42 protein-coding genes, 2 tRNA genes and 1 riboswitch (1 of these 45 only partly in view) are annotated in these 56405 nt (G+C 71.4%); of the genes, 24 read left to right on the top strand and 20 right to left on the bottom strand.

Annotation, left to right across the window (positions count from 1 at the left end; genetic code table 11):
* From ACGFW5_RS11315 to ACGFW5_RS11325, 3 genes are all read left to right on the top strand, one after another.
* On the top strand, window positions 1–1738 hold the 3' portion of the coding sequence (locus ACGFW5_RS11315) for a DEAD/DEAH box helicase (protein WP_393833922.1). 518 nt of this gene lie to the left of the window's left edge; the window shows 1738 of its 2256 coding nt (coding positions 519–2256); its start codon lies beyond the left edge, outside the window; its stop codon occupies window positions 1736–1738.
* A 157-nt stretch (window positions 1739–1895) separates the two neighbouring features.
* Window positions 1896–3434, top strand: coding sequence for an amino acid permease (locus ACGFW5_RS11320; protein ID WP_393833923.1), 1539 nt, complete (start codon window positions 1896–1898; stop codon window positions 3432–3434).
* Window positions 3435–3623: 189 nt separating this feature from the next.
* Window positions 3624–3696: transfer RNA gene (locus tag ACGFW5_RS11325), tRNA-Lys, on the top strand.
* A 154-nt stretch (window positions 3697–3850) separates the two neighbouring features.
* On the opposite strand, the gene ACGFW5_RS11330 is transcribed toward ACGFW5_RS11325, so the two are convergent.
* From ACGFW5_RS11330 to ACGFW5_RS11340, 3 genes are read right to left on the bottom strand one after another with little or no spacing between them, the layout of a single operon-like run.
* Window positions 3851–5080, bottom strand: coding sequence for a hypothetical protein (locus ACGFW5_RS11330; protein WP_393833924.1), 1230 nt, complete (start codon window positions 5078–5080; stop codon window positions 3851–3853).
* 25 nt (window positions 5081–5105) lie between these two features.
* The gene (gene xerC, locus ACGFW5_RS11335; protein WP_393833925.1) at window positions 5106–6644 is read right to left on the bottom strand and encodes a tyrosine recombinase XerC; all 1539 of its coding nucleotides are present in this window, start codon (window positions 6642–6644) and stop codon (window positions 5106–5108) included.
* Window positions 6641–7333 (bottom strand): helix-turn-helix domain-containing protein, encoded by a 693-nt coding sequence (locus ACGFW5_RS11340; RefSeq protein WP_393833926.1) that lies wholly within the window; start codon window positions 7331–7333, stop codon window positions 6641–6643. Before ACGFW5_RS11340 ends, xerC begins: the two co-directional genes overlap by 4 nt.
* 96 nt (window positions 7334–7429) lie before the next feature.
* Between ACGFW5_RS11340 and ACGFW5_RS11345 the strand changes: the two genes are divergently transcribed.
* The 5 genes from ACGFW5_RS11345 to ACGFW5_RS11365 all read left to right on the top strand — a co-directional run bounded on the left by ACGFW5_RS11345 (window position 7430) and on the right by ACGFW5_RS11365 (window position 13130).
* The gene (locus ACGFW5_RS11345; protein ID WP_393833927.1) at window positions 7430–7669 is read left to right on the top strand and encodes a hypothetical protein; all 240 of its coding nucleotides are present in this window, start codon (window positions 7430–7432) and stop codon (window positions 7667–7669) included.
* Between the two features lie 342 nt (window positions 7670–8011).
* Window positions 8012–9472 carry a DnaB-like helicase N-terminal domain-containing protein gene (locus ACGFW5_RS11350; RefSeq protein ID WP_393833928.1) on the top strand — a complete coding sequence of 487 codons (1461 nt, stop codon included), beginning with the start codon at window positions 8012–8014 and terminating at the stop codon, window positions 9470–9472.
* A gap of 265 nt (window positions 9473–9737) precedes the next feature.
* Window positions 9738–10586, top strand: coding sequence for a DUF2637 domain-containing protein (locus tag ACGFW5_RS11355; protein ID WP_393833929.1), 849 nt, complete (start codon window positions 9738–9740; stop codon window positions 10584–10586).
* 307 nt (window positions 10587–10893) lie between these two features.
* Window positions 10894–11424, top strand: a complete 531-nt coding sequence (gene mobC, locus ACGFW5_RS11360; protein WP_393833930.1) for a plasmid mobilization relaxosome protein MobC — start codon at window positions 10894–10896, stop codon at window positions 11422–11424.
* Entirely contained in the window at window positions 11421–13130 is a 1710-nt protein-coding gene (locus ACGFW5_RS11365) for a relaxase/mobilization nuclease domain-containing protein (protein ID WP_393833931.1), read from the top strand. The genes mobC and ACGFW5_RS11365 overlap by 4 nt, the downstream gene beginning before the upstream one ends.
* Window positions 13131–13267: 137 nt before the next feature.
* On the opposite strand, the gene ACGFW5_RS11370 is transcribed toward ACGFW5_RS11365, so the two are convergent.
* The 4 genes from ACGFW5_RS11370 to ACGFW5_RS11385 all read right to left on the bottom strand — a co-directional run bounded on the left by ACGFW5_RS11370 (window position 13268) and on the right by ACGFW5_RS11385 (window position 16296).
* Window positions 13268–13834 (bottom strand): HAD domain-containing protein, encoded by a 567-nt coding sequence (locus tag ACGFW5_RS11370; RefSeq protein ID WP_393833932.1) that lies wholly within the window; start codon window positions 13832–13834, stop codon window positions 13268–13270.
* 29 nt (window positions 13835–13863) lie between these two features.
* Window positions 13864–14559, bottom strand: a complete 696-nt coding sequence (locus ACGFW5_RS11375; RefSeq protein WP_393833933.1) for a class I SAM-dependent methyltransferase — start codon at window positions 14557–14559, stop codon at window positions 13864–13866.
* A complete protein-coding gene (locus ACGFW5_RS11380; protein ID WP_393833934.1) occupies window positions 14560–15474 on the bottom strand; it encodes an aminoglycoside phosphotransferase family protein in 915 nt (304 codons plus the stop codon).
* Window positions 15475–15546: 72 nt separating this feature from the next.
* Entirely contained in the window at window positions 15547–16296 is a 750-nt protein-coding gene (locus ACGFW5_RS11385; protein ID WP_393833935.1) for a hypothetical protein, read from the bottom strand.
* A gap of 224 nt (window positions 16297–16520) precedes the next feature.
* Here ACGFW5_RS11385 and ACGFW5_RS11390 point away from each other — a divergent pair, with 224 nt between their 5' ends.
* From ACGFW5_RS11390 to ACGFW5_RS11405, 4 genes are all read left to right on the top strand, one after another.
* A complete protein-coding gene (locus ACGFW5_RS11390) occupies window positions 16521–17876 on the top strand; it encodes a tetratricopeptide repeat protein (protein ID WP_393833936.1) in 1356 nt (451 codons plus the stop codon).
* A 1-nt stretch (window position 17877) separates the two neighbouring features.
* Window positions 17878–18408 (top strand): NUDIX domain-containing protein, encoded by a 531-nt coding sequence (locus ACGFW5_RS11395; RefSeq protein ID WP_393833937.1) that lies wholly within the window; start codon window positions 17878–17880, stop codon window positions 18406–18408.
* 285 nt (window positions 18409–18693) lie between these two features.
* A complete protein-coding gene (locus tag ACGFW5_RS11400; protein WP_393833938.1) occupies window positions 18694–19428 on the top strand; it encodes a hypothetical protein in 735 nt (244 codons plus the stop codon).
* Window positions 19397–20575, top strand: a complete 1179-nt coding sequence (locus ACGFW5_RS11405) for a helix-turn-helix domain-containing protein (RefSeq protein ID WP_393833939.1) — start codon at window positions 19397–19399, stop codon at window positions 20573–20575. The genes ACGFW5_RS11400 and ACGFW5_RS11405 overlap by 32 nt, the downstream gene beginning before the upstream one ends.
* 1103 nt (window positions 20576–21678) lie before the next feature.
* Here ACGFW5_RS11405 and ACGFW5_RS11410 read toward each other — a convergent pair.
* Both ACGFW5_RS11410 and ACGFW5_RS11415 read right to left on the bottom strand, forming a co-directional pair.
* Window positions 21679–22272, bottom strand: a complete 594-nt coding sequence (locus tag ACGFW5_RS11410; protein WP_393833940.1) for a hypothetical protein — start codon at window positions 22270–22272, stop codon at window positions 21679–21681.
* A 641-nt stretch (window positions 22273–22913) separates the two neighbouring features.
* Window positions 22914–24281 carry an NAD(P)-binding domain-containing protein gene (locus ACGFW5_RS11415; RefSeq protein ID WP_393833941.1) on the bottom strand — a complete coding sequence of 456 codons (1368 nt, stop codon included), beginning with the start codon at window positions 24279–24281 and terminating at the stop codon, window positions 22914–22916.
* A gap of 170 nt (window positions 24282–24451) precedes the next feature.
* Between ACGFW5_RS11415 and ACGFW5_RS11420 the strand changes: the two genes are divergently transcribed.
* Window positions 24452–24841: an ArsR/SmtB family transcription factor gene (locus tag ACGFW5_RS11420; RefSeq protein ID WP_393833942.1), complete on the top strand. Its 390-nt coding sequence runs from the start codon at window positions 24452–24454 to the stop codon at window positions 24839–24841.
* A gap of 45 nt (window positions 24842–24886) precedes the next feature.
* Here ACGFW5_RS11420 and arsB read toward each other — a convergent pair whose 3' ends face one another.
* Window positions 24887–25981, bottom strand: a complete 1095-nt coding sequence (gene arsB / locus ACGFW5_RS11425; RefSeq protein ID WP_393833943.1) for an ACR3 family arsenite efflux transporter — start codon at window positions 25979–25981, stop codon at window positions 24887–24889.
* Window positions 25981–26292, bottom strand: a complete 312-nt coding sequence (locus ACGFW5_RS11430) for an ArsR/SmtB family transcription factor (protein WP_393833944.1) — start codon at window positions 26290–26292, stop codon at window positions 25981–25983. The genes arsB and ACGFW5_RS11430 overlap by 1 nt, the downstream gene beginning before the upstream one ends.
* Before the next feature lie 100 nt (window positions 26293–26392).
* Here ACGFW5_RS11430 and ACGFW5_RS11435 point away from each other — a divergent pair, with 100 nt between their 5' ends.
* Window positions 26393–26806 (top strand): arsenate reductase ArsC, encoded by a 414-nt coding sequence (locus ACGFW5_RS11435; protein ID WP_393833945.1) that lies wholly within the window; start codon window positions 26393–26395, stop codon window positions 26804–26806.
* Window positions 26807–27075: 269 nt separating this feature from the next.
* On the opposite strand, the gene ACGFW5_RS11440 is transcribed toward ACGFW5_RS11435, so the two are convergent.
* Together ACGFW5_RS11440 and ACGFW5_RS11445 are read right to left on the bottom strand one after the other, a co-directional pair.
* On the bottom strand, window positions 27076–27882 hold the full coding sequence (locus tag ACGFW5_RS11440; protein WP_393833946.1) for a hypothetical protein: 807 nt from the start codon (window positions 27880–27882) through the stop codon (window positions 27076–27078).
* Window positions 27883–27977: 95 nt separating this feature from the next.
* Window positions 27978–28484: a SigE family RNA polymerase sigma factor gene (locus ACGFW5_RS11445; protein WP_393833947.1), complete on the bottom strand. Its 507-nt coding sequence runs from the start codon at window positions 28482–28484 to the stop codon at window positions 27978–27980.
* Between the two features lie 258 nt (window positions 28485–28742).
* On the opposite strand from ACGFW5_RS11445, the gene ACGFW5_RS11450 reads away from it, so the two are divergent.
* From ACGFW5_RS11450 to ACGFW5_RS11470, 5 genes are all read left to right on the top strand, one after another.
* A tRNA-Met gene (locus tag ACGFW5_RS11450) sits at window positions 28743–28816 on the top strand.
* Window positions 28817–28947: 131 nt separating this feature from the next.
* Window positions 28948–29733 carry a MerR family transcriptional regulator gene (locus ACGFW5_RS11455; RefSeq protein ID WP_393833972.1) on the top strand — a complete coding sequence of 262 codons (786 nt, stop codon included), beginning with the start codon at window positions 28948–28950 and terminating at the stop codon, window positions 29731–29733.
* A 677-nt stretch (window positions 29734–30410) separates the two neighbouring features.
* Window positions 30411–31532, top strand: coding sequence for a PP2C family protein-serine/threonine phosphatase (locus ACGFW5_RS11460; RefSeq protein WP_393833948.1), 1122 nt, complete (start codon window positions 30411–30413; stop codon window positions 31530–31532).
* 258 nt (window positions 31533–31790) lie between these two features.
* Window positions 31791–31961, top strand: a riboswitch (cyclic di-AMP (ydaO/yuaA leader).
* Between the two features lie 9 nt (window positions 31962–31970).
* A complete protein-coding gene (locus tag ACGFW5_RS11465) occupies window positions 31971–33131 on the top strand; it encodes a M23 family metallopeptidase (RefSeq protein WP_393833949.1) in 1161 nt (386 codons plus the stop codon).
* Window positions 33132–33364: 233 nt separating this feature from the next.
* A complete protein-coding gene (locus tag ACGFW5_RS11470) occupies window positions 33365–34309 on the top strand; it encodes an aldo/keto reductase (RefSeq protein ID WP_393833950.1) in 945 nt (314 codons plus the stop codon).
* Window positions 34310–34314: 5 nt separating this feature from the next.
* On the opposite strand, the gene ACGFW5_RS11475 is transcribed toward ACGFW5_RS11470, so the two are convergent.
* The 4 genes from ACGFW5_RS11475 to ACGFW5_RS11490 all read right to left on the bottom strand — a co-directional run bounded on the left by ACGFW5_RS11475 (window position 34315) and on the right by ACGFW5_RS11490 (window position 40276).
* Window positions 34315–35841: a PrsW family glutamic-type intramembrane protease gene (locus ACGFW5_RS11475; protein ID WP_393833951.1), complete on the bottom strand. Its 1527-nt coding sequence runs from the start codon at window positions 35839–35841 to the stop codon at window positions 34315–34317.
* Between the two features lie 85 nt (window positions 35842–35926).
* The gene (trmB, locus tag ACGFW5_RS11480) at window positions 35927–36814 is read right to left on the bottom strand and encodes a tRNA (guanosine(46)-N7)-methyltransferase TrmB (protein WP_393833952.1); all 888 of its coding nucleotides are present in this window, start codon (window positions 36812–36814) and stop codon (window positions 35927–35929) included.
* 719 nt (window positions 36815–37533) lie between these two features.
* A complete protein-coding gene (gene lhgO, locus ACGFW5_RS11485; protein ID WP_393833953.1) occupies window positions 37534–38739 on the bottom strand; it encodes an L-2-hydroxyglutarate oxidase in 1206 nt (401 codons plus the stop codon).
* Between the two features lie 121 nt (window positions 38740–38860).
* A complete protein-coding gene (locus ACGFW5_RS11490; protein WP_328311523.1) occupies window positions 38861–40276 on the bottom strand; it encodes an MFS transporter in 1416 nt (471 codons plus the stop codon).
* Between the two features lie 887 nt (window positions 40277–41163).
* Here ACGFW5_RS11490 and ACGFW5_RS11495 point away from each other — a divergent pair.
* Both ACGFW5_RS11495 and ACGFW5_RS11500 read left to right on the top strand, forming a co-directional pair.
* Complete coding sequence (locus tag ACGFW5_RS11495) at window positions 41164–43359, top strand: asparagine synthase-related protein (protein ID WP_393833954.1); 2196 nt, start codon at window positions 41164–41166, stop codon at window positions 43357–43359.
* A 218-nt stretch (window positions 43360–43577) separates the two neighbouring features.
* Window positions 43578–46769: a BTAD domain-containing putative transcriptional regulator gene (locus ACGFW5_RS11500; protein ID WP_393833955.1), complete on the top strand. Its 3192-nt coding sequence runs from the start codon at window positions 43578–43580 to the stop codon at window positions 46767–46769.
* A gap of 58 nt (window positions 46770–46827) precedes the next feature.
* Here the strand turns inward: ACGFW5_RS11500 and ACGFW5_RS11505 are convergent, their stop codons facing one another.
* Together ACGFW5_RS11505 and ACGFW5_RS11510 are read right to left on the bottom strand one after the other, a co-directional pair.
* Window positions 46828–49125 (bottom strand): sigma-70 family RNA polymerase sigma factor, encoded by a 2298-nt coding sequence (locus ACGFW5_RS11505; RefSeq protein ID WP_393833956.1) that lies wholly within the window; start codon window positions 49123–49125, stop codon window positions 46828–46830.
* 386 nt (window positions 49126–49511) lie between these two features.
* Complete coding sequence (locus ACGFW5_RS11510; RefSeq protein ID WP_393833957.1) at window positions 49512–50354, bottom strand: TetR/AcrR family transcriptional regulator; 843 nt, start codon at window positions 50352–50354, stop codon at window positions 49512–49514.
* Between the two features lie 327 nt (window positions 50355–50681).
* On the opposite strand from ACGFW5_RS11510, the gene ACGFW5_RS11515 reads away from it, so the two are divergent.
* Entirely contained in the window at window positions 50682–52052 is a 1371-nt protein-coding gene (locus tag ACGFW5_RS11515) for an NAD(P)/FAD-dependent oxidoreductase (protein ID WP_393833958.1), read from the top strand.
* 137 nt (window positions 52053–52189) lie between these two features.
* Entirely contained in the window at window positions 52190–53833 is a 1644-nt protein-coding gene (locus ACGFW5_RS11520; protein ID WP_393833959.1) for a SpoIIE family protein phosphatase, read from the top strand.
* Between the two features lie 18 nt (window positions 53834–53851).
* Here ACGFW5_RS11520 and ACGFW5_RS11525 read toward each other — a convergent pair whose 3' ends face one another.
* Window positions 53852–55132, bottom strand: a complete 1281-nt coding sequence (locus ACGFW5_RS11525; protein ID WP_393833973.1) for an MFS transporter — start codon at window positions 55130–55132, stop codon at window positions 53852–53854.
* Between the two features lie 180 nt (window positions 55133–55312).
* On the opposite strand from ACGFW5_RS11525, the gene ACGFW5_RS11530 reads away from it, so the two are divergent.
* Window positions 55313–55879, top strand: coding sequence for a MarR family winged helix-turn-helix transcriptional regulator (locus tag ACGFW5_RS11530; protein WP_393833960.1), 567 nt, complete (start codon window positions 55313–55315; stop codon window positions 55877–55879).
* Window positions 55880–56405: the final 526 nt, after the last annotated feature.

The following is a 56405-nucleotide window of genomic DNA, read 5'->3' on the forward strand; positions in this document are numbered from 1 at the left end:
CTACGCCCTGGAGCGTGGCGTCGACGTCCTCGTCGCCACCCCGGGCCGACTGCGCGACCTCATCAACCGAGGCGCCTGCTCGCTCGCCAACGTCCAGGTCGCCGTCCTCGACGAGGCCGACCAGATGTCCGACCTGGGCTTCCTGCCCGAGGTCACCGAGCTGCTCGACCAGATCCCCGGCGGCGGCCAGCGCATGCTCTTCTCCGCCACCATGGAGAACGAGATCAGCACGCTGGTCAAGCGCTACCTGACGAACCCCGTCACGCACGAGGTCGACAGCGCGCAGGGCAACGTCTCGACGATGACCCACCACGTCCTGGTCGTGAAGCCGAAGGACAAGGCGCCGGTCACCGCCGCCATCGCCGCCCGCAAGGGCCGCACGATCATCTTCGTCCGTACCCAGCTGGGCGCGGACCGCATCGCGGAGCAGCTGTGCGAGTCGGGCGTGAAGGCCGACGCGCTGCACGGCGGCATGACGCAGGGCGCCCGTACCCGCGTTCTTGAGGACTTCAAGAAGGGCTACGTCAACGCGCTCGTCGCCACCGACGTCGCCGCGCGCGGCATCCACGTCGACGGCATCGACCTGGTCCTCAACGTGGACCCGGCCGGTGACCACAAGGACTACCTGCACCGCTCGGGCCGTACCGCCCGTGCCGGCAAGTCGGGTGTCGTCGTCTCCCTGTCGCTGCCGCACCAGCGCCGCCAGATCTTCCGGCTGATGGAGGACGCGGGCGTCGACGCCTCGCGCCACATCATCCAGAGCGCCGGCGCGTTCGACCCGGAGGTCGCCGAGATCACCGGCGCCCGTTCGCTGACCGAGGTCCAGGCCGACTCCGCGAACAACTCGGCCAAGCAGGCCGAGCGCGAGGTCGCCGAGCTCACCAAGGAGCTGGAGCGTCTGACGCGCCGCGCCGGCGAGCTGCGCGAGGAGGCCGACCGTCTGGTCGCCCGTGCCGCCCGTGAGCGCGGCGAGGACCCGGAGACCGCGGTCGCCGAGGCCGCTGCCGCCGCCGAGGCCGAGGTCGCGGCTGCTGCTGCCGCCGCTGCCGTGCCGGCCCAGTCGGAGGTCCGCGAGGACCGCGGCACCTTCCAGCGCCGCGACGACCGGGGCAACTTCGAGCGCCGCGACAACCGTGGCGGCGACCGCGGCGACCGTGGCGGCTTCAACCGCGACAGCCGTGGTGGCGAGCGCGGTGGCTTCAACCGTGACCGTGGTGGCGACCGCGGTGGTTTCCAGCGCCGTGACGACCGCCCCTCCGGCGGCTTCCGCCGCGACGACCGTCCCTCGGGCGGGTTCCGTCGTGACGACCGTCCCTCGGGTGGCTTCAACCGTGACGACCGCGGTGGCGACCGTGGCGGCTTCCGCCGCGACGACCGTCCCTCCGGTGGCTTCCGTCGTGACGACCGTCCCTCGGGCGGTTTCAACCGTGACGACCGCGGTGGCGACCGTGGCGGCTTCCGCCGCGACGACCGTCCCTCGGGCGGCTTCAACCGCGACGACCGCGGCGGCTTCAACCGTGACCGTCGTGACGAGCGCCCCTCCGGCGGCTTCAACCGCGGTGGCAGCGACCGTCCGTTCAACCGCGACCGTCGTGACGACCGTCCCACCGGCGGTGGCTTCCGCACCGGCGGCCACGACCGCCCGCAGGGCCGCCGTGACGAGCACCGCGGTACCGGCACCAGCACCGGCTCCTTCGGCCGTCGTGACGACAAGCCCCGCTGGAAGCGCAACGGCTGATCCAGTCGCCTGACGCATCCTCAGGGCCCGTACACCACCTGCCCGGTGGCGTACGGGCCCTTGCGCGTGCCCCCACGTGCCCCGCATCCGACGCCCCGTCAGATTCCGGCCACGGTTCGGCGCATGCCGCACCTCTGGCGAGGGAATCGCTGGGGGCATGACAAACGACGCCAGACCTGGTTCAGCCCCCGGCTCCCCGGGGGGACAAGGCACCGCAGGCGCACCGTCGAGCGACGAAGAACTGCTGGCGCAGCTGGGCTACAAGCAGGTGCTCGCCCGCCGCATGTCGGCGTTCTCCAACTACGCCGTCTCGTTCACGATCATCTCGGTGCTGTCCGGCTGCCTGACGATGTACGCGTACGGCATGAAGACCGGCGGGCCCGCCCTCATCACCTGGGGCTGGGTGGCGGTGGGCCTGATGACGCTGGTCGTCGGCCTCGCGATGGCCGAGATCTGCTCCGCCTACCCGACCTCGGCGGGCCTGTACTTCTGGGCGCACCGCCTCGCCCCGCCCCGGCAGGCCGCGGCCTGGGCGTGGTTCACGGGCTGGTTCAACGTGCTCGGCCAGATCGCGGTGACCGCGGGCGTGGACTTCGGCGCGGCGTCGTTCCTCGGGGCCTACCTGAACCTCCAGTTCGGCTTCGGGGTCACTCCGGCCCGCACGATCATGCTGTTCGCGGCGATCCTGCTGCTGCACGGCCTCCTGAACACGTTCGGCGTGCGCATCGTGGCGTTCCTCAACAGCGTGAGCGTGTGGTGGCACGTCCTCGGCGTGGCGGCGATCGTCGCGGCCCTGGCCCTCGTTCCGGACACGCACCGCTCGACGTCCTTCGTCTTCACCGACTTCGTCAACGAGACCGGCTTCACCAACAGCGTGTACGTCGTCCTGATCGGCCTGCTGATGGCCCAGTACACCTTCACCGGGTACGACGCCTCCGCGCACATGACGGAGGAGACCCACGACGCCTCCACGGCCGGCCCGCGCGGCATCGTCCGCTCCATCTGGACGTCCTGGATAGCGGGGTTCGTCCTCCTCCTCGGCTTCACCTACGCGATCGGCTCGTACGACACCCAGCTGAACTCCGACACCGGCGCACCCCCCGCCCAGATCCTCCTGGACTCCCTCGGCGCGACGGGCGGCAAGCTCCTGCTGCTCGTGGTGATCGGCGCCCAGCTCTTCTGCGGCATGGCGTCGGTCACCGCCAACTCCCGCATGATCTACGCCTTTTCCCGCGACGGCGCGCTGCCCTTCTCCCGCCTGTGGCACACCGTGAGCCCCCGCACCCGTACGCCGGTGGCGGCGGTCTGGCTGGCCGCGGGGGCGGCGCTGATCCTCGGCCTCCCGTACCTCATCAATGTGACGGCGTACGCGGCCGTGACGTCGATCGCGGTGATCGGCCTCTACATCGCGTACGTGATCCCCACGTTGCTGCGCCTGTTCCGCGGCGACGCCTTCGCCCGGGGCCCCTGGCACCTGGGCCGCTGGTCGCGCCCCATCGGCATCGTGGCGGTGGCCTGGGTGGCGGTCATCACAGTCCTTTTCATGCTGCCGCAGGTCTCCCCGGTGACCTGGGAGACCTTCAACTACGCCCCGATCGCGGTCCTGGCGGTCCTGGGCTTCGCGACGGCGTGGTGGCTGGCGTCGGCCCGCCACTGGTTCCTGCAACCGACGCGGGGGGCGGCGCCGCGGGCGTGACGTGGGGGCGGGGTCCCGTGCCGGGGTGCTGGGCGGGGGCGGGGGCGGGTTCCGATCCCGTGCCGGGGCTCGGCTGACGGGCCCCGCGGGGGACGCTCGGCCACCTCCCCCGACCCGTGACGGGCCCGACACCCGATACCCGATCGGCTGCGCGGCGCCGTCCGGCTATGCTCAGGGGTGACTCGCCAAGGGCCATTAGCTCAATTGGCAGAGCAGCGGACTTTTAATCCGTTGGTTGTCGGTTCGAGTCCGACATGGCCTACATCGAGTGGCAGAGGATTTACCTCCTCTGACCTGCACAGGAGCGCCCCGGCCGGGGATCATCGGCCGGGGCGCTCCTGTGTTCTGAGGGTCAGTTGGGGCCCGTGCGTGAGCGATGCGTGAGCGGACGTTCCGGGGCGGGGCGTCATTCAGCGCTACTGAGCAGGCTCGGCGGGGACGGGAGGCGTATCCAGCACATCCTCGATGGCTGCCACGGCTTCCGCTAGGCGACGGTAGACCCGTGCTGGGCGCCCCAATCGTTTCAGGCCGTGCTGGAGCGGATCGCGCATGTGCTTCTCGCAGACGACGAAGTCTGCGTACCCGGCCGCACAGGATAGGTAGACCATGTCCGTTAGGTCATTGGGGTGCCAGGTTGTCTTTCGGTTGAGGTGCCGACTGTGCAGCATCTCTCGGAAGAGCCCGACGGCCGGAGACTCCGCTAGCGCGCGTGCCCATCCCTTAGGGCCCCACTGCTGGAACAGGTCGACGGGAACCTGTGCCGCGGCTGCCTCCTCAGCTAGCTCCAGCTGCAGATCCCGTAGAAGGTAGCTGTCAACGGCGTTGCGCTTCTGCTGCGAGTCCTGGCCCGACTCGTCCAGCCAGTCACTGAAGCGCTGGCTTCCCGCCGTCCAGCCGGTGTCCGGCCCCCTCTCAAGCTGCTGTGTATCGAGCATGACGTCGATGGAGGCGGCGGCAGCCATCAGCGCCCTGGTTTGGAAGGCCAACTGGTCCCGGAGCAAGGGCGGATGCTCGGAGTTGGCCCACCGGGTCGGCGAGTAGAGGGCATTTGGGTCGAGCGTGATGACCGGGGCGGAGCGCATGCTGCCGAGCCGTTCCAAGCGGTGGCAGAAAGCATCGTGAATTTCGTTGCGCCGGACTTGCAGTGGATCACGCATTTGCCAGCCTCGGCTGTACTGCAGGACTGTCAGCCCGAGGCCGTAGCGCTGGGCGGTGTCGAATCGTTTGCCGGTCTCGTAGTAGTGGCCCACAGAAGCCGGTAGGACGATTCGGCGTTGCTCCACCCATTCCTTGAGCTTTCGGGCAGCGACCTGGTGCTCCGCGCTGCTCTTCTGCTCGTTATGGACGGTGTTGCTGATCATGCTCCACTGGTTCTGGTCGAGGTACACGACAAGGCGTCCAGCCAGCTGATCACCAGCGCCTTCCAGGGGCATCTCGAAGAGAATCTGGTCGCCCTTCAGGGTGGTGGCGAGTAGAGCCCCATATGCCGGGGTGAAGTCCAACCTGGCCAGCGCGCTCGAGTCTTCGAACGGGGAGGGATCCAGCGGGAGCTGAGCCTCCTTCCCGTCCGAGCGGGTCAGCACTGTGCGCGATGCGGCGCGGTCCATCGTGATCAGCGTGATGGACAGAGTGCTGTCGGTTTCCACGACAGCAATCATGCGGGGCTCTTGCTCAGGATGTGACCTGGTTTGTTTCCAGGACTTCCTCCCGGCGGGCACGGGGCACCAACTGGGCGGCTGCCTCTGCCGTCGCCCGGTCCACCTCGGGCAGCAGACTCGTATACGTGTCCGAGGTCAGCGTGATCGTGGAGTGCCGCAGCGTCTCCTTGATCGTGTGGAGGTCGCCGCCGCTTCCGTGCGTGATCGTCGCGGCGACGTGCCGGAGATCCCGGAGGGTGATCGGTGGCAGGTCGGTGGTGGCGAGGATGCGCCGGAAGGTCGCCGAGGCGGTCTCCGGGTGGAGCCATGAGCCGTCCTCCTGCGTGAAGACCTTGCCGGTCTCCTTCCAAGCGGCACCCCATTTCTCGCGCTCTGCGTCCTGGCGTTCGCGGTGGGCGCGCAGCACGGCGACGTTCAGGCTGTCGAGCGCAATGGTGCTCGCGCTGCCGTCCGTCTTGGGCGCCGATTCGTACGGGTCCCAGCCGTCAACGACCAGCTCCTTGGCCGGGGTGATCTGGCCGGCGTCGAGGTCGACGTCCGTCCACTCCTGGCCGACGCCTTCGCCGCGCCGCAGACCGCGGGTGCCCATGAGGTGGAAGAGCGGGTACAGACGGTCGCCTTCGGCGGCGTCGAGGAAGACGCCGATCTGGGCCGGGGTCCACACCATGACAGGGGAGGGCTTCTCCCCGGTCGCCCGCCAGCGTGCCACCCGCTCCTCGGTCCACAGCAGGGGCTTGGGCCGCTTGCCCGACTCCAGTTCGACGTGGGAGGCCGGATTGAAGGTGATGTACTGGCGGCTGATCGCGGCGTTGAGTGCGGCCCGCAGGGTGCGGCGGATGCTCTGTCGCGTCGCCGGTCCGGTCTGCCGCCGGAACGGCTTCATCTCCGCGAGCGCAGCCCGCTCCTTGGCCAGTCGCTGACGCTCGCTCGCGACCGGACGTCCCGGCTTGCTCGGCTTGCACCGGGCGATCTGCGCGAGCCGGGCCGCGGTCTCTGAAGCGATCACCTCGTTCTCGTCGGCGATCGCGTCGAACATCTCCACCAAGTGGCCGACGTTCAGCCGGTCCAGACGGACATGGCCGATCCGGGGCTTGAGGTGCACACGGATATGCCCCGCGTATCCGTTGATGGTGGTCTTGCGGCTCTTCTTGCCCGCGAGCCAGATGTCCAGCCACTCACCGACGGTCATCTTGCCGACAAGGTCCTGCCCGGCACGGAGGCGGCGCCGGGTCTCCTCTATGTCGGGGAGCGGGGCCTTGTCTTCGACGATCTGCTCCAGCAGGGCGACGATGCGCTCCAAATCCTCCGGCTCGTCGGCATCGGCCAAGGCGATGAGGCCGCGGACGTGGTCGAGGTCGGCCTGGGCAGTCTTCAGCGACTCGTAGCCCGCTCGGTTGAAGGCACGGCGGGTGCCGTCCTCGCGGGGCGGCAGCTCCTGGCGTATGGAGTACGAGCCGTGCTTGCGGCTGGCCAGCTTGGGGCAGTTCTTGCCGAGCGGCTTGCCGGTCTTCGCGTCGCGGCAGTAGCAGCGGCGGTGGGTGGAGCCCTTCAAAGGCGTTCCTCCGTGGTGTCTGTGTCGGTATCGGGTTCGGGCGGGTCTACGTCGTTCAGCGCGGGTGGCAGATCGGGCGTGACGGCTCCCTCCTCGCGGAGTTCGCGGCGGAGGATGCGGAGCCGGTATTTGGCGGCGATGGCCTGATCGCCGTACTTGGCCCGCTGGCGCTCTGCTTCTTCCTGCTGAGCGCGGCTGGTGGCTGTCTTGGCCGCGAACCGTGCCCGTTCTTCCTCCTCGAGCCCGGCGAGGGCCGTACGGACGAGGCTGGCGTGACGCTCGAAGTCGGGGACCAGGCCCGCGTCGTAGCCGGGTACGTGCTCCTCGCCGGTGAAGCGGCGCAGGGCTTCCCAGGTGGGCACGAGCTGCTGGAACGGGAGTTCCTGGGTCTCCTCGACGTAGCCGACCGGGAAGATCAGGCAGGCCGGGTACGTCTTCAGGGCGGCGGCCAGGACCATGACGTCCACGAGGGGGAGGTTGGCCCGGCGGCCGGACTCCATGTTGGCGATCACGTTGCGTGGGATGGGATGCCCGAGCTGCGCGCAGCGGTCCGCCAGTTCCTGCGCGCTCCATCCCCGCTCCTGCCTTCTGCGCCGGACTTCGCCGGCCACGTTCGCCTTGACCCGGTCCTCCCACTCCGGGAAGTCGTCGTCCTCGTCGGTTCCATCATCGAAACGGCACTGTGTCATGCAGACACATTAACTTCGTCATCCTGGTTTGTAGGCGCCTGGAGACGGATGTGATGACCGCGTTCGCCGAGGGCTGCACCGAAAGGGGCGAACTGCATGCGCGAAGACATGGCGGCCGGACAGCCGAAGGCCGTGAAGGGGATGAGCCGGGAGGAGCTGCTCGCTCTCCCGGTGTCGGTTGACCTGGACACGGGCAACCGGGCTCTGGGTCTCGGCCGGAGCAAGGGGTATGAGCTGGCGAAGCGGGGCGCCTACCCGTGCAAGGTGCTGCGACTGGGCAACGCCTACCGGGTGGTGACCGCCGATCTGCTGCAGCTGCTGGGTCTAGCGGCGTGAAAGCGTGGGACCGTAGCAGACAGTTCTGCGCTGAGCTGACACAGGAACGCTCGACTGTGGACAGGCGTGGACGTACTGTCCGTGTTCCCCGGCGAAAGCGGAGCCGCCGCGAACAGCGAAACAGCCTCCGGCGATGGCACGCCGGAGGCCGCAGAGGGCTCCGTGTATGACCACCCATCAAGCGACCAACCGAAGTGCGGCCTGGCAGGGCCTGATGCACCTCGGGGAGGGACCTCTATGCCCAAGCCTACGGGCACCGCACCAACCGCCGCGCTTACGTCAGCGCAATTTCCCCGCTCCTCCGCGCCGGAGGCCACGGGCGGCCCGGCCATCGGCGTGCCGATGAACATGCCCCGCGAACCGGAGGCCGAGAAGGCCGTGCTCGGCGCCTGCATGTTCCGCACGGAGACCATCGACGAAGTCCGCCAGCTCATCGAGCCGTCGGACTTTTACGAGCCCGCGCACACCACCATCTGGTATGCCCTGCTGGAGCTGCGGCGCCAGGATGCTCCCAAGAGCCCGATCGCGCTCACTCACCAGCTGCAGCGCACGGGCGACCTGAAACGGGTCGGCGGCCCCGAGTATCTGCACGCCCTTGCCAGCAGCGCCTCCATCGGCGGCGGCACCGACTATTACGCGGGCATCGTGCGCCAGCAGGCGGACCTGCGGGCCATGCACGGCATGGCGGTACGCGTGCTGCAGAGCGTCACCGCGGAGGGCGCGGATCCCGAGGAAGTCCGCACGCTGGTCAACGCCTCGGTGCAGGAGCTCGCGGTCCGTTCTCGCCACAGCGCTGGCGGGCGCCTGCAGCGCTACGCGACGGACGGGTGGAGCTTCGTGTCCTCCAGTCCGGAGGAGGCTGAGCCCATCTGGGGCCATCGGGGCAAGGCCGCCTGGGAGGCGGGGGAGAGCCTGATGCTGGTCGGCCCGCCCGGAGTGGGCAAGTCGACGATCGCCCACCAGCTCGTCCTGGCCCGCCTCGGACTGCTCGCCCAAGTGCTGGACATGCCGGTGCAGGAGGGCGAGAAGGTGCTCTACATCGCGGCGGACCGGCCCAGCCAGCTCGCCCGCGCCTTCTTCCGTGTCGTACACCCGGCCGACAAGAAGATCCTGGAGGAGCGGCTGGTGTTCTGGTCCGGGCCGCTGCCCGCCTCCTTGACCGCCGAGCCGCAGTTGTTGGCCGAGATGGCCGCCGAGCACGGCGCGGACACCGTGGTGATCGACAGCCTCAAGGACGTCGTCGGCAAGCTCACCGACGACGAGGCGGGCATCGCCTACAACAACGCCCGCCAGCAGCTGATCCGCGACGGAGTCCAGTTGCTGGAGCTGCACCACCAGCGCAAGCAGGGTGCCGACGCCTCCCGCAACCAGCGCCCCGTCCTCGACCAGGTCTACGGCTCGGCCTGGTTCACCGCCGGCGCGGGCAGCGTGCTCTTCCTCGCCGGCGCGGCAGGCGATCCGATCGTCAAGCTGCACCACCTCAAGACGGTGAACGAGGAGATCGGCCCCCTGCCAGTCGTCCACGACCACACGCGCGGCCTCTCCCGTGTCGAGGACACCCTCGACCCGCTCACCCTGCTGAGGCAGGCCGGGACCAAGGGGATGACGGCCCGCCAGCTCGCCGAGGGCATCACCGGCGAGCCCAACCCCGATCCGGCAGACGTGGCGAAGGCCAGGCGCCGCCTGGACACCCTCGTCAAGGCCGGACACGCGGCTGAGAGCAAGGGCGCCGGAGGCGGCGCGGGCGGCGGCAAGGCCACCGTCTGGACCGCCACCGCCCGCCGCATGGCCGTCGTCTCCTGATCCTCTGCACGCCCCAGGGCGCGTACGCGGTCCCGTACGCGCCCCGGTCTGCGAAAACCGCCTACGAGGCGCCTACGCCGCGTACGAAATCCAAGAAACCGCAGGTCAAACGACTACGCGCGGCCCTATGGCCTGTACGGCCCCTAGCGCCTACGCGCGGGCCCCTCTTTAGAGAGGGGCCCGCGTAAGCGCCCTGATCTTCACACCCACCTTCGAAGTCGACCGCCCGGCTCTCGGACCTCAAGTTCCCCCCGGAGATCTCGCCTTGCCCTCCCCTGCCTCCGCAGCCCCGACCGCCGTACTCGGCAGCCGTTCCGTCCGGGTCGGTATCGGCGTGCTCGCCGCCATCGGCTTCGCCCTGTCCTACGACGCCCTGCGGCAGATGGCCGTCGCCGTCCACATCCGCGGGGTGCTCACCTACCTTTTCCCGCTCGTGATCGACGGGTTCATTGCCGTCGGCGTCATCGCCCTGCTCCTTCTGCGCACCGCCCCGACGAGGTCCCGCGCGTACGTCTGGATGCTCGTCGGCGCGGCCACCTCCACGAGCATCTGGGCCAACGCGCTGCACGCCATCCGCCTCAATCAGCAGACCCGCCAAGGCGACGTCCTCCGGCTCGATGACCACACCGTCGGCGCCCTGTCCGCCATCGCCCCGCTCGCGCTCGCCGGCGCCGTCCACCTCTACCTCGTCATCAATCGCCATCTCAACGCCAACGGCATGGTGGCGGACATGCCGACCGCCACGCCGCCCGTTCAACCGGGCCCGCGCCAACGGAGTCGCCAGGCCAGCCAGAAGGACGAAGAGGCCGCCAGCAGCTCGTCCTCTGTCGAAGCCGACGCACCCGCGCCCGAGGCGAAGACCGCCATCGACGCAACGCCACCAGCCGAGGCGAACCCCAAGAAGGGCGGGCGTAGGACCACCGTCCCCGACGAGGTGCTCTGGGCCACCGCCCGCGCCATCGGTGCCGAGGTCGGCAAGGTCCGCCGTACGCCGCTGGAGGACGCGATCAGGGCCCAGGGCTACACCATCCAGAAGGACCGCGCCGAAGCAGTCGCCAAGGCCGTCACGGCGGAAGTCACCTCCGCCAGGAGGAGCACCGCCACCGCCGCGTAGGCGCCATGGCGCGATGCCCGGCCTTGGCAGAACCAGTTCACCGGCGCCGTATCCCGCTCTGATCACGTAGATCGCCCCCTCCGGCTCACCCGGTGTCCCCGCGCAGATAGGCGCACGGGGACACCGGGGCCGCGCACCGCGAAGCATCCGCCACCAGCACCCCACGGAGAGCCGATTCATGCACGACCCGCTCCGCGAACTCACCACGTCTCAGGAGCAGATGACCGCCACCCCCGTCACAGCGGGAGCAAGGTATCCCGTTGGACCGTCCACAGGCCGGTCTTACGGGCAAGCCTCCGCCCCGGGGGTGGCGGAGGCAGGCGGGCACCAGGGGGTGCCCGAGGAGGAGCAGCCCTCCGACGCCGTCACCGACCCTGCCACCCCGTTGCCGCGTGCTGCCGACGAAGCCGCCCTGCACCGCGTCGCCCGCCGCCGCAAGCCCGACCCGAACGGTCGGCGCGAAGACCGTGTCGACGCCCGCTACAGCGTCGAGGAGAAGGCCGCCATCCTCGCCAAGGCCCGGTCGCTGAACGTCAGTGGCGCCTACTACGTCGCCGCCCTCGCCCTGGGCCACGTCCATGGTGATTTCACCCTGTCCGGCCAGCGCACCGCACTCGACGACTACATCGACGAGCTGAACGCCCTGCGCCAGCAGGTCGCCCAGATCGGTCACAACGTCAACCAGATCGCCAAGAAGCTCAACTCGGGAAGCCACCCCCACCCTGGGGACAGCGCCCTGCTGGCCCAGACCGACCGCACCCTGGAAGCCGTCGGCACCGCTGTCAGGCAGATCGCGGCAGCCACGAACCAGGCCGTCGCCAAGAACGCGGCCCGATGATCGCGAAGATCAGCGGCGGCAAGAGCACCGCCGGCCTGGTCCGCTACCTGTACGACACCAAGAAGGCCAAGGACCACACCGACCCGCACCTGGTCGCCTCCTGGGACGGCTTCGCTCCCGACCCCGGCCGTACCACCGGCGGCTCCGACACCACCAAGAAGCTCCTCGTGGCCGACCTCGACCTGCACGTCAAGCAGGCCGAGCGGCTCGACCGCGCTCCCGAACGCCACGTGTGGCACTGCTCGATCCGCGCCGCCGAAACCGACCGCCACCTCAGCGACGAGGAGTGGGCCGACATCGCCCGCCGCGTGGTGGCGGCCACCGGCATCGCTCCGGAAGGCGATCCGGATGGTTGCCGCTGGGTCGCTGTTCGTCACGCGCCCGATCACATCCACATCGCCGCCACCAAGGTCCGCGCCGATCTGCGCACTGCCCGTCACTGGAACGACTACGTCACCGCCGACCGCGAACTCGCCGCCATCGAGAAGGAGTACAGCCTCTTCCAGGTCGTACGCGGGGACCGCACCGCCGCCAAGCGCCCCACCCGCGCCGAGCAGGAGAAGGCCAAGCGCGCCGGGCAGGCCCGCACGGCCCGCGAGCGGCTGCGCACCACGGTGCGTACCGCCGTGGCCGCCGCCATCAGCGCCGAGGAGTTCATCAGCCTGCTTCAGCACACGGACGGCGTCCTCGTCGACGTGAAGCACTTCCCCTCAGGTGACGTGCGCGGCTACACCGCCGCCCTTAAGGGCGACACCAACGGCAAGCAGGAGCCAATCTGGTACTCCGGCTCCGCACTCGCCCCGGACCTGTCCCTCCCCAAGATCCGCCAGCGCCTCGGCGCCAGCGAACAGCAGCAGGGCCCGCGCAAGGCGAATCCCTGGCACCGCGCCACCGCTGCCGCGGAACACATCCCCCACCGCCTTGAACACGGTGACGACGCAGCTGCCCAGGCCCACCTGGCCGCCTTCGGTGAAGCCCTCGACACCCTGCCCCTCCTCGCACACCAGGGTGTTCGGCCCCAACTTCGTCAGGCGGCAGAGGTGTTCGATCGGGCCACCCGTTCCCGCGTCCAGGCCGAGCACCAGCACGCCCGCGCCCTACGCGGTGCCGTTCGGGCCATGGTCCGCGAGCCCGCCCCCAGGGACGGCGCCCTGCTGGCGATGTTCCTGGACGCCGCGATCCTCGTCGTCATCGCCGCTGCCCGCTGGCACCAGCTCCGCCACCACGACCAGCAGGTGGCCTCAGCCCACCAGAGCCTGCTCCACCTCCAGGCTGCCTACGAGCAGGCGGCCGCCGAGCCGCTGGCCACACTTGCCCAGCGCCGGCCTCCCCAGCAGGTAGTGGAGCGGCACATCCTCCTCATTCGGCAGGCCGTGCCTGACCACGCGGAACAGGTCCTGCAGGATCCGGCCTTCGACGCCCTCGCAGCCGCACTCGCCAACGCCGAGAAGACAGGCCACGACCCGAACCAGCTCCTCCGGAAAGCCGCCGACCAGCGCGCTCTGGACGACGCCCGCCACCCCGCACGCGTCCTGACCTGGCGCGTCGAACGCCTCGCCGCACGGCCGGCACCCAGCGCACGCGCCCGTGCAGCACAAGCCCAGAGCACGGCACAACGACCCAGCGCGCCGTCGCAAGCGATGCCTATCGCCTTGGCCCCAGCATCCACCGGGTGGCCCGCGAACGGCACTGCTCGTCGGCGCTGAACAGGAAAAGGCAGGCGAAAGGGAGCCTTTGATCCCCGGTCACCGACTATCCAGCGCCGCTGAAGGTAGGCGGCCGGGACTTACGGCTTGGCCCCTCGCCAGCGTGGCGAGGGGCCAAGTGCGGTCCTGCTCGGCCGTCATGCGGCTTCGATGCCGGTTGTACCGTCCCGCGCGACGGACAACTTCGCCGCCCACACCAAGGTTGATTCCAAGTGCCCTGTCCGCAGGCCGACGTGAGGCTCGGGCTGGACCAGGAGGGTCGCTGGACCGCACGCGGTTCGTTCTGCGGCCCACTCGTGGTCGAGGGCGGTGAAGTCGTCGTCGATCCAGACGGCGGGGGCGTCGCCTAGCCATGTGTCGACGTGGTCCCGCTTCCAGAGGTAGCCGTTGGGGTGGCTGGTGGTGATCTGTGGGCGCGGAAGATCGACGTACGGCAACTGTGGCAGACCGAGGAGTGGGCCGATCACGGTGGCGGCGTCCTGACGCCAGCTGGTGCACCACACCGGGGTGACCAGGCCGGTGCGGATCACGTCCATGAGCATGGGCCCGTGGTCGACGTTGAGCCAGATCGTGACCGGGGCGTCAGGGGATCTGCCGCTGGGGAGGACGTCGTGGCGGGTGTGGGTCGAGGGGGGCGTCTCGTCCTTGCCGGGGAACGGTATGAGGACACCGTCGATGTCGAGGAGCAGGTAGGGCAGGCGCATCGGTTCCTCCGCGAAGAGGCGGGGCGGGGTCAGAGCTTGCGTGCGGTGATCAACAGGGTGGTGGGCCAGCGGCCGTGGCGGGTGTCGTGGAACTCCTGGGCGTACGTGAGCCAGAGGCCCGCCCGTTCGAGGTGTGCCTCCCAGCGGTCGGTGTCGAAGTCCCAGCGGGCAATGGGCAGTCGGGCGCGGTCGGGCAGAGTGACATAGTCGCGGCGGGGCCGGTCGTCGGTGGACGGGTGCCTGCCGTTGCGCTGGGGGTGGGGGACGGAGAAGGCGAGGGTGCGGCCGGGCTTGAGGCGCTCAGCTATGGCAGGGAGCAGGAGGGCTGGGCTGACCAGGCCGATGGCGCCGAAGACGGAGTAGATTGCGTCAAACTCCTTGTCGGATGCCTGGAGGTAGTGCAGGGCGTGGCCGGCGACGAAGGTGGCGTTGCCCAGGCGTCCGTAGTGCGAGCGGGCCCGGCGGATCTGGAGGCCGACCAGGTCGAGGTCGGTGGCCCGGGCCCCGTAGCGGGTGGCGAGGCAGGCGACGTTGTGGCCGGGGCCGCAGCCGAGTTCGAGTACGCGTTTGCGGCGTAGGTCCGGGCCGAGGATCTCGGCATCGGGGCCGCTGCCGGGCCGGGTGGTCCATTCCATCCGGGCGGGCACGTTCAGGGGCTCGGCCGGTCCCGCGGCAGTGCGTTGGAGGGCGTGGGCGAGCCACGGAGAGGCTTGGGCGGCAGGCATCTACACCTCCAGGAACTGGAGGACGTCGGCCAGGTGGCGGCGTACGACCGTGATGTACGCGGGGTCGGTGGCCGGGTCGTTGATCCAGCGGATGGCCTGCTCCATGAACCACTCGACGGCCCACATGCGGTGCCAGCCCAGTGCCCAGTTCTCTGCGGCGAGCCCGCCGCGCCGGTCAAGGGTCTCGGCACTGCCGCCCTCGGCGACGTACGACTCCAGGAAGGCGCGCAGGCGCGCGGGGTCGGGGGTTTCGAGGGTGCCGTGCCAGCTGGCGAGGTCGAGCAGACCGGGGCCGGTGAAGGCGCGGGCGAAGTCGAGCAGGCGCCAGCCGCGCTGCCCGATGTGGAGGCTGGTGGGGTGGAACTCGGAGTGCACCCAGCCGAACGGGGAGCGGGTGGCGCCGCCCGCGCGGGCGGCTGCGGCCTGGGTGATCTGGTCCAGGGCGTGCTCGATGTCGTCGGTGTCCTGCCAGCGGTCGGCCTTGCGGAGCAGGTCGAGGTGGTCGAGGGCCCGGCCGGTCAGGGCTTGGAGTCCCTTGTCGTCGAGGACTGGCAGGGCTGGGGCGGTGCGGGTGTGGTGGAGGAGGACTGCGGCTGCTGCGCCGTCGAGGTCGTCGGCGTCGCGGACGGGGGCACCGAGGTCTTCGAGCAGCATGCCGAGCCAGCCGTCGACGATGGCGGAGGCGTGGAGCTTGGGCACGGGAACCCCGTAGGTGGCGGCGAGGCGGAGGGCCTGGTCCTCGCTGTCGAAGGGCTTCTTGGCGTACTTGAGGATGGCCGTGCTGCCGTCGGGGAAGGCTAGCCGTTCGACGCCGGACATGGACCACACCCGCACCTCTTCGCGCGCGACGGGAGCGGGTCGCCCGGCGAGGGCGCAGAGGTCGGAGAGGAGTTCGGCGCTGAGGTTCGTGTCCATCGAGGGTTCCGATCCTGGTGGTGGCGTCCGGGGCGGGCGAGGTAGTCGGCCCGCCCCGGAGCCTGGCTGGGGTTACGCGGGGTCGGTCACGCGGTGGGCATAGACCTGCTCGATCCATCCGGCCTTGAACTGGGCAAGGTCATCACGGAAGTTGGCCATCGAGGCACCGTAGGGCGCGACGACACCACCGGACTGGTCCGGCACGGACTGGCAGCCGTGCACGAGCCGTCCGCCGAGCGCGGCGTGGGCCTTGATCGATTCGAGGCGGCGGTGCTCGTTGAACCAGCCGCCGTGGTAGACCTCGTCGAGCATGTCGCCCGTCTCGTCGTCCAGGTCGAAGACGACGGAGGTGGCGGCGGGGAAGAACCAGCAGGGGCCGACGTTGGAGATGTGCCCGTCCAGCTCGACCTTGTTCAGTGCCATGAGCGTGGCGGCCTCGCGGAGCATCCGCAGGTGCGCCGGGGTGATCTGCGGCAGGCCGAGGCCGGCGAGGTGCTCGTCGCGGAAGAGGTAGGTGTACACCTCGTACGCGGTGGTCAGCACGCGGGCCGCGTCGGAGGTGGACTCGCCGTGGTTCTTGATGAAGTCGAGCGCGAGCTGCTCGACCGAGCTCTCGGTGGTCTCCTCCACGTCCAGGAGCTGGGACTTGACCAGCTCCCAGTCGGCGACGAGCCAGGTGTTGGACTCGAAGCGGAAGAAGTACTCGGCCGGGTCGATGGTGAGGCGCCGGCCTTCGACCTGGATGCCAGGCAGGCGGTTCCAGCGCTCGTCGAAGGCTTCGGGCAGCTCGACCGTGATGGCTGTGCTGTTGATGGTGGTCACCGTGTCTCCGTCTCTGATGGGCCGGGGCGGGGCATGGGAGTGGCCGAACCCCAGGCGGGCGTACGGAACTTCGGGGCCGCCCGGACCAAGAGGGGAGCCTGGATCACGGAGTCTGGCCGTGCCGGGCGGCTGATGATTAGTGAACCGGCCGTCACGCACAGTGGGTACGGTGAGAGCGAGGCCAAGCGGTATACGCGGTTTACAGCTCCGGAATGGAGGCGATCGTGGCAGCGCAGAGAGCACCCAACTCCCGCCTGCGCGAGGCCATCGACGCGACCGGCTGCACCTACGAGGCACTCGCGAAGGACGTCCGGCGCGTCGCCGCGGAGAACGGCGAGATCATCCAGACCAACAAGTCGGCCATCTCCCATTGGGTGAACGGCGTCCGTCAGCCCATCGGCCGGACCGGCCAGTACCTCGCCGAGGCACTGACCCGCCGAGCTGGGCGAATCATCACCCAGACGGAGATCGGCCTCCGGGCACCCGAAGCCGATGTACCGGATGAGCCGGACGCCGTCCTCGCCATCACCGACCTGGGCCGTGCCGACGTCGAACGCCATCGCTTCCTGGCGGTCGCCACCTTCACCACGGCTGGCGTCGCCATGCCGCTGGCCCACGACCACGAGGCCACCACCCGGCTCCTGCGCGCCCGCACGGGAAACACCCTGGTCGGCACCGAGGAGGTCGACGTCGTACGCCAGATCACGACGGCCTTCAGCGCGGCCGACGAGCGCCTGGGCGGTGGCCACGGGCTGACCACCGTCACCGCCTACCTTGCCGACACCGCAGCGCCCATGCTCCGCGGCCGCTTCGCCTCGGAGGACTTACGCGGGGCCGCCTTCGGCGCCGTTGCGGAACTCGCCTACCTCGCGGGCTGGAAGCACCACGACCTCGGCCACGAGGGTGCCGCCCAGCGCTACTACCAGGTCGGCTACCAGCTCGCCTACGAAGCCGACCCGCACGGTCACGCCGCCTGGATGATGCGCACCCTGGCCCACCAGGCCCTCAGCCTCAAACAGCCCCACCACTGCATCGACCTCTCCGAAGCCGCCCTCGCCCAGGGCATCGGACACATCGACGGCCAGACCGAAGCCCTGCTCCACATCACCCACGCCCGCGCGTACGCGGCCACTGGCGAGAAACCCGCAGCAGCCCGTGCCCTCCTCGCCGCCGAGGACGCCCTCCTGCGCGAGGACGGCCCCCAGCCCCGCTACTCCCGCGTGAGCGGACCCGCCGCCGGCACCGTGGCCAGTCACACCGCCCGCACCCTCACCGACCTCGCCGACCACGTCGGCACCGAACAGCAGCACCGCGACGCCCTGACCCGCTGGGACCCCGAGAAATACAAGCGGGTCCACGCCCTCACCTACGCCGACCTCGGCGACAGCCTCGCCGCCCAGGCCCGCGCTGACGAGGCCGTCGCCGCCTGGATGCAGGCCCTGAGCCTCATGGAGGGCATGACCTCCGACCGCACCCGCAAAGCGATCTCCTCCATCCGCTCGCCCCTTGCGGTCTATCAACGCCGCCGCGTCCCTGGCGCCGCCGAACTAGCCCGCCGTGTACGCGAAGCACTCGCCTAACATGCCCAACAACCCTGCCGACGAAGGGACCGCCGTGGCTCAGCCGACAACCGACGACCACCCCCAAGCCCTCAAGCCCGCCCTAGACTCCATGACCCTGCTGGTCGCCGCCGTCATCGTCCACGACAAGGCCACCAACCGCGTCGTCCTCCTCCAGCGCAGCCAGAACGCCAAGTTCGCCCAGGGCATGTGGGACCTTCCCGTCGGCAAGAGCGAACCCGGCGAGCCCATCACCGAGACCGCGGTCCGCGAGCTGTACGAGGAGACCGGCTTGACCGTGAAGCCCGAGGCTCTGAAGGTCGCCCACATCATCCACAGCGCCTGGGGTGTTGAAGCCCCAAATGGCTTCCTCACCGTCGTCTTCGCCGCGCATGAGTGGACCGGCGAGCCTGAGAACCTCGAACCTCGCAAGCACTCGCAGGTCCGCTGGGTCGACGCCGACGCCATCCCCAAGGAGTTCGTGGACACCACCGCCAGTGCCCTCAGCCAATACCTCTCCGGGGGCCCCGAGGTCTCCCTCAATGGCTGGTAGCTAGGGGCTACTTAGCTTCGCGTGCGACTTCCGGCGACATGCGGAGGAGCTGATCATGTGCCACGCACTACTGGCCCGCACCTTCCGCCGTTTCGTTGGACTCAACGATGCCTGCAACCGTGGCGCCTGCGGCATCAGCGGCACCCTCGCCTCAGCGTGAATGGGTGAGCCGAAATCTCACGCAGTGACGCGCCTAGCTTTGGCGCGTCCATCGGAGACACCAGCAGGCCCTTGGCGGGCCAACTTGTAACGACCGGGTCGTGGTCGAGGTTTGGGATGACAGCGATGTCGTCGAGCTTGGCCTCCGTCAGAAACCGTGCTGCGCAGGGCAGTTGGCGCAGAGGAAGCTATGTCTTTAACTTTTTCCGTGATATTTTCACGCCCATGGTTAAGGGTGAGGTCGAAAGTATCTGCGAGGCCACCGCTCAGCTCTGCGAGCCCCTTCACGACGCCTTCGCATGGGCAGTCCAGCACCAGCGCTCCCAGGTACCCGAGATGGACGGACAGGCTTACGGCTGGATCCGCACACACATGACGCGCGCCTTCGTCCACTACCGGCTCGGTGCCACTGCGGCGCGACTCGGCGACTGGAAACTCAGCGGCAACCACCGCAGGAACGGTGAGCTGTGGCTCACAAACGATGAGTACTGCACGCGGCTGCTCCACGGCTTCAGGGACGACCACGTCCCCGCTCCTGGGCCGAACCGTCAGCGGCGAGCCTTCTACCAGAACCGCCCTCTGACGAAGTTTGGCCAGCCGACCCTGATGGGGTCGGAAGGCAGCGATCTGCTTATCCTCTGGCGTATCGATGCGCAGGGAGCACCGTTGTTCCGTGTAGTGCGGACCGTCGGAACGTGGAGGTTCGGCAAGGAACAGCTTGTCGACCTTGATTTTCCACTGCTTGCTAGCGCGTCCGACCTGCGTGACCTTCACTTCGAGCCGCAAGATGAAGGTCTGGAACTTGAACTTCCGGATGAGGAGACGAACGATGCCGACGGCACTGGAGGCTTCTCCCGGTGAGCGGCTGCGAACGCTTCGCGACCTCCTTGGCCTGACCGGCGCCGATCTCTGCCGTCTGACAGGCATCAGCCAGAGTTGGATTTCGCAAGTAGAAACCGGGGCGCGCGAGCCAGCCGAGGAGCGGCTCCGTGCGATCGCGGATGCCACCGATACGCCGATGAGCTTCTTCTACGCTCAGCCCTCCTCTGTGCCACTGGATTCCCTGCGCTTCCGCAAAATGGCCAGTGCAAGCCGGACAGTCACGCGCCGGATCAGCGCGTTCTACGGCGAGAGCTTCCGCGTGACAGAGGAGATCACCAGCAAGGCTGGATACCCGGCGCCCCCTCTCCCCTTTGCTAGCGCACCAGAGCTGTCAGGAGACGAGGTGGAGGACCTCGCGGCTCAGACTCGTGAGGCCCTACGCCTTGCCCCGGATAAGCCCATCCCCCACCTCACACGGGCCCTTGAACGCGCAGGCATTGCGGTTGCGCCGATCGTGCTTCCCGATCCCACAGGCGACTCCGCAAGCCCTACCAACAAGCACTTCGGTGTGTCGTACTGGGCCGGTATCGGCGAGACAGCGTTGATCGCCTACTTCCCTGGTGCGCAGGGTGATCGGGACCGCTTCACCCTGGCCCATGAGTTGGGGCACCTGGTTCTCCACACCTTCAGGCCGCGCGTAGCGGATCCTGAAGGTGAAGCTAACCGGTTTGCCGGCGCCCTACTCGTCCCGCAGGAAAGGGCAAAGGAGGAGATCACCGACCGACTGACGTTGGAAGGCTTCGCGCGTAGGAAACAGGCATGGGGCGTGTCAATCCAGGCGCTCATCCTGCGTGGGGTCGCCGTGGGGAACATCGGGGAGAGCCGTAAGCGGTCACTGTACGTTCAGTTGACTCAGCGGGGCTGGCGCAAGGAGGAGCCTGTGTCAGTGGGGCAGGAAGCGCCATTGCTCCTCTGGAGCCTTCTGCAGCGTCAGTACGGGGACAGGCCGTATCTACGCGCGTCGGACCAGCTGGCGATTCAACCCACTGTCTTGAGGTCAATCGCTCCGCAGCCTGCCAAGACTAAGTCGGCAGGACCGAAACAGGCAGATGAAGACGGAAACGTCGTCGCCTTCCAGCAAAGGACAACAGGCTCACGAGGCAGACTGCATAGCACTGCGCCCTGACTGCCGAGTAGGAGGGACACGCTCTGGGCGTCGGTCTCACCTCATCGGACGAGTTGGTAGATCGCTTTCAACCCATGGGGTATGTGAAGCCATTACAGGGGTGCAGACACCGATGGCAAGCCAGTGGCTGTCCCTCTGGGTCTGCCCCTAGCGCCTGCCGCAGAATCTCAGGAGCGAAATCTAGCCGAGTGATCCGCGCGAGTGGATCGCGCGGAGTGCGGACCAACGACACCTCGTGGATTGATGCCTCTGCGATCACCGCCTGCGGAAGCACTTGCACCCTCTCGCCGACTATGTGCCCGCACGCAGGTTCTCTGCAAGCCGTGCAGGATCCGTCCTGCTCACGTGAGACCAGCACCTCATACAAGGTATCGATCATGTGAGGGCACTCGTCGAGGTCTTCTCCGCACAGTGAGCAGAGACGCACTGCGGTGAAGCCGATTGACGTTCCCCAGCGATAGTGCATAAGTGAGACTGGGCACACATCCCAGTACCTGCCATTCTCGAAGGCTAGTTCGCAGCCGAACAGGCCCCCCACAAAGGCTGCGACTTCGTGTGCATGACGGTGCGCAGCCTCGTGCCCAGGTGTGTCCTCCAGGAAGTTGAAGGCATCTACAGCGTGTGCAAGAGCCTGGCGTGCGAGCTGCTCGGCGTTCTCCCAATACGCGACGGCTGCGGGGGTGAGTCCCTCGGCGGTCGGCAGTCTGAGGCCGTGGCTGGCAAACCGCCGTAGGTCGAGTGCTGGCAATCTTGATTGGCGGGCTCGGATCACTCCAGCCACGGACCCCGCTGAGCGCCGCCGAGCCGCGCGGCGCAATCGGCGGGCCGATGGGTCCCACATCCCCCGCAGATGGCGTTGTTGTGCTTGTGTTTCTCGGATACCTCGGCGTGCCAGATCTGCCGTAGTGCGCTCCCAGGTGGGGATGTCGGGCAGGTCGGCGCATGCGTATTCGACGAGCAGGCGGCAGGAGCCAGCGTAGGCGCGGGCCGATTCCCTGAAGGCCATCTGTCCGTCTCGCCAAAGCATCCGCTGTCGGTCCGGCCCGGATGGCGGGGGGAGGGAGACCCCGGTGCGGATCAGACGCCCGCTGATTTTCTCCATTTCACTCCGCGTCCGTTGCCGAAAGTGACTGCGTAACTGGGTTTGCTTCGGAGGTCGGAACCTGTGGCGCTCGGCGGGACAGCGCCTCACCGGTGAGGCGCTCAATCTCGCTCACTCGTCCGGTGATCTCAACGCCGCGCAACGTGACGCCTGGCTGCCTGAGTTCAAGTTCAGCGATCTTCACGGTGATAAGCGCGTCATCCGTGGCTGCTACTCCGTCGCTACGTCCCAGGACAGACCGCGCCCTTGCTCGGGCCGTTGCCGCGATCGCCTTGGCTGCTGCTTTCACCGCGTCGCTGGAGACTCCGATGGCCACCGCGACCGCGATCGAGGCGATGACGCTGTCCGCGCTGTACTCGCTCAGGTAGCGGCGGGCGTCCTTCGGAAGGGCGAAGTCGATGTCGATCCCGTCCCGCCTCAGGGTTTTGACCAGCCCCGCAGTGCTTCCGAGATAGGCGGCCATGCCCTCGATGGTCTTGTCGGGCAACAGGTACAGCCGCCCTTCGAGCGCAGGGGCTCGCAAGTGCTTAGCCACCATCCGAGTCCCAGCCGCCCATTCCCCTACCTGCTGCGGCGGCGTCTCTCCAACGACCACGTGGATCCTCCCCTCGGTCAGTGCGACGGCAGGGACACCGCCAGCACCTCATCCAGCTACGCCGAAGCTACCGGCCCATCCGGACACAACACTGATTTTCGGCGATATTGTTGCCACGCTGCTATCGCCAGTCACGCCGCTAGCAGTTCTGGCAGCGTTTCCCAGCGCGCCCTCCGATCGGAAGCCGAGCCCTCACCAACTGCATGGCAGGTCGAAACGCTGTCGGCCTTCCGGGGAATCCCTGGAGAACGCATTGGTTGGTGGGGGCGGTTGTTGAGTTCATGCTGGCCGGAGGCGAGCTGGTCACCACCCTGGATGCGTGAGCAATGCGTGAGCGGATGCGCCAGCACACGTTGTCCCGGGCTGGACGGATCGGTAAGCCGTGGCCCCCTGGCCAGGCGAAACAGGACGACGGCTGAGCACTTAAATCCGTCCAGCATGATCATGCCGGGACTTTTAATCCGTTGGTTGTCGGTTCGCGTCCGACATGGCCTACATCGAGTGGCGGAGGGCTTACCCCCTCTGACCTGCATGGGAGCGCCCCGGCCGGGGATCGTCGGCCGGGGCGCTCCGCCGTTTTGGGGCCACTCGTGGCCCAGGTGTCGAGCGGGGCGTACGCGGATGCCCCGAGGCGGGGTTGGTCAGCAGCCCCCGGAAGGCGCCGGGACATCGGCGCCGATCCGGAGGGTGGCCGGGGCGGCACAGCAGCCACCACCGTCGCCCGCCTGGGCGGTGTCCGGCTCGTCGAAGAGGCCGGCGCCGCCGCACACCCCGGTCTCGGGGAGGGTCAGTTCGACGCGTCCGGCGGCCTCGTGGTCGCCCGAGAGCGCGGCGGCGATGGAGCGGACCTGCTCGTAGCCGGTCATGGCGAGGAAGGTGGGTGCGCGGCCGTAGGACTTCATGCCGGCCAGGTAGACGTCCTTCTCGGGGTGGGACAGCTCGGCCGCACCGTGTGGGTGGACGGTGCCGCACGAGTGGGCGTTGGGGTCGATCAGGGGGGCCAGCTCGACCGGGGCCTGAAGGCGCTCGTCGAGAGCGAGACGGAGTTCGTCGACGAAGGACAGGTCGGGGCGGAAGCCGGTGAGTCCGACGACCTCGTCGACCGGGTCGAGACTGCGGCCGTCCTCGCCCACCAACACCAGGCGGCCGTCCTCGGTCGTCTCCACGGCCTCCGTGCGGAAACCGGTTACCGCGTCGGCGTATCCGTCGTCGACGGCGGCCTTCGCGGCCAAACCCAGGGCGCCGCGGGCGGGGAGCTGGTCGGCCTCGCCGCCGCCGAAGGTCGAACCGCTGATGCCGCGGCGCAGGATCCACACGGCGTGGGTGCCCGGCTCGTCCTTCGCCAGTTTGGCGAGGGCGGCCAGGGTGGTGAAGGCGGAGGCACCGGAGCCGACGACGGCGGTGCGCCGGCCCGCGTAACGGGCCCGCACGGAAGGGTCCTTGAGGTCGGGGACGCGGTAGGAGATGTGGTCGGCCGCGGCCTTCTCGCCCAGGGCCTTGAGGCCGTCGCCGCCGAGCGGGCCGGGCGTCGACCACGTGCCGGAGGCGTCGATGACAGCGCGGGCGAACAGGCGGCCCCCGCTGCCGTCGGCGTACTCGATGTGGACGGTGAAGGGCTGCTCATCACGGTCGGCGTCCACGACGCGGTCACGTCCGGCGCGGGAGACTCCGGTGACCCGGGCGCCGTAGCGGACGCGTTCGCCGAGGACGGCGGCGAGCGGCTGGAGGTAGCGCTCGGCCCAGTCGCCGCCGGTCGGGTACGTGGCGCCGTCGGGCTTGACCCAGCCGGTGGGGGCGAGCAGCTTCTCGGCGGCCGGGTCGACGACCTCGGCCCAGGTGGAGAAGAGGCGGACGTGCGACCAGTCGCGCACCGCGCTGCCCGCAGCTGGACCCGCCTCCAGGACCAGCGGTTCGATGCGGCGCTCGACCAGGTGGGCGGCGGCGGCCAGGCCGATGGGGCCCGCGCCGATGACGACGACGGGCAGGGCAGCAGCGGTCTTCTCGCTCATCGAATGCTCCTGGGGCAGGGTGGGGCGGATCAAGGGGCGGATCAAGAGGCGGATCGAGGGCCGGATCAGGGGGCGGATCAAGGCAGCGACTCCGTCGAACATCTGATTCGACGTTCTTCGATATGCGAGGGAGCTTGGCGCACTGGATCGACGGATGTCAATATTGACGTATGTCGAATTCGAGTGTGGCCACGGATGTGGTGGCGCTGCCGGTCCTCCATCAGGCCGACGAGCCCGTGATGCCCTGCTGCCCGCCGCTGAACGAGCGCCCGTTGAGTGCGGAGGAGGCCGAGCGGACCGCGAAGACGTTCAAGGCGCTCGGCGATCCGGTCCGACTGCGGCTGTTCTCGGCGGTCGCCTCGCACGCGGGCGGCGAGGCATGTGTGTGCGACATCTCCGATGTCGGCGTGTCCCAGCCGACCGTCTCCCACCACCTGAAGAAGCTCAAGGACGCAGGGCTGCTGTCTTCCGAGCGGCGGGGGACGTGGGTGTACTACCGGGTGGAGCCGGCCGTGCTGGCCGCCATGGGGCAGTTGCTGTCGTCCGCGCCCCCGGCCTGAACTGTCCGTCGCACCGCCACTCTGGAGTGGCGGCGTTCGAATCCTTCAGGTCGCCGGAGCGAAGCGTCGGCGCCAGGCCAGCGACACGTACACGAGCGCGACCAGGACCGGGACCTCGATCAGCGGGCCGACGACACCGGAGAGGGCCTGGCCGCTGGTGACGCCGAAGGTGGCGATGGCGACCGCGATGGCCAGCTCGAAGTTGTTGCCGGCTGCGGTGAAGGCGAGCGTGGCGGTGCGGTCGTAGTTCAGGCCGATCGCCTTGCCGAGAGCGAAGGTACCGAACCACATGATCGCGAAGTACACCAGCAGCGGCAGCGCAATCCTCGCCACGTCCAGCGGCTGCGAGGTGATGGTCTTCCCCTGGAGGGCGAAGAGGATGACGATCGTGAAGAGCAGCCCGGACAGGGCCCAAGGTCCGATCTTCGGCAGGAAGTTGGCCTCGTAGCGCTCGCGGCCCAGTCTCTGCTCGCCGATGCGGCGGGTCAGGAATCCGGCGAGCAGGGGGATGCCGAGGAAGATGACGACGTTGAGGGCGATCTTCCACAGGGAGATGTCCAGGTGCCGGCCGGTGCCGAGGTGGAGCCGGCCGGGCAGCAGGTCGAGGTAGAACCAGCCGAGCAGGCCGAACGCCAGGACCTGGAAGACCGAGTTGAGGGCCACGAGCACAGCTGCCGCCTCGCGGTCGCCGCAGGCCAGGTCGTTCCAGATGATGACCATGGCGATGCAGCGGGCGAGCCCGACGATGATCAGGCCGGTGCGGTACTCGGGCAGGTCGGCCAGGAAGATCCACGCGAGGGCGAACATGACGGCCGGGCCGAGCACCCAGTTGATGACCAGCGAGGAAACCATGAGTTTCCTGTCGCCGGTCACCGCGTCGAGTCTGTCGTAACGGACCTTGGCGAGGACCGGGTACATCATGATCAGCAGGCCGACCGCGATCGGGAGGGAGATCCCGCCGATCTCGACCTCGGCGAGTGCGTCGTTCAGGCCGGGGATGGTGCGGCCGAGACCGAGGCCGAGGCCCATCGCGATCAGGATCCAGACGGCGAGGAAGCGGTCGAGTGTCGACAGCTTGGCGACAACTCCCGTCTCCCCGGCGGTGGTTCTGCCGGTCGCGTCGGGTTCGGTGCTGGTCATCAGCAGGCTCGCTTCCGGCCGGTCTCGACGGTCGTACGGGCACGCGCCGCCAGCTCGGCGAATGAGCCCGCCAGGGTCTCCAGTACCTCCGGGCGCAGCTTGTAGTAGATGAAGCGGCCGCACGGCTCGGTGTCGACCACGCCCGCCTCCCGCAACACCCTCATGTGGTTGGAGAGGTTGGTCTGCTTGGCGCCGGTCTCCTCGACCAGGTGCGTGGTGCAGAGCGTCTCTTGGGCGAGCAGGTGCACGATCTTGAGCCTGAGCGGGTCGGCCAGGACCCGCATCAGTTCAGTGTCGACTGACGTCATCATGGGCTGATACTTTCACATCAGTGGTGAGTGACATCATTGAATGCTGACTTCATTCGTGCCTGATCCAGCCGCGAGACACGTGAGACAAGAGAGACCCTTGATGTCCGACAAGCCCGCTGTGCTGTTCGTCTGTGTCCACAACGCCGGCCGTTCCCAGATGGCTGCCGCGTGGCTGACCCACCTGGCCGGGGACCTTGTCGAGGTCCGCTCGGCCGGGTCCGACCCGGGCAAGGTAGTGAACCCGGCCGCCGTTGCCGCGATGGCCGAGGTCGGCATCGACATCTCCGCCGAGACCCCGAAGGTCCTGACCGTGGACGCGGTCAACGAGTCGGACGTCTGCATCACCATGGGCTGCGGCGACACCTGCCCGGTCTTCCCCGGCAAGCGCTACCTCGACTGGAAGCTGGAAGATCCGGCGGGCCAGGGCGTCGAGGCGGTCCGCCCGATCCGGGACGAGATCAAGGTGCTGGTGGAGGGCCTGATCGCGGAGATCGCTCCGGAGCCATCCGCGTGAACGTCAACGCCGGCACAGCCTCCGAGGCGCATGAGGTCAGCAGGCCGCCGTCGCGGTGACCGTCCAGCGGACGGGGCGGCGGCCCCTGGCGCCATTCATCGGTCGACCGGTTCCGTCGGGCCGGGCCGCTTCTGGGTGTCCGGGCGACGCCCCCTCGGCCTTCAACCCTCGCCCCTCGCCCCTCGCCCCTCGCCCCTCGCCCTTCGCCCTTCGCCCTTCAACCCTCGGCGTTCGATCTGCGACTTCGGCGGTCGGCGCGGGATGGTGGGTCAGCCGACCGCGCCCAGGATCGGGGCCCAGGTCGCGCCGGTGAGGGCGGCCACCGCCTGCTGTTCGGACAGGGGGGGCGCGGTGCGGGTCGGCTTGGGTGTGTCGGCGCCGTTGCCGCCGCCCGTGCTGTTCCACTGCACCATCTGGAGCTGCGCCCCGGTCGACTTCAGTGTCACCGTCACCGTCCAGCGGTGCGCGGTGTCGGCGTGCGCCGGCTGTTCGGCCGCGTTCTTCTGTGACATCACCACGGCCCCGCCGGGAATCGCGGCGCTGCTCGGCAGCTCGCTCAGCGTGCAGGTGTCGCCCGCGGCGCGTGCGGGTGTCTGGTCGCAGCTCAGCCCGTCGCCGTCCCTGAGCGGCAGCTTGAGCCGCACGGCCGATACGCCGACCATGGCCGCTCCGTGCCCGTCGTCGACGACCAGTCCGCCGTTGGCCACGTAACCGCCGGACGGATCCGACGGGTTGTTGCTCTGCCCGCTCACCTCGCTGAACCGGCCCCCGGGGAACGTGCCTTCCACGGCCTGGATCATCTGGGTGCCGCTGATCGCCGAACGGGGCACGGCCAGCGCCGCCGGCTCGATGTCGGAACCCGCGGACCGGACCCCGGCGAGCATGCCGGGCATCACGAGCGCGGCCCCCGCGATCACGGCGCAGGCCCCGGCCCCGGTGAGGACGCGGGTGGTGCGGCGCCGTCGACGGGCGGCCCGGCCGCGCTCGACGGCTCCGTCCACGAGCGAGGTCAGATCGGGTTCGAGTGCGTCGGTCGTGCGGTACAGGGCGTGTGAGAGATCTGCTTCGAACGGCATGCTGGCGTCACCTTGTGTCTTCTGTCGCTGACGGTTGGGGTGCGGCGGTGCGGCGGTGCGGCGGTGCGGCGGTACGGACCCGCGGGCACGGGGATTCAGTGCGCGACCAGGTCGGACAGGCTGTCGCCGAGCAACGCGCGCAGCCTGTCGAGTGCGCGGGTGCCCTGGGAGCGGACCGCGCTCCTGCTCAGCTTGAGCATCCGGGCGGTCTCCTCGATGCTGCGGTCCTCCCAGTACCGCAGGAGCAGCACCGCCCGGTCGCGGGGCGGGAGTTGACCGAGCGCGTCCAGCAGGGTCAGGCGCAGGGCCGCGTCCGGGCCGCTTGCCGCGCCGTCGGGCAGGGTCCCGGTGGGCCGCTCGCCGGTACTGCGCCGACGCCGCAGGCTGAGGAAGGTGCGGACCAGAATCGTCTGGGCGTACGCCGCCGGGCTGTTCGCGCAGGCCACCCGGTTCCAGTGCACGTACACCCGGCTGAGGGCTTCCTGCACCAGGTCTTCGGCCAGGTAGGTGTCGCCGGCCGCGAGCACGTACGCCGAGCGGTACAGGGCCTTCCCCCTCGCGGCCACGAAATTCAGGTACGCATCCTCCTGTACTGCTTTCACTCGGTCCCCGCCTGTTCTCTTGTTCCGTGGTCCCCGTGCATACCCCTGATGACTACGTGACTCGGTGGGATGTCGCGCCCGTGCGGCACTTTTCTTTCCCGGGTTTCCCGCTCCGCGCGGATGGCGCGCACGGCGTGCGGTGAACGGCGCGGGGCCTGCCCGGCGGGGCGACGGGGAGCGTCCGCAGGTGGGTTCGGGGTGGGCGCTGGTAAATGGTTCGGAGCACCGCTGCGTATGGCGTACAGTTGTGTTTACCGACGCGGGGTGGAGCAGCTCGGTAGCTCGCTGGGCTCATAACCCAGAGGTCGCAGGTTCAAATCCTGTCCCCGCTACTGAACGAAGAGGCCCGGCACTGTTCACAGTGCCGGGCCTCTTCGCGTTCCCCGGCTCCCGCCCTCCCGCGCGGGCTCCTCCGCGTCCTTGACCTTTACGCAACGTCAAGTTCTAGCGTGGCCGTGTGAACGTGCACGGCAAGGAGTGGTCGATCCAGGAGATCGCCAAGAAGGCCGGGACAACCAGCCGCACCCTGCGCCACTACGGGGAGCTGGGCCTGCTCGCCCCCAGCCGGATCGGAAGCAACGGATACCGCTACTACGACCAGGACGCCCTGGTCCGGCTCCAGCGGATTCTGCTCCTTCGGGAGCTGGGGCTTTCGCTGCCCGTGATCGGCGAGGTCCTGGAGGGCGAACGCGATCCGTCGGCCGCCCTGCGCACCCATCTGCGCCTCCTCGAACAGGAGCGTGCGCGCATCGCGCGGCAGATCGCGTCCGTGCGGACCACCCTGCACAAGACCGGGAAGGGAATGGAGCTCATGGCCGAGGAAGTGTTCGACGGCTTCGATCACACCCAGTACGAGGAGGAGGTGAGCCGCCGCTGGGGGCGGGACGCGTACGAGAAGAGCGACCGCTGGTGGCGCTCGCTCACCGAGGAGGAGAAGAAGGGCTTCCAGCGGGAACACGACGACATCGCCCGCGACTGGGGCCTGGCCCGCGGGGACGGCCTGGCCGCCGACGGCGACGTGGCGCAGGACATCGCCGGGCGCCACGTCGCCTGGCTGTCCGCCACCACGAGCGTCAGCAGGTCCTACGTCATCGGGCTCGGCCGGATGTACGTCGACGACCCGCGCTTCGGCGCCACCTACGACCGGCACGGCGAGGGCACGGCGGCCTTCGTGCGGGACGCCCTGACGGTGTACGCGGAGCGCCACCTCCCCGACGCCCCGGCCGCCGGGGGTGTGTGCGCCCAGTAGTCTCGCGTGCGCGATGAGTCATGGTGGGCCTCGCGGGATGAGGGAGGGGGCGAGGTGGTGAGTGGGCACGAGTGGGGGCGCGGGCGCGGCGGGGCGACGGGCGGGTGCGGAACGTGGCGGAGGGTGCGTGCCGTGCTGCTCCCGCTCGTGCTCTGCGTACTCGTCCTGGGTGGCTGCCAGGAGCCGGGCGGGAAGGGCCCCGGGCCCGGACCCCGGCCCGTGCCCGCCGGCCGGCGGGTGCCGGTCCGCCCCTCGGCGGTCCCCGCGGGCTGCCGCCCCGAACGCGGCGGCTGGGCCGAGCCGCCGTGCGTGCCGGATCAGGGCGTCGTCCACCACCGCCACACCAGGGGAACCTGCCCCCGTACGCGTCCGGGCCCGCAGCGCTGCCGCCGCGCTTGACCGGGTGGGACGGCGGACGTGTCCGGGCCCGCAGTGCTGCCGCCGCCCTCGACCGCCCGGGCCGAGCCCCTGGTGAACCGTGCGAGCCGACGAGCCCTGGTGGACCGTGCGGGCCGAGCCCCTGGTGGACCGCCCGGGCCGAGCCCTGGTGAACCGTGCGGGCCGGCCCCGAGCGGGCGGGGTTCGTGCCCCCGCGCCCGTACTGATCCGCCGCGCCCGACGCCCCGCTTGGGCGCGTCCGAGTCGACGTCGGGGCCGGGACGGGGCAGTCTGGACGGGTGCGGCAGCGAGCAGAAGGCGACGGGCGCCTGGTACGGGCGCTACCCGTACTCCTCGTCGTCGTCGGCTTCGCCTTCGACGCCTCGACCCCGCCCGACCTGACGGCCGCCGCCCTCTTCGCGGGCGCCCCGGTCGCCGCGGCCCCGTTCTACTCGGGCCGTGGCACCGCCGCCGTCGGCATGGGCTCGGTGCTCGCCGTCGTGCTGCTCTGGTTCATACACGACCTCCCCAACCTCGGCGAAGGCGCCAGCGAGCTGTTCACCGTGCTCACGGTCGGCGCGCTCGCCCTCGTCATCAACAGCATCCTGCGCCGCAGTGGTGAACGGCTCGCATCGGCCCGTGTCATCGCCGAGACCGCGCAGCGCGCCGTGCTGCCCACGCCCGCGTCCCGCATCGGTGGCCTGCACGTCGCCGCGCGGTACGAGGCGGCGCAGGCGGACGCGTTCATCGGCGGAGACCTCTTCGCCGTGCAGGACACCCCGTACGGGGTCCGGCTCATCGTCGGCGACGTCCGCGGCAAGGGGCTCCAGGCGGTCGAGGCCGTCGCCGTGGTGATCGGGGCGTTCCGGGAGGCGGCCGAGCAGGAGTCCTCCCTGGAGGCGGTGACCCAGCGCCTGGAGCGGGCGCTGGCCCGCGAGGGCACCCGGCGCGACCGGCTCGACGCGGTCGAGGGGTTCACCACGGCGCTGCTCGCCGAGATCCCGCGCGGCGACGGCACCGTACGCACGGTGAACCGGGGCCATCCCGAGCCGTTCCTGCTGCACCCGGACGGATCCCTGGACGCGATCGTGCCGGCCGAACCCGCACTGCCGCTCGGCATGTCGGACCTCGGCGTGTGGCCGGACCGGGCCGAGCTGCGCCCCTTCCCGCCCGGTTCGACGCTGCTCCTTTACACCGACGGGCTCTCCGAGGCGCGCGACGCCCAGGGCATCTTCTACAACCCCGGCGCACGGCTGCGCGGCGCGATCTTCCCCGGCCCGGACGAGGTCCTGGACGCGCTCGTCGACGACGTACGCCGCTACACGGGCGGCGGCGCGAGCGACGACATGGCGCTGCTCGCGGTGGCCCGCCCGGCCGAGGGCCAGCCCGAGCGGCGGCGCACGGTCCGGATCGTGAAGTAGGGCCGCCGCCGTGGCGCGGGGTCACGGTGGGTGCGCGAAGGGTCTCCCTGCGCATAACAATTGACACTCCGTCAGAATGCGGGTGCGGCGGGTGTGGCTCCGAGGGGGCGTGAACTCGACCGGTTTGCCCCGGCAGTGGGCGCTAAGTCCGGGCCATGGCCGTTAACGATCAGTGGGGAACGGCTTGGAATCAACCCCCGCCTTCTATTAACGTTCGATAACGCAGCGCGGTCGTACCAGCCGTCGCCAAGGCGGCACCGTGCGCATGCGCCGAATCCCGCAAGGGAGCCGGGGGACCACCAACTTGGGGCGAATCGGGCATCCGCCATGGGCGCTCGTAGGAGACCTTCCTGCTCCGAACCCTCCTCCAGGGCCCTAACGGCCTAGGGACCCCCACCGCTGACCCGGTAGGCGAGAAGGAAGGAAAGGAGCGCCTTCGTGGCGTCCAACGACCCTGCTCTCGACACTCCCCTGCCTCCTGGGGCCGCGCTCTACGGGGACGCGCCCGGCGAGGACGAGAGCTGGGAGGAGTGGGACCCGACCGAGGAGTCCGTACGCGCGGTTCGCGGCCGGCACCGGGTGGCCAAGCAGCGCGGCGGCCTCGCCCGCAGCTCCACCGTCCTCGGCGTGGGGGTCATCGCGGCGGTCGGCGCGGGCGGCATGGCCACCGCGCAGAGCAAACCGCCCGTCTCCATATCCCTGCCCGACTCCCTCGCGGGGAGCCTGCCCGACCTCGGCTCGCTGCCGGGCGTCGGCGCACTCCTCTCGCACGGCGGTACGGGAGCGGACGCGCACGGCGGTACGGGAGCGGACGCGCACGGCGGTACGGGAGTGGACGCGCACGGGGACGCCTCCAAAACCGCGGCCGCCGAGGCCGACCGGAAGATCGCCGCTGCGCCGCTGAGCATGGCCGGGCTCTCCACCAGCGAGGCCGAAGGGGGCGCCACCGACGCCGGGGAGGCACTGCGCGCCCGGATCCTCCAGCAGGCCGGGCAGCAGAAGGCCGCGGCCGTCGCCGAGGCGAAGGCCGCCGCGGAGAAGGCGGCGGCCCAGAAGGCCGCGGCCGAGGCGAAGGCCAAGCAGGAGGCCGCCAAGGTCCAGGCCGCCGCCGAGGCCGCGAAGGCCGCCGCCGAGAAGAAGGCGGCCGAGGAGGCCGCGGCGAAGAAGGCGGAACAGGCGCGGCTGGCGGAGCTGGCCGCCGAATACTCCCTGCCGGTGGGCTCGTACACGATCACCTCCACGTTCGGCGAGGCCGGCTCGATGTGGTCGTCCGGCCACCACACCGGCCTCGACTTCGCCGCGCCCACGGGCACCCCGCTCAAGGCGATCCACTCCGGGACGGTCAAGTCGGCGGGGTGGGCGGGGGCGTACGGGTACCGGACGGTCATCACGCTCGAGGACGGGAGCGAGCTCTGGTACTGCCACCAGTCGTCGATCGCCGTCGGCGCGGGGCAGAAGGTGACGACGGGGGAGGTCGTGGGGCGGGTCGGTGCGACGGGGAACGTGACGGGGCCGCATCTGCACCTTGAGGTGCATGCGCCTTCCGGTACGGGGATCGATCCGATGACCTGGCTTCGGTCCAAGGGGCTCAAGCCGTGACGGTGTGACGGTGTGACGCCGGTGCGGGTGCCGTCGGTGCCGGTGCCGGTGCCGGCGCCGGTGCGGGTGCCGGTGCCAGTGCCGGTGCGGGTCGTGGGTGGCTTGGCTGTCTCGCAGTTCCTCGCGCCCCCGAATCCCCGTCGCTTTTCCCGTTGTTCCGCGTGTCTCTGGAGGGGCTGCCAGGAGAGGGCGAGGCGCGGAATACCTGGCCCCGTGCGGGAGTTGCTGTCGCCATGACCTCTCTTCGTGCGCTCGGCAGCTCCGATCTCTCCGTGTTTCCCCTCGCCCTCGGCGGCAACGTGTTCGGCTGGACCGCCGACCAGGACCAGTCGTTCGCCGTCCTGGACGCCTACACCGCCGGTGGGGGCAACTTCGTGGACACCGCCGACGCCTACTCCAAGTGGGCCCCCGGCAACTCCGGCGGCGAGTCCGAGACGATCATCGGGAAGTGGCTGGCCGCGCGCGGCAACCGGGCCGACGTGGTCATCGCCACCAAGGTCGGCGCCCACCCCCGTTACGAAGGGCTGGCCGCGACCACGATCAAGGCCGCCGCCGAGGAGTCCCTGCGCAGGCTCGGCACGGACTACATCGACCTGTACTACACACACTTCGACGACACCTCCGTGCCCGTCGAGGAGATCGTCACCGCGCTCGACCAGCTGGTGCGCGACGGCAAGGTCCGCGCGATCGCCGCCTCCAACATCACCCCCGAGCGGCTGCGGGAGTCCCTGGACTTCTCCGACCGCGAGGGCCTGGCCAAGTACGTGGCGCTCCAGCCGCACTACAACCTGGTCTCCCGCGGCACCTACGAGGGCGTGCTCCAGGACACCGCCTCGCGCGCGGGTCTGGCCGCCGTGCCCTACTTCGCACTCGCCTCCGGCTTCCTCACCGGCAAGTACCGTCCGGGCCAGGCCGTGGACAGCGCGCGGGCGACGGGCGCGGGCAAGCATCTGGAGACCGAGCGGGGCCGCAAGGTGCTGGCCGCGCTCGACCGGATCGCCCAGGAACGCGACGCCGAGATCGCCACGGTGGCGCTGGCCTGGCTCGCCGCGCGACCCACCGTCGCCGCGCCCATCGCGTCGGCCCGCACCGTCGAGCAGGTCCCGGCGCTGCTCGCGGTCGCCGACCTGGAGCTCACCGACGCGCAGCTCTCGGAACTGACCGCCGCGTCAGCGTAGCCGCGTCAGCGTAGATAGGGGTTGTGGGGGCCGCGCCGCGCCGGGTCCCCGGCCGGGCCCGGCTGCCCGTACGGGGCGTACTGCGGGTGCGGGGCGTGCTGGGGGTGCGGGGCGTACTGCGGGTGTGGGACGTACTGCGGGTGCGGAACGTACTGCGGGTGCTGGGTGTACGGCTGCGGCGGGCCCGGCTGCGGGGGCATCCAGATCCGGCCCGACGCTCCCGCCGCGTACAGCAGCGCCGGGCCTGCGACCGGCTTGCGCTCCCACAGATGGTGGAGCAGCTCCTGCTCGCGTGCCGCGAAATCGGGCCCGGGACCCGTGGCGCCCGCGCTGCGGTAGGCACGGTGGCGCAGGAAGGCGAGGGCGGTCGCGAACGCCTCGTACTCGGCGACCGCACGCGCCGCCCGCTTCCCGCCGAAGCGGTGGTGCGCGAAGTCCCGGGCCGTCGCACGGGCCCGCATCGAGGACAGCGCCAGCGGCTCCACCGGCCCCAGCCAGCCGGCCGCGGCGTACGCGGGCAGCTCGGCGGCGACCGTACGCAACTCGCGCTGCCGGCTCCAGATCGCCAGCCAGGTGAGCAGCCCGAACACCGGCACCATGACCGCCCCGTACACGATGTAGAACCCGTACACCCCGAACAGGGCCGAGCTGTTCCACAGGGCGTGCATGCCCATCGCGAGCACCAGGCCGAGCAGCGGGAACGCGGTGCGGCGCAGCCGCCTGCCGGGCGGCGAGAGCGCGGCGAGGCCGAAGCCGATGCCGGTCAGGACGGTGAACAGGGGGTGCGCGAACGGGGACATGACGACCCGCACGAAGAAGGTCGCGGCCGTCGTGGACGTCAGGCCCGCGCTGTGGCTGGCCTGGTCCTCACCGAACGCGTTGCCCAAGTACAGGATGTTCTCGGTGAACGCGAAGCCGGTCGCGGTGAAACCGGCGAAGACGACACCGTCGACGATGCCCGTGAAGCAGCGCCTCCTGAAGAGGAACAGCAGCAGGACGGCCGCCGCCTTCGCGCTCTCCTCGACGATGGGCGCTATGACGCTCGCGCCCAGGTGATCGGCCGAGGAGGGGTCGGCGGTGGCCGTGGCTATCCACCGGGTCGCGAACGAATTGGCGATGATCGCCACCAGGGCGGCGGCGCAGGCGCCCCACGCCAGGGCGAACAGGAGATTGCGCCACGGGCCGGGGTCGACGCGGTCGAGCCAGCGGAACGCCGCCGCGAGCAGCGGCACCGGAAGCACCGCGAGCCCGAGCCCCACCAGGAACCCCTCGGTGCCCGTCTGTTCCCGTACGAGCGCGAGGATCACCAGGCCGCACAGGGCGAGCAGGGTGATCAGCGCGCCCGCGCGGACCGCCTTGGAACGCCAGAAGTCGCGGCGCGGCCGGTAGCGCCACTTCGACCGGTCCGGCGGGACCTTGTCGAACCGGGGCTCGTCCGCGCACGCCGGGACCGGCCGGGCCGCGACGGCCTGGCCGGGCTGCTGGGGCGCCTGCCCGGGGTGCGGGCGGTGCGGAAGCGACTCGAAGGACACGGGACGACCCTAACGAGGGTCACTGACAATCCGCGACGGCGCCTGCACTACCCGCTGTGTGCGCCGGGCCGGCGGGGCCGGTACGTCAGCCGTGTTCGCCGGCCTCGCCGCGTGCGGCCTGTTCTCCATGCTCGACCCGGCGGAACAGCAGGTCGTGGACCACGTGGCCCTTGTCCAGGCCCTGGCCCTCGAACCGGGTCAGGGGGCGGAACGCGGGCCGCGGCGCGTAGCCGCCGCCCTCCACCGTGTTCGCGAAGTCGGGGTGCGCGTCGAGGACTTCCAGCATCTGCTCGGCGTAGTCCTCCCAGTCCGTCGCGCAGTGCAGTACGGCTCCGGGCTTCATCCGTGTCGCGGCGAGCGAAAGGAACTCGGGCTGGATCAGGCGGCGCTTGTGGTGCCGCGCCTTGGGCCACGGGTCCGGGAAGTACACGCGGAGCCCGTCCAGGACCTCGGGCTCCAGCATCTCGCGCAGCAGGATGATGGCGTCGCCGTTGGCCACGCGGATGTTGTTGAGGCCGCCCCGTTCGGCGAGGCCGAGGAGGTTGCCCTGGCCGGGGGTGTGCACGTCGACGGCGAGGATGCCGGTGGCCGGGTCGTCGGCGGCCATCTGCGCGGTGGCCTCGCCCATGCCGAAGCCGATCTCCAGGACGACGGGGAGGCCGTCGAACAGCTTCGCCAGGTCGACCTTGGCGAGCCCGTCGATGTCGAAGCCCCACACCGGCCACAGGCGCTCCAGGTACTCACCCTGGCCGGTGGTGACGCGGCTGCGGCGGGGCTGGAAGCTGCGGATGCGGCGTTCGTGGTGCGAGCCGGCGGGGTCGGCGGCGGGGCCGCCCGGGAAGCGGGGCGCTTTGTCGCGCGGAAGGACCTGGCTTGCCGGGGTGGGCTCTTCTGGGGTGCGGGGCGCTTTGTCGCGCGGAAGGACCTGGCTTGCCGGGGTGGGCTCTTCTGGGGTGCGGGGCTGCTCAGACACAATGGGTCGATTCTACGGGGCGGGGGGCCGCTGGGTGCGGGTGCGGCCAGGTGTGGGGGCCGCGGGGTGCCACCTCCCTCCGCCTCCCGCTCGGGCCCGGCCCCGACTGCCCCGGCCCGGGCGAGCCCGGCCCCCGTCTTAGCCGGCGGCCCGTCGCCGACCGGTCGCGCAGTTCCCCGCGCCCCTTGGAAACCCGGTTTTTGTCTGCGGGCCGTGGCTGGCTGGTCGCGCAGTTCCCCGCGCCCCTTGGAAACCCGGTTTTTGTCTGCGGGCCGTGTGGGGCTGGACGCGCAGTTCCCCGCGCCCCTTAGCGGGGTCGTCCGGTCCCGGGTGGCGGGGGAAGGGAGCGCCGCATTTCCACCCGGCGAGGCCCGAACCCCCAGGGGCGCGGGGAACTGCGCGAGGAGCGGGCACGGTCCGCGGTCGAGGGCGGGTTTAGGGGCGCGGGGAACTGCGCGGGAAGCGGGCACGGTCCGCGGTCGAGGGCGGGTTTAGGGGCGCGGGGAACTGCGCGGGGAGCGGGCACGGTCCGCAGCCGAGGGGGGTTAGGGGCGCGGGGAACTGCGCGGGAGGCGGGCACGGTCCGCAGGGTGATGGCGGGTTTCAGGGGGCGCGGGGAACTGCGCGGGAGGCGGGCACGGTCCGCGGCCGAGGGGGGGTAGGGGCGCGGGGAACTGCGCGAGGAGCGGGGCAGGGCGGTGCCCGAAGGGGGCGCGGGGTCAGGGGTGGCGCAGGGTCGACAGGACCCGGTCCGCCACCTCCCTGCCGATCGGCAGGGACGCCGTCGCCGCAGGACTCGGCGCGTTCAGGACATGGACCACCCTTGGGGATGCACGGAACAGGAAGTCGTCCACCAGGGTGCCGTCCCGCAGGACCGCCTGGGCCCGGACGCCCGCCGGAGAGGGCCGCAGATCGGCGTCGGACACCCCGGGAAGCAGGCGGCGGACCGCGTCGGTGAAGGCCCGCCTGGACAGGGAGCGGTGCAGCTCGCCCGCGCCGTAGCGCCAGTGGCGCCGGGCTATGCGCCAGGAGCCCGGCCAGGCGAGCGTGCCGGCCAGCTCGCGCGGGCGGACCGTGCGCCAGTCGTAGCCCTCGCGGGCCGCCGCCGGCACCGCGTTGGGGCCGACGTGGACCGAGCCGTCGACACCCCGGGTGAGGTGGACGCCGAGGAAGGGGAACGCGGGGTCGGGCACCGGGTACACCAGGCCCTTGACCAGGCCGGGCCGGGCCAGCTCGTAGTACTCGCCGCGGAACGGCACGATCCGTACCCCCGGGTCGTCGCCCGCGAGCCGCGCCACCCGGTCGCAGTGCAGCCCCGCGCAGTTGACCAGGGCGCGGGCGCGCAGCACCGTGCCGTCGGCGGTGCGCACGGCGACTCCCAGGGAGGCGCGCCGGTCGATGCGGACGACCTCCGAGCCGTAGCGCACCTCGGCGCCGGACAGCTCGGCGAGACGCGCCGCGACCGCCCGGTAGTCGCACACCCCCGTCGTGCCGACGTGGATCGCGGCGAGGCCCCGCACCTCGGGCTCGTACTCCGCTATCTGTGCCGGGCCCAGCTCGCGCACCGGGATGCCGTGCTCACGGCCGCGCTGGACCAGCGCGTGCAGACGCGGCAGCTCGGCGCGCCCGGTGGCCACGATCAGCTTGCCGGTCACCTCGTGGGCGATGCCGTGCCGCGCGCAGAACTCGACCATTTCGGCCGCGCCCCGCAGCGCGAAGCGTGCCTTCAGGGACCCGGGCGGATAGTAGATGCCGCTGTGGATGACCCCGCTGTTGCGCCCGGTCTGGTGCCGGGCGGGGCCGCTCTCCTTCTCCAGGACCGTCACGCGTGTGCCGGGGGCCGCCTGCGTGAGCGCGTACGCCGTCGACAGACCCACGATCCCGCCGCCGACCACCAGCACGTCGCAGTCGTACGTCGTCGTCACTCCAGGCACCTCCCACCCCGGTCGCGTCTTTCCCGGAGGACGGCCCCGGACCCCCTCACCACATACTGCACTGGCCCACTGACAATCCCGGTAAACGTCCGGTGGAGGCCCTACGCGGGCTCTATGCCGGGGTGACGAGCAGCGGCCGCGCCCGTTCGCGCAGCTCGGCGACGCGTGGCTCGTCCCCGTACGGCTCCAGGCGGTGCAGCAGATCGCGTACGTACTCGGTCGTGCGGGCCGACGAGATGCGGCCGGCGACCTCGACGGCCCGGGTGCCCGCCGCGCACGCCGCGTCCAGGTTGCCCGATTCCAGTTCGGCGACCGCGCTGACCACGAGGCGCAGCCCGTGCGAGCGGACGAACTCCTCGGTGGGCCGCGACAGGGCCTGCTCGGTGAAGCGGCGCACCTGACGGGGCGCCTTCAGGTCGCGGTAGCACTCGGCGGCGTCCGCCGCGAAGCGGTCGTAGGAGTAGAAGCCGAGCCAGGACGGGTCGCTGTCGCCGTCGCGCGAGCGCTCCAGCCACGCCTCGGCGGCCTTCAGGGCGGCCTCGGCGGGGTGCCCGTCGCCGGCCTTGGCGTGGGCGCGCGCCTCCACGAGGCGGAAGAAGGACATGGTGCGGGCGGTGGCGAGCCCGCGGTTGCGCTCGACGGCGGCCTGCGCGAGGTCGACGCCCTCGTCGGCGAAGCCCCGGTAGGTGGCCTGGAGCGACATCGAGGCGAGGACGTATCCGCCGAGCGGTACGTCCGCCGCGGCGCGGGCGAGCCGCAGCGCCTGGATGTAGTAGCGCTGCGCAGCCTCCTGCTGGCCGGTGTCGAAGGCCATCCAGCCGGCGAGCCGGGTCAGCTCGGCGGTCGCGCCGAACAGGGCGCGGCCCACCTCGTCGCTGTAGGAGCCGAGCAGCAGCGGGGCCGCGTCGACCCGTAAGCACTCGGGCACCATCGACGAACGCCAGTCGCCCCCGCCGTACTTGGAGTCCCACCGGCGGGCGTCCTCGGCGGCCTCGCGGAGCTTGGCGACATCGCTGTGGCCGACTTTCAGCGGTGGCAGGTCGGTGAGGTCGGTGCTGCGGGCCACCGAGGAGTCGGCCGGTGTGATGAGCCAGCGGGAGGCCGGCGTGGCGTAGGCGCTGACCGCGAAGGACCCCGCGAGCGACTGCCAGATGCCGCCGCCGGCCCGCCGCCCGGCCAGATCCAGCCGGTACAGATCGGTCGCCGAGCGCACCGCCTCCGAAACGTCGCGCGGGAAGGCGAGCCCGACCTCGGGTGCCGGGTCCGCGTCCGCGAGGCCGATTTCGTGCAGCGGGACGGGCCGGCCCAGCTTGGCACCGATCGCCGCCGCTATGAGATGGGGCGCGGCGCCCTGCGGCACCATGCCCTTGGAGACCCACCGGGCCACGGAGGTCTTGTCGTAGCGAAGGGTCAGGCCCCGCTGCGCGCCGAGGTCGTTGACCCGGCGGGCGAGGCCCGCGTTGCTGATTCCCGCGAGGGCGAGAACGGTGCCGAGCTTCTCGTTCGGCCCGCGTTGCTCCCTGGACATGCGCCACCCCTCGACACAGACGGCGTTCTCCCCGGATGGTGCGGTGTCCGGATCGTCGGCCGCACAAGCACGTGGCCGAGCCCTCGGGAATATGCCACCCGTGAGGAACAGCAGTAAACACAGCGTAGTTCGCCGCATCCCGACCGTTAAGGGGCGGACTTCCGTATGGCGAGATTGTTTTCCGTACGGTCCGGCGTCGGCGCGCGCGGACGCGGCGGGAACGCGGAGCCGTTGCGCCGGGGGTGCGGCGACCATGGCCGCCGCCGCGCTCCTGGCGTGTGGCCGTGCGCCCGGCCGTGCGCTCTCGCCGGGCCCCCAGGGGGGCGCTTCCATGTGGGGTGCGTGGGTCGGCCCGCTGCATGGATACGGCGGGCTGGGGGACACCGCCGCCTCAATCCCCGCGGGTGGCGGACCGGTCCGGGAGGCGAACAGCGCCTCCCGGACCGTGTGTTGTGAGCCCCAGGAGCACGGTGTGGCGACCGCTGGGCGCTACGAAAATGGCCGAATATCGCCCCCCGTCGCATGGATGGGGCGTGCCTGGTCGATCACGGCGCACCCGTCCCGTACGTCCCGGGAGCGATGCCAATCGGCCACCGTCCGGGGCGCATTCACTTTGCGCGCCCCCTCTCCGTAGCCCCTCCGTGGCGCTGTTGTCGTGGCAGCATGGGGTCCTGGACGTCTTCGGGCCGCACGGGAGCGTCATGCGGGCGCCCCGGAACGTGCCCGAACGCGGCCGGGGTCCTTCGGGGAACCCCTGCGCCGGGCCGGTGCGGGGCCGGTGCGGGGCCGGTTCGGGACCGGTTCCGATCCGGGGATCCGGGGTCGCCGGGGATCCGGGGGCCGGGCCGAGGGTTGTCCACGAGTTGTCCACAGCCTGTGGAGGCGCGATGCGATGGTTGGTGGGGTGGAGCAGCGTCGCCGCAGGCTTCCGCACGGGCTCCTACGGGGCGGGCGCCTACGAGACGAGCGGATACGCGGCGGGCGGATACGCGACGCACGGGAACGCGGCCGGCGGGTACGGCGCGGGCGCCCGTGCCACGGCCGGCGCCGTCGGCGAGCCCGACGAGGGCCGCACCGTCCACCCCGTCGGCGCCCAACTCCTGTGGGGCGACCCGGATCCGCTGTGGGCGGTCGGGGACTGGCGGCCCGACGAGATCAGGATCGTCAGCGTGGGCGCCGACACCCGCCTCGCCGTACTGGGCTGCTGCGCCGCCACCGACGAAGAGCTCCGCGTCGGCCTGTTCGCCGCGCGCGGTGGCGCGCTGCGCCACCTCTCCGCGTGGCCCGGCAGCTACACGGCCGTCGCCCAAGTCGCCCGCCGCGTCACGGTCGTGGGCGACCTGGCCGGCGCGCGGCCCGTCTTCTACACCCCCTGGGCGGGCGGCACGGCGTACGGCACGGCGGCACTTCCGCTCGCCGACCTCACCGAGGCCCAGCTCGACATCGGCCATCTCGCCGCCCTCCTGGCCTGCCCCGACGTGCCCGAAGCGCTCGGCGACTCCACGCCGTACGCGGGGGTGCGGCGCATCCCGCCCGGCCATGCGCTCGTCCTGCGCGAGGGATCGCGCGAGATCACCGGGTACGAGCCGGTCGCCTCGCTCGCGGTGGCCGGCCCCCAACTGGCGCCCGCCGCAGCGGTGGAGGGCGTGCGCGACGCGCTGGTGTCCGCGGTACGGGCCAGACTCACCGCGCCCCGGCACGCCCCCGAGACCCTGCCGCCCGACCCGGGCCCCGTCCCCGGCATGGGCCCTGCCGAGCGGCGCGCCGCGCGCGGGGGCCCGGCGCCGGGCATAGGGGCCGACCTGTCCGGCGGCCCCGCGTCCGCCACCCTCGCCCTGCTCGCCGCCGGGCTGCCCGGCGTGCCCGGCACCGTGCTCGGCCACGGCACCGGCGCGGGCGAACGTCTCCTCGCCGTCACCTTCAACGACCTCGCGGTGCCGGGCCGCAGGGCCGAGCTGGAACGGGCCGGAGCGATGGCCGCCAACCCCCGCCTGCACCACGTGGTGGTGACGGGCGGCGACGAATCCCTGCCCTACGCCGACCTGGAAGGCCCGCTCACCGACGAGCCGGGCCCGTCCCTGACCGAGGCCCCGCGCCACCGCCGACGCCTCCTGTCGGGCAGTGCGGACCACTTCACCGGGAGCGGCGCACGCCAGGTCCTTGACGCCCATCCGGCGCGCCTGGCCGACCTTCTGATGGACCGTCAGCGACGTCATCTGCTCCGCCCGGCCACGGCGCTCGCCAAGGCGGGCGGACCCTCGGCCAACTCCCTGTTCGTGCCGCTCACCGTCTACCGCGCCGCCCGCCGCCTGGCCCGCACGCCCTATCGCGCCGGCATCGAATCGGCAGCGGACGCCTTGCGCGAGCCCCGCGTCGACGACGCGGCGAGCCCCCTGTCGATCTCCCTCGCCGCCCTGTCCTGGACGCGCCCGGGCCCGGCGGCCCGCTGGCTGACCGGGGAGGCGCTGGCGGAAGTATCGGTTCGTCTGATGGCGTCGGCGACCCGCCCGGCCCCCTCGCAGCGCCCCGGCGAGGCCCGCGCATCGGCCGCGCTCGCCCGGTACGCGTCGGACCACCGCATCCTGGAGCAGGCCGCCGAGGTGCGCAGCCAGCGCCTGCACGCCCCGTTCCTCGACAACCAGGTCGTACGCGCCTGCCGGGCCCTTCCGAAATCCCTGCGCGTCCAGCCCGGCGCCCGCGCCACGATCCTGCGTACGGTGCTTTCGGCGTCCGGGGTGCGCGAACTGCCGCCCGGCTGGGGCGCCCCCTCCCACGCCCCGTCGACGGCCGCCGCCCGCGCGGGCCTGCGCCAGTGCGCCGATCCGCTGGTCTCCCTCTTCGACGCCCCGCTGCTGGCGGACGCCGGCCTGATCGAGGCCCGCACGGTACGCAAGGCGGTCCGAGCGGCGGCAGCGGGCGAACCCGTCCCCCTGGACGGCCTGGCCGACCTGATCTCCACGGAGTTGTGGCTGCGCCGCCTGCTCGCCCGACGCGGCACCTGCTGGACGGGCACGGCCGCACCGAAACAACGAGCGGTGGCAGGCGGCGTGACCCCGCCGAGGAGACCGACCTTGCGGTCGTGAGCAGGATGCGGCGCGGGCGGGCAGCAGGCGAGCGGGCCGGCCGGGCAGGCGGGCAGGCGGGCAGACCGGCGGGCGGGCAGGCTGGGGGCGGGCGGGCAGACCGGCGGGCTGGCCGGCGAGCAGGCGGCCGGGCAGGCGGGCAGGTGGGCAGACCGGCGGGCGGCAGGCGGGCTGGCCGGCGAGGGAAGCACCACCCCACGGCCCCGCATAATGAACCCGTGCGGTACCTGATCCTGGGCGCCACGGAGGCGCATGACGACACCGGCACCGCCCTGCCTCTGGGCGGGCCCAGAGTGCGCGCCCTGCTGACCGCCCTCGCCCTGCACCCCGCCCGCTTCGTCCCCGTACCCACCCTCATCGACGACGTATGGGCCGACGATCCGCCCCAGGACGCGCCCGCCGCCCTCCAGGCCCTGGTCGGCCGGCTGCGCCGCGCGATCGGCAGACAGGCCCTGGAGTCGGGGCCCGCCGGCTACCGGCTCGCCGCGCCGCCGCAGGCGATCGACCTGTACGCGTTCGAGGAACGCGCGGCCCGGGGCGCGGCCGAGCTCGCCGCGGGTGACCCGGAGGCCGCGGCGGACACCCTGCGCGCCGCTCTCGCCCTGTGGCGCGGCCCCGCCCTCGCCGACCTCCCCGAACGTCATGCGGCCGTACGCCCCGAGGCCCACCGCCTGGCCGCGCTGCGTCACCGCATCGAGGCCGACCTCCGGCGCGGCGCCACAAACGGGCTGCTCCCCGAGCTGATGGAGCTGCTTGCCTCGCACCCGTACGACGAGACGCTGCACGCCCAGCGGATCCGTACGCTGCGCGCCGAGGGCCGCCGGGCCGACGCCCTCGCCGCGTACGAGGAGGCCCGCCGCACCCTGGCCGACTCCCTCGGCGCCGACCCGGGCGCCGAACTGGCGGGGCTGCACGCGGAGTTGCTGCGCGAGACCGCGGAGCCCGCCGCGGCGGCCACCGAGGGCAACCTCCGCCCCCGGCTCACCTCGTTCGTGGGCCGCGAGCCAGAACTGGCCGCGATCCGGGCCGACTTGGCGGCTTCCCGCCTGGTCACCCTCACCGGCCCCGGCGGCACCGGCAAGACCCGTCTCGCGGAGCGGTCCGCGTCGGCGTCGGGCACGTCCGCCTGGCTCGTGGAGCTCGCCCCGCTCGACGAACCCGACGCCGTCCCCGGCGCCGTGGTCTCCGCGCTCGGCCTGCGCGAGACGGCCCTGCTGGGGCGCGAGGGCCAGCCCGCGCACAACGACCCCACCGCCCGCCTCGTCGACGACCTCTCACGCCGGCCGGACACGCTGCTCGTCCTCGACAACTGCGAGCACGTCATCGACGCCGCCGCCCGGCTCGCCGAAACGCTCCTCACCCGCTGCCCCCGGCTCCGCATCCTCGCCACCAGCCGCGAGCCGCTTGGCGTACCGGGCGAGGCGGTCCGCCCGGTCGAGCCGCTGCCGCCGCTCCCGGCCCACCGGCTGTTCGCCGAACGCGCCCGCACCGTGCGCCCCGACTTCGATCCCGACGCCGACACCGAGGCGGTCGCCGAGATCTGCCGCCGCCTCGACGGGCTTCCGCTCGCCATCGAACTGGCCGCGGCCCGCCTGCGGCTGCTCACCCCGCGCCAGATCGCCGACCGCCTCGACGACCGCTTCCGCCTCCTGACCGGCGGCAGCCGCACCGTCCTTCCGCGCCAGCAGACCCTGCGCGCCGTCGTCGACTGGTCCTGGGGCCTGCTCGACCCCTCCGAGCGTGACGTCCTGCGCCGTGCCTCGGTCTTCGCGGGCGGCTGGGACCTCGCGGCCGCCCAAGCGGTGTGCGGCGCCACCGACGACCTCGCCGCGCTCGTCGAGAAGTCCCTGGTCATCGCGGTCCCCACGGACGACGGCAGCGGCATGCGCTACCGCATGCTGGAGACCATTCACGAGTACGCCGCCGAGCGGGCCGCCGAGGCCCCCGAAACGCTGCGCGAGGCGGCCGAGGCCCACACCGCGTACTACGGCGCCCTGGTCCGCCGGGCGGAACCCCAGGTCCGCTCGCACGACCAACTCCCGTGGATCCGGCGCCTGGAGGCCGAGCTCGACAACATCCGGGCCGTGCTGCGCCGCACGACGACGCCGCCCGCCGCCGACGAGGGCGCCGCCACCGAACTCTCCCTGTCCATGGGCTGGTTCTGGTGGCTGCGCAACTACCGGGCCGAAGGAGCCGACTGGGCGCGGGCCGCGGCGGAGCTCTCGCCCACCCCCGCCGACGCGTCCGACCCGCGGCACTGGCCGCGACTCCACCTCGACCTGCTCCGCTTCTTCCTGCTCTCCGATGTCGACCGCGACCAGGGGTTCGCCGACCCCGCCGTCCAGGACCGCCTCACCGAGATCCGGCGGGCCTTCGAGGCCGGCGGGCCACAGGCGGCCCGCTTCCCGGGACTGCTCTGGCCGTTCGCGACGTTCCGCACCGATCCGCCGAGCATGGTGCGCGAGTCGATCGACGCCGTCGTCACCAACTGCCGCCGCCACGGCGACGACTGGGCGGTGGCGGTGAGCCTGATGTTCCGTACCCATATGGCCATCGACATGCCGGGCGGCTTCGAGGGCGTCGACGACGACCTCGCCGAACTGCGCGAGCTCGGCCGCCGGGTCGGCGACCGCTGGATGCGCGCCCAGGTGGCCGGCGCCGCCGCCGAAGCCGCGATGACCCGCGGCCTTCCCGAGCTGGCCCGCCCCGCCTACGAAGAGGCCCTTCAGCTCTCCCGCGAGGTCGGCGCCCACCAGGAGGCCCCCTTCCTCACCGCCCGGGTCGGCGAACTCTGCTACCGCGAAGGCGACCTGGACGCCGCGGAGAAAGCCCTGCTGGAAGCCGCGGCCGAGGCACGGCGCCACCGGGTGGTCGAGGCCCTGCCGTACGTCCACTCGCTGCTCGCCACCATCGCCCTCGACCGGGGCGACACCGCGGCCGCCGTCGCCCTGCGCGGGCAGGCACTCGACTTCTCGACGGCGGGACCGCAGGGCCAGCCCCCGCACTTCACCGCGCTGCTCGACGCCCTCGACGCCCGGGTCACCGCCGTCGAGTCGGGCCCCATGAAGGGTCTGGCGCGCATGGCGGACGCCCTGCGCACGGCGTCCGGCGCCCAGTGCACCGAGCTCGTCCTGGCCCATCTCGCCGAGCGCGCCGCCCAGTTGCTGACCGACCTCGCCGAGCACGCCCGCGCGGTGCGGGTCCTGGCCGCGGCCGCCTCCTGGCGCGCCGGCATCCCGCGTTCCGTACCGGAGGCGGCGATCGAGGAGTCCATCGTCGTACGGGCCCGCCGCGCGCTCACACCCGAGCAGTACGCGACGGAGAGCGCGGCCGGGACGGGCCTGACCCCGTCCGCGATCCTGCCGATCCTGGACGCGGTGACCGGCGCCGCGCCGACGCCCGGCCACTGAGCGCCGCCCGGCCGTGGCCCTCGGCGGGGCCGGGGCCACCGGCGCTGCCGGGTACCCCCTAGCGGCAGCTGATCTGCGACTGCGCCCAGTCGGCGAGCGCGGCCGTCCCGAACGTGCCCTCCGGCTCCACGACGAGCCGGATCGTCCGGCGGCCCGAGAGGTCGGCGTGCACCGGCACCGCCGGGTCGCCGCCGTGCAGCACGGGCGAGCGCCACAGCAGAGCACCGTCGCCGTACACCGAGAACCGCACCACCCCGAGCCCCATCGCCAGACGGTCCACGCCCGCGTACGCGTCGTAGGTGCGGCACTGGCGGTTGAGGTCGATGGTCACCGAGGACCTGCCCTGCACGGTCACGCCATGCGGATAGCGGCTCTCACCGATCCGCATGCTTGAGCGCTGCCACAGCCAGCTGGAAGCGCCGAGCCGCACCTCGGGCTCGGTGCCGTCGCCGAGGACGCCGTACCGCAGGCGGTTCACCTGGTACACGGTCGGCGCGGGCGGTGGCGGGGGAGGCGTCGGCTTCGGCGGGGCCGGCTTCGGCGGGGGCGCCGGTGGGGGAGGCGTCGGCCGTGGGTGGGTCGGCGGGGGCGGGGTGGGCCTTGCCGCGGGCTTCTTCGCCGCGGGGCGGGCCGGTGGTGGGGGTTGGGGCGCGGCCGGCTCCGGCGGGGCGGGCGGCTCGGGTGCCGGCGGCTGCTCGTGCGGTACGACGGGCGCGACGGCGGGGGGCTTCGCGTCGGGTTTGGGGGGCGAAGCGTCGTTGCCGGTCAGCGCGAACACGACGCCGGCCGCCACCGCCAGGGCCACCGCCGCCGCGATGCCCGCCTTGGCCGGGGCGCCGAGCCCTTCCGACGCCGCGGCGCCCGCGGCCGCCCCGCCGGACGAACCGCCGCCCGTCGCCGCGGCCGCGGCCCCCGCGCCGGCCGCTCCGACGGCGCCACCCGCCACGACTCCCGCCGCCTTGAGCGAGAACCCGGCGGCGAACCAGCCGATGACCGCGACCGGGAGCAGCGCGGGAATCCCGGCGTTGACGTCCTTGAGCTCGACGACCGCGACCCGGCACCTCGCGCACTCCTCCAAGTGCTTGCTGAGCCCGCGCTCGGCCCGCATCCGCAACCCGCCCCGCGCGTATGCGCCGAGCCGGTCCGCGTAGCGGGCGCAGTCCCCGCCGGAGGTCAGGGCGGTGGAGACATGCGCCTGGAGGTAGGCCTGCTTGAGACCTTCCCTGGCCCGGCTGGCGAGCACCGCGGTGGCGTTGGCGCTCAGCCCGAACAGCGGCGCGATCTCGCTGGGCGACTCCTCCTCGACGGTGGTGTGCCACAGCACGGCCTGCCATCGCTCGGGCAGTGAGCGGAACGCCTGCATGGCCAGTGTCTGGTCGGCCTCGTGCATGGCCCGCACGTCGGCGCCCAGGTCGATGGTGTCGTCGTCGGACACCTCCGCCGAGCGCGCGGCCTCCTCCGCGAAGACCGCGAAGTCGTCCACCAGCCGCTCCCGCTTTGCGGTCCGCGTCCAGGACGCGGCGACCCGCCGCACGGTCGTCATCAGGTAGGCGCGCACGGCGTGTTCGGGCCCGGCTCCGCCGCGTACCGCCTGAAGCGTCCGCGCGAAGACCTCCGCCGTCAGGTCGTCGGCGGTGTGCGCGTCGCGGCAGCAGCTGCGGGCATAGCGGCGCACCGCGTCGGAGTGGCGGCGGAACAGTTCCTCGTACGCGCTGTCGTCGCCGGCCCGCATCGCGTGGATCAGATCGGCGTCGGACTGTCCGGCCTCGGCGATCTCCAGGGCCATGCCTTCGCGCAGCCCGCCCTCGCGCTGCGGCGGCACGCTCGCGCCCGGCTCCCCGATGCCGTCCATGGGGCCCCACGGGCCGGGCAGTACGTTCCCGCCGAGCTCGTGACCGGCCATCCGCCCCGCGTCACCCGCCGCACGCGGCCCGCCCACCCTGCCGGAGCCACCCACCACGCCCCGCCCGTCGAAGGAACCGGCGCCGTCCGAGAACCCGGCGCCGTCCGAGAACCCGGCGCCGTCCGGGAAGCCGGGCCCGGCTGGGAATCCGGGACCGTCCCCGAACCCGGAATCGCCCGCCCGCCCGGCGCCGTCCCCGAGCCCGGAGTCGTCCGGAAACGCCGAGGTGCCCGAGGCGTCGGAACCGTCCCTGAAGCCGGAACCGGAACCCGCACCGGCCTGCCCGGGAACAACCGGGGAGCCGTCGTGCGGGCCCCCGTGCGGGCCCCCGTGCGCACCGCTTCCGGGGCCGCCCTGGTTCGGCACCTGCCGGGGCGGCCGCGCGCCGTCGGACCCGCCGGATTCCGGCCCGCCGCCGCCCGAGCGCGACTCGTCCCGCTCTTCAACGCCCATAGCGGAAGCTCCCGTAAGCACGCTCAGACCCGACCACCGGGCAAGCGTGCCACAGAGCACAAGCGGAGCCGAGCCTCAGGACCGGCAACCACTCATCCGGGGAGACTTACCGCACCCGAGCACTAGGGGGTGTCTGGTGGATCATGGCCGGGGGTGCGGCGCCTGGCACGGCACCTCGCGGCGTTGCCGAAACGCCCCGATAGCTCCGCTATCACGACGTTCCGGCGCCTTGCGATGCACCGCACCAGGCGCCGCACCCTGACCGACCCTGATCCACCAGACACCCCCTAGCCGTCACCCTTTCGGGAAAACCCGCGGGAGACCCGAAAGAGCGGAAGACGGCTGCGCGGCAGCGCAATACGGCCACGCCGCACGGGAGTTGACCCTCAGGACGGGCGTGAACGGAGCCCTTCGAGCAGGATGTCGAGCAGCCGGGCCGAGGCGGCGGCCTGCTGGGTGGCGTCCGGCAACGACGGCGCCGCCGTGGCTATCACCAGGAGCACGTCGGCGACGGTCACATCACCGCGCAGCTCGCCCGCCGCCCGCGCCCGGTCCACCAACTGCCCCACCACGTCGAGCAGTTCGGCCGCACCTCCGTCGCTCAGCTCCTGCTCGGGAGCCGACCGCTGTTCGATCACCCGGCCCCAGCCAGGACCCTGCTCGGCCGCGCCCACCTGGCGCTGCTGCGGGACCCGCGCCTCGTCATGCCCGTCACGCCCGCCGTCCGGCCGCCCGCCGTCCGACCGCGAGCCGTCACCCCGTACGCCATCGGCCAGCACGCCCTCCGGCTCCTCGGCGTCCACGCCGACGCGCAGCACCTGCGGCGGAAGCAGCCGGCCGGCGCCCGAGGCCGCCGAGGTGCGCAGGAAGCACGAGAGCGCGGACCAGGGTTCCTCCTCCTGGCCGAGCGCGGTGCGCGCCTGGTCGGTCAGCCGTGAGGTCTCCTCCTCGGCTATCCGGCGCACCAGGACGTCCTTGCTCGGGAACCGCCGGTAGACGGTGCCCACCCCGACCCTGGCCCGGCGCGCCACGTCCTCCATCGGCGCCCCGTAACCGAGCTCGCCGAACACTTCGCGCGCAGCACGCAGCACATGTTCGAGGTTGCGCTGGGCATCCACCCGCAGTGGCGCGGAACGCTGCGCGCCGACGCCCAGACCCGTACTCAATCGGCCGTGTCCGTCGGATGCCGCGGCGACGGCGGTCTGCCAATGAGAGTCCTGAATGTGCATTGATCCCCCGGTAATAACGTCTCCCCCCGGAGACTCCCCGCCCTGACAGCCGGGGGCGGGTCCCTCACCCGAAACCCCGACGGGATACGAACATAGTTGAGCCGGACTCAATTCAGAAGAGGTTCTTCCGCGCGGCGTGCCCCCCGATCGGACCAAGGACCGAAACCTGACCGAATCGGACCCCGCCCAGCACCCGACCCACACCGCCTGACCTGCGGTTTTGCCGCGACGGGCGGGCGAGCGGGCCGACTGCCTCAGGACTGCCCTCCAGTCACACAATTTGTCAGGCCTGTGGACAAAGCCCGAGGCCCGTTGCGTCATGGTGGGGTGACAGAACCTGTGCGCGTTCTCGTGGTCGGCGGCGGATACGTCGGGATGTACACGGCGCTGCGCCTGCAACGCGGGCTCAAGTCCGAGCTGAGCAGCGGCACCACCGAGATCACCGTGGTGACCCCGGACCCGTACATGACGTACCAGCCGTTCCTGCCCGAGGCGGCGGCCGGCAACATCTCGCCGCGGCATGTCGTGGTCCCGTTGCGCCGGGTCCTGGACAAGTGCCGGATCGTCATCGGCGAGGCCGACCGCGTCGACCACGCCGGGCGCACCGTCACCGTCACCACGCTGGCCTCGCCCGAGGACGGCACCGGCTCCGTCCGCCTCCCGTACGACGAGCTCGTCATCGCACCCGGTTCGATCTCACGCACCCTGCCGGTCCCCGGCCTCGCCGACTACGCCATCGGCTTCAAGACCGTCGAAGAGGCCATCGGCCTGCGCAACCACGTCATCGAGCAGATGGACATCGCCTCCTCGACCCGCGACCCCGCCATCCGCGACGCCGCCCTGACCTTCGTGTTCGTCGGCGGCGGCTACGCGGGCGTCGAAGCGCTCGCCGAGCTGGAGGACATGGCGCGCTACACCGCGCGGTACTACCACAACATCAAGCCCGACGACCTGAAGTGGATCCTCGTCGAGGCCAGCGACACGATCCTTCCCGAGGTCGGCGAGGAGATGGGCCAGTACGCGATCCGCGAACTGCGCTCCCGCAACATCGACGTACGCCTTCGGACCCGGCTCGACAGCTGCGAGAACCGGGTCGCCGTCCTCAGCGACGGGGCCCGCTTCCCCACCCGTACCGTCGTGTGGACCGCGGGCGTCAAACCCGCACCGCTGCTCGCCGCCACCGACCTGCCGCTGAACGAGCGCGGCCGGCTGCGGTGCACCGCCGAGCTGCGCGTCGAGGGCGTGCAGCACGCCTGGGCCGCGGGTGACGCGGCCGCCGTCCCCGATCTGACCTCCCGCGAGAAGGGCAAGGAGTGCGCGCCCAACGCGCAGCACGCCGTGCGCCAGGCCAAGGTGCTCGCCGAGAACGTCGCCGCGGCCGTACGGGGCGGAACGTTCAAGGAGTACCGGCACACGTACGCGGGCTCGGTCGCCTCCCTCGGCCTGCACAAGGGCGTCGCCCATGTCTACGGCCGCAAACTCAAGGGCTATCCGGCCTGGTTCATGCACCGCGCCTACCACTTGAGCCGCGTCCCGACCTTCAACCGCAAGGCCCGGGTGCTCGCCGAGTGGACCCTCGCCGGGCTCTTCAAACGCGAGATCGTCTCGCTCGGATCGCTGGAACACCCGCGCGCCGAGTTCGAGATCGCCGCAGGCGGCAGCCCGCCCGCCAAGGGCCCCGGGCCGCACGACAACTGACGGTTGTCAGTGCGCTCGGTCACACTGGACGTGTGACCATAGGTTGGCCCACACCTGCACAGAGTGATCCAGCGGCTCAGCACCGCACCCCCACCGGCAGCACAGCACCCGCAGCAACACACGAGGCTTGGAACACCGTGAACTTCACGCGTTGGAGCGCCCGGCTCCCCGGTACGCAGCGCCGCGCCGCAGCACGGACCGACCGCGCCGACCGGGGCTCCGTGCCCGCGGCCCGCGGCGAGTCCGGGCAGCAGCTTGAGCCCTGGCCGGACGAGACGGCCGAGACACCGGCCCTGGACGACCTCTCCGTGCGCGACATCCTCGGCCAGCTCCCCGCCCTGGTCGCGCTGGTGAGCGGCCCCGATCACCGCATCGCGTACGTCAACGACGCCTACGCCGCGGCCTTCGGCGCCCGCCCCATCGGCGCGCCCGCCGCCAAGGTCTCGCCCGAGCTCGCCGAGCTCGGCCTGCTCCCGCTGATGGACCAGGTGCTGCGCAGCGGCACGTCGCGCACCGTCAAGTCCCGCAAGCTCCAGGGCGCCGGCTCCTACACGGTGACGTGCAGCCCCGTCGAGGTCCCCGGCCAGGAGGAAGGCGGCGTCCTCGTCTTCGCCGCCGACGTCACCGACCACGCGGAGGCCGCCGAGCGGCTGCGCGCCAGCGAGCGCCGCCACCGCGAGACGGCCGTCACCCTCCAGCGCTCCCTGCTCCCGCAGGAACTGGAACAGCCCGACGACCTGCGGGTGGCCGCCACCTACCAGCCCGGCGGCACCGACGCCGCGGTCGGCGGCGACTGGTACGACGTGATCACCCTGGGCGCCGGCCGCACCGCCCTCGTCATCGGCGACGTGATGGGCCGCGGGGTGCGCGCCGCCGCCGTCATGGGTCAACTCCGCACCGCGGTCAGGGCGTACGCACGCCTGGACCTGCCCCCGCACGAGGTGCTTCAGCTCCTGGACGGGCTGGCCGCCGAGATCGACGCCAGCCAGATCGCCACCTGCGTCTACGCCGTGCACGACCCCAACGAGGGACGCCTGGTGTACGCGTCGGCGGGCCACCTGCCCGTGCTCGTACGCCACGAGGACGGCACCGTGCACCGCGCCGAGGAACCGACGGGCCCCCCGCTCGGCACCGGCGGCTGGCTGCACACCTCCGGCACGATCGACCTGCCGCCCGGCGCCACCGCGGTCCTCTATACGGACGGCCTGGTCGAGCGCCGCAGGGAGGACATCGACGAGGGCGTGGCCGCCCTGGCGCGGGCGCTGTCCGGCGCGGTCGGCACCCCACAGGTGGTGTGCGGCCGGCTGCTGCGCGCCCTCGGCGTGACCGCCGAGCACGACGACGACGTGGCGATCCTGGTCTGCCAGCACCCGGCCCGTTCGGGGCCGACCGCCGAGCTCTTCCACAACGCGGCCCTGGACCTGCTCGGCGGCATCGAGGCCGCGCCGCGCGCCCGGGCCTTCGCCTCCGGCGTCCTCGCCTCCTGGCGCTTCCCCGTGGAGCTGCGCGACCTGGGCGTCCTGGCCGCGAGCGAGCTGGTGGCCAACTCGCTCCAGCACGGCACCCCGCCGATGCGGCTCAGGCTCCGCCGCACCGACCGGCGCCTGATCATCGAGGTGACGGACGGCGACGACCATCTGCCGCGCCGCCGCCGCGCCGACCCCGGGGACGAAGCAGGACGAGGCATCTCGATCGTCGCGACGATCGCCTCGTCCTGGGGTTCGCGCCGCACACCGGGCGGCGGCAAAGCGGTGTGGTGCGAGTTCGCCCTGCCCAAGTAGCCGCTTGAGCGGCGCCGGTCAGGCGTTGGCGGGCGCCTGCTCGGGCAGGTGCACCGCGACCACGCGCGACGTCGCCGCGAGCATCGGGTGGTCCTGCGCGAGCGTCAGCCTCTTGCCGAGCCGCAGCGCGAGAGCGGTGATCCCGAGCGAGAACAGGACGAACGTCACGATGTACGGCCCGTGCAGCGCGGCCCCCATGGGCCCGCCCACGGCCGGACCGACCGCCAGCGCGAGCTGCTTGACCAGCGCGAACGCCGAGTTGTACTGCCCGACCATCGACTCCGGCGCCAGATCGGCGACCAGCGGCGCCACCGTCGGCGACAGCATGGCCTCGCCGAGCCCGAACAGGGCGTACGTCGAGACGAAGGCAGCGGTCGCCATGGCCTGGCTGCCGTGCCCGAGCCCCGCGTAACCGGCCACGACCCACGCGAAGGCCCAGATGAGCCCGACGGACGCGATGACGCGGCTGCGGCGCCGACGCTCCACGAACTTCAGCACCAGGAACTGCGCGGCCACGATGACGGCCGTGTTGGCGGCGAGTGCGATCCCCAGCGTCGAGGGCTTGATCCCGGCGGCCTCGGTGCCGTACGCCGCGAGGCCCGACTCGAACTGCCCGTAACAGGCGAAGAACACCACGAACCCGAGCCCGCACAGCTGCACCATCGCGCGGTGCCCGAGGATCGTACGGATCCCGCCGCCCGCACCCTGCTCACCCTTGGGCCGCGCGTCCGAGAGGGACATCGGGCGCGGCATCCTCGCGGAGCCGGCGACCCCGGCGAGCACCAGGAACATCACCGCTTCGATGGAGAAGAGGAGAGTGAAGCTGGAGGGGCGGCTCTCGTCGACGATCTGGCCGCCGATGAGCCCGCCGATGCCGAGCCCGAGGTTCTGGAGGAAGAACTGGAGGGCGAAGGCGCGGGTACGGGTCGCGGGGCCGGTGCACCAGACGATCATCGTCGCGAGCGCCGGCTGCATCACGGCGGTCCCGGCGCCGAGCAGCGCGGCCGATGCCACGGCCGCGGGCACGCTGGAGGCGAAGCCCATGCTCAGCGCGCCGGCCGCGGCCAGCACCGCGGCGCCGACCAGGACCGGCAGCGGGCCGCGCCGGTCGATGACCCGCCCGGTGAACGGCAGCACCGCGAGCGCGGCCATGGCGAAGACGGCGAGCACGACACCGGCCGTACTCGCACCCAGGTCCCGCACCTGGGCCACGTACACATAGAGGTACGGAACGGTGAACCCGAGCCCGAACGCGCTCAGCACGTTGCCCGCCTGGATCCGGCGCATCGCTGCACCCATCGCCTTGGTCACACTCACCACCTTGAGTTCTGGAAGTTCGAAGAGCCCGAGCCCCGCACGTGAGCCGGAGGGCTCGAACGTGAAGGGCTCAGTTCTGAAGACTTCAACACTAAAATTAGATCCTTAACAATACACACTCAAGGACTTAGATGCCAACGGCCGCCGTGCCATACTCGCGACATGGCTGAGACCACGGAGCCCAGCGAGCCCGACGGCTCCCAGGAGCCGACCCTCGACGAACAGATCGCCGCGTATCAGCGCGAGTACCGCGACCTCGACCCCCAGGTGGAGAAGGTCGTCTCGGCCCTCGGCCGCCTGAACCGACGGATGAACGTGGCGTACGGCCGCCAGGTCGCCGCCCTCGGCATCAGCAACACCGAGTGGGAAGTCCTCAAGACCCTGCTGCTCGCCGGCGAGCCCTACCGCCTGGGCCCCGGCGAACTCGCCAAGCGCCTCGGCCTCACACCGGCCGCCATGACGCACCGCATCGACCGGATGGCGGGCGAGGGCCTGGTCACGCGCGACCGCGACGAGAACAACCGGGTACGCGTCATCGTCGAGCTGACCGATGAGGGCCGTACGAAGTGGCTTGAGGCCATGCGCATGGCCAGCGACTTCGAGGAAGACCTGCTCCAGGACCTGTCTCCGCAGGAGCGCGGCGTCCTCGGCGAGATGCTGATCCGCCTGCTCCGCCGGGTGGAACACGCCCAGCCGGACGCGGGCGGCCGTCTCACCGACCTGGACTGAGACCCGCTCGCCGAAAAACCAGCTCGCCGAAAAACCAGTGGACAGGAGGCCGGACCGGGGTTGACACGGCCCCGCCCGGTCCGTAAGGTTCTTCGAGTTGTCGCGGAGCCGATACGGTTCTGCAACGAACGTCCGCCGCAGATTCTGCGGCCACCCAACTCAGCACGACCTCCCGATCGGGAGCGTTTTCGGCATGCCGAATTCCTTTCGATTGAGACCGGAAGCCCCGATTACGGGTTGCCGGGAAAGTCCGCTAGAGTTCGGGAGTCGGAACGGCCCAACAGCCGGGAAGACAAGCCGACTTGGCCCCGGGAGACCGGGAATCAGGCCCGAAAGGATCTGATAGAGTCGGAACCGCCGGAAAGGGAAACCCGAGAGGGAGAACCGGAAAGGCACCGAGAAAATCGGACACGAAAGAGTCTGATAGAGTTGGAAACACGAAATACCGAAGGGAAGCGCCCGGAGGAAAGCCCGAGAGGGTGAGTACAAAGGAAGCGTCCGTTCCTTGAGAACTCAACAGCGTGCC

Source organism: Streptomyces sp. NPDC048416 (genome assembly GCF_043200435.1).
Classification (GTDB): domain Bacteria; phylum Actinomycetota; class Actinomycetes; order Streptomycetales; family Streptomycetaceae; genus Streptomyces.

Bases quoted from the DNA above. Each gene is read 5' to 3' on its own strand.
- ACGFW5_RS11320 (WP_393833923.1), top strand. From the start codon at position 1,896: ATGACAAACGACGCCAGACCTGGTTCAGCCCCCGGCTCCCCGGGGGGA.
- ACGFW5_RS11340 (WP_393833926.1), bottom strand. From the start codon at position 7,333: ATGACACAGTGCCGTTTCGATGATGGAACCGACGAGGACGACGACTTC.
- ACGFW5_RS11345 (WP_393833927.1), top strand. From the start codon at position 7,430: ATGCGCGAAGACATGGCGGCCGGACAGCCGAAGGCCGTGAAGGGGATG.
- ACGFW5_RS11350 (WP_393833928.1), top strand. From the start codon at position 8,012: ATGAACATGCCCCGCGAACCGGAGGCCGAGAAGGCCGTGCTCGGCGCC.
- ACGFW5_RS11365 (WP_393833931.1), top strand. From the start codon at position 11,421: ATGATCGCGAAGATCAGCGGCGGCAAGAGCACCGCCGGCCTGGTCCGC.
- ACGFW5_RS11370 (WP_393833932.1), bottom strand. From the start codon at position 13,834: ATGCGCCTGCCCTACCTGCTCCTCGACATCGACGGTGTCCTCATACCG.
- ACGFW5_RS11375 (WP_393833933.1), bottom strand. From the start codon at position 14,559: ATGCCTGCCGCCCAAGCCTCTCCGTGGCTCGCCCACGCCCTCCAACGC.
- ACGFW5_RS11380 (WP_393833934.1), bottom strand. From the start codon at position 15,474: ATGGACACGAACCTCAGCGCCGAACTCCTCTCCGACCTCTGCGCCCTC.
- ACGFW5_RS11395 (WP_393833937.1), top strand. From the start codon at position 17,878: ATGCCCAACAACCCTGCCGACGAAGGGACCGCCGTGGCTCAGCCGACA.
- ACGFW5_RS11400 (WP_393833938.1), top strand. From the start codon at position 18,694: ATGTCGTCGAGCTTGGCCTCCGTCAGAAACCGTGCTGCGCAGGGCAGT.
- ACGFW5_RS11405 (WP_393833939.1), top strand. From the start codon at position 19,397: ATGCCGACGGCACTGGAGGCTTCTCCCGGTGAGCGGCTGCGAACGCTT.
- ACGFW5_RS11415 (WP_393833941.1), bottom strand. From the start codon at position 24,281: ATGAGCGAGAAGACCGCTGCTGCCCTGCCCGTCGTCGTCATCGGCGCG.
- ACGFW5_RS11420 (WP_393833942.1), top strand. From the start codon at position 24,452: ATGTCGAATTCGAGTGTGGCCACGGATGTGGTGGCGCTGCCGGTCCTC.
- arsB (WP_393833943.1), bottom strand. From the start codon at position 25,981: ATGACCAGCACCGAACCCGACGCGACCGGCAGAACCACCGCCGGGGAG.
- ACGFW5_RS11430 (WP_393833944.1), bottom strand. From the start codon at position 26,292: ATGATGACGTCAGTCGACACTGAACTGATGCGGGTCCTGGCCGACCCG.
- ACGFW5_RS11435 (WP_393833945.1), top strand. From the start codon at position 26,393: ATGTCCGACAAGCCCGCTGTGCTGTTCGTCTGTGTCCACAACGCCGGC.
- ACGFW5_RS11440 (WP_393833946.1), bottom strand. From the start codon at position 27,882: ATGCCGTTCGAAGCAGATCTCTCACACGCCCTGTACCGCACGACCGAC.
- ACGFW5_RS11470 (WP_393833950.1), top strand. From the start codon at position 33,365: ATGACCTCTCTTCGTGCGCTCGGCAGCTCCGATCTCTCCGTGTTTCCC.
- ACGFW5_RS11490 (WP_328311523.1), bottom strand. From the start codon at position 40,276: ATGTCCAGGGAGCAACGCGGGCCGAACGAGAAGCTCGGCACCGTTCTC.
- ACGFW5_RS11495 (WP_393833954.1), top strand. From the start codon at position 41,164: ATGCGATGGTTGGTGGGGTGGAGCAGCGTCGCCGCAGGCTTCCGCACG.
- ACGFW5_RS11505 (WP_393833956.1), bottom strand. From the start codon at position 49,125: ATGGGCGTTGAAGAGCGGGACGAGTCGCGCTCGGGCGGCGGCGGGCCG.
- ACGFW5_RS11510 (WP_393833957.1), bottom strand. From the start codon at position 50,354: ATGCACATTCAGGACTCTCATTGGCAGACCGCCGTCGCCGCGGCATCC.
- ACGFW5_RS11525 (WP_393833973.1), bottom strand. From the start codon at position 55,132: ATGGGTGCAGCGATGCGCCGGATCCAGGCGGGCAACGTGCTGAGCGCG.
- ACGFW5_RS11530 (WP_393833960.1), top strand. From the start codon at position 55,313: ATGGCTGAGACCACGGAGCCCAGCGAGCCCGACGGCTCCCAGGAGCCG.